Source organism: Bradyrhizobium sp. Pha-3, assembly GCF_042258325.1.
Taxonomy (GTDB): domain Bacteria; phylum Pseudomonadota; class Alphaproteobacteria; order Rhizobiales; family Xanthobacteraceae; genus Bradyrhizobium; species Bradyrhizobium elkanii.
Window position 1 is genome coordinate 7,296,219 of the sequence record NZ_CP170151.1, and the last position, 56,155, is coordinate 7,352,373.

General features: G+C 61.5%; 50 protein-coding genes, 2 tRNA genes and 4 pseudogenes (1 of these 56 running past the window's edge). 27 read left to right on the forward strand and 29 right to left on the reverse strand.

The genetic code is table 11. The annotated features are described in order from the left end of the window. Positions 1–480 precede the first annotated feature (480 nt). Positions 481–1,403 (reverse strand): annotated as a pseudogene (gene ligD / locus ACE10X_RS34815) (non-homologous end-joining DNA ligase). 120 nt (positions 1,404–1,523) lie between these two features. Between ligD and ACE10X_RS34820 the strand changes: the two are divergent. Then, positions 1,524–1,747: pseudogene (locus tag ACE10X_RS34820) on the forward strand (DUF3606 domain-containing protein). Positions 1,748–2,982: 1,235 nt separating this feature from the next. Here ACE10X_RS34820 and ACE10X_RS34825 read toward each other — a convergent pair. Both ACE10X_RS34825 and ACE10X_RS34830 read right to left on the reverse strand, forming a co-directional pair. After that, the gene (locus tag ACE10X_RS34825) at positions 2,983–3,171 is read right to left on the reverse strand and encodes a hypothetical protein (RefSeq protein WP_038388595.1); all 189 of its coding nucleotides are present in this window, start codon (positions 3,169–3,171) and stop codon (positions 2,983–2,985) included. 860 nt (positions 3,172–4,031) lie between these two features. Further along, positions 4,032–4,277 (reverse strand): hypothetical protein, encoded by a 246-nt coding sequence (locus tag ACE10X_RS34830; RefSeq protein WP_375763440.1) that lies wholly within the window; start codon positions 4,275–4,277, stop codon positions 4,032–4,034. 109 nt (positions 4,278–4,386) lie between these two features. Between ACE10X_RS34830 and ACE10X_RS34835 the strand changes: the two genes are divergently transcribed. The 4 genes from ACE10X_RS34835 (at position 4,387) to ACE10X_RS34850 (ending at position 9,060) form a co-directional block, all read left to right on the forward strand. Then, a complete protein-coding gene (locus ACE10X_RS34835) occupies positions 4,387–4,515 on the forward strand; it encodes a hypothetical protein (RefSeq protein ID WP_276325889.1) in 129 nt (42 codons plus the stop codon). Between the two features lie 197 nt (positions 4,516–4,712). Continuing rightward, the gene (locus ACE10X_RS34840; protein ID WP_051003366.1) at positions 4,713–4,952 is read left to right on the forward strand and encodes a hypothetical protein; all 240 of its coding nucleotides are present in this window, start codon (positions 4,713–4,715) and stop codon (positions 4,950–4,952) included. 390 nt (positions 4,953–5,342) lie between these two features. Then, complete coding sequence (locus ACE10X_RS34845) at positions 5,343–6,461, forward strand: hypothetical protein (RefSeq protein WP_038388596.1); 1,119 nt, start codon at positions 5,343–5,345, stop codon at positions 6,459–6,461. 289 nt (positions 6,462–6,750) lie between these two features. Further along, the gene (locus tag ACE10X_RS34850; protein WP_375763441.1) at positions 6,751–9,060 is read left to right on the forward strand and encodes a tetratricopeptide repeat protein; all 2,310 of its coding nucleotides are present in this window, start codon (positions 6,751–6,753) and stop codon (positions 9,058–9,060) included. A 72-nt stretch (positions 9,061–9,132) separates the two neighbouring features. Here the strand turns inward: ACE10X_RS34850 and ACE10X_RS34855 are convergent, their stop codons facing one another. Both ACE10X_RS34855 and ACE10X_RS34860 read right to left on the reverse strand, forming a co-directional pair. Beyond that, entirely contained in the window at positions 9,133–9,369 is a 237-nt protein-coding gene (locus tag ACE10X_RS34855) for a DUF6894 family protein (RefSeq protein WP_038388600.1), read from the reverse strand. A gap of 865 nt (positions 9,370–10,234) precedes the next feature. After that, positions 10,235–10,426 (reverse strand): hypothetical protein, encoded by a 192-nt coding sequence (locus tag ACE10X_RS34860; protein WP_051003368.1) that lies wholly within the window; start codon positions 10,424–10,426, stop codon positions 10,235–10,237. 728 nt (positions 10,427–11,154) lie between these two features. Here ACE10X_RS34860 and fabF point away from each other — a divergent pair. Beyond that, the gene (gene fabF, locus ACE10X_RS34865) at positions 11,155–12,417 is read left to right on the forward strand and encodes a beta-ketoacyl-ACP synthase II (RefSeq protein ID WP_304556823.1); all 1,263 of its coding nucleotides are present in this window, start codon (positions 11,155–11,157) and stop codon (positions 12,415–12,417) included. Positions 12,418–12,606: 189 nt separating this feature from the next. On the opposite strand, the gene ACE10X_RS34870 is transcribed toward fabF, so the two are convergent. The 3 genes from ACE10X_RS34870 to ACE10X_RS34880 all read right to left on the reverse strand — a co-directional run bounded on the left by ACE10X_RS34870 (position 12,607) and on the right by ACE10X_RS34880 (position 15,466). Next, positions 12,607–13,788 (reverse strand): radical SAM protein, encoded by a 1,182-nt coding sequence (locus tag ACE10X_RS34870; RefSeq protein WP_038388606.1) that lies wholly within the window; start codon positions 13,786–13,788, stop codon positions 12,607–12,609. 127 nt (positions 13,789–13,915) lie between these two features. Continuing rightward, the gene (locus ACE10X_RS34875; RefSeq protein WP_038388607.1) at positions 13,916–14,311 is read right to left on the reverse strand and encodes a hypothetical protein; all 396 of its coding nucleotides are present in this window, start codon (positions 14,309–14,311) and stop codon (positions 13,916–13,918) included. Positions 14,312–14,893: 582 nt separating this feature from the next. Next, positions 14,894–15,466 (reverse strand): hypothetical protein, encoded by a 573-nt coding sequence (locus ACE10X_RS34880; protein WP_038388608.1) that lies wholly within the window; start codon positions 15,464–15,466, stop codon positions 14,894–14,896. A 191-nt stretch (positions 15,467–15,657) separates the two neighbouring features. Between ACE10X_RS34880 and ACE10X_RS34885 the strand changes: the two genes are divergently transcribed. After that, entirely contained in the window at positions 15,658–18,522 is a 2,865-nt protein-coding gene (locus tag ACE10X_RS34885) for a penicillin-binding protein 1A (RefSeq protein ID WP_038388609.1), read from the forward strand. Next, on the forward strand, positions 18,519–19,541 hold the full coding sequence (locus ACE10X_RS34890) for a hypothetical protein (protein ID WP_304556826.1): 1,023 nt from the start codon (positions 18,519–18,521) through the stop codon (positions 19,539–19,541). The genes ACE10X_RS34885 and ACE10X_RS34890 overlap by 4 nt, the downstream gene beginning before the upstream one ends. 209 nt (positions 19,542–19,750) lie before the next feature. Here ACE10X_RS34890 and ACE10X_RS34895 read toward each other — a convergent pair. Next, positions 19,751–19,822, reverse strand: a tRNA-Glu gene (locus ACE10X_RS34895). A 118-nt stretch (positions 19,823–19,940) separates the two neighbouring features. Between ACE10X_RS34895 and ACE10X_RS34900 the strand changes: the two genes are divergently transcribed. Beyond that, positions 19,941–21,317 (forward strand): tyrosine-type recombinase/integrase, encoded by a 1,377-nt coding sequence (locus tag ACE10X_RS34900; protein WP_018273347.1) that lies wholly within the window; start codon positions 19,941–19,943, stop codon positions 21,315–21,317. Between the two features lie 274 nt (positions 21,318–21,591). Then, positions 21,592–22,938, forward strand: a complete 1,347-nt coding sequence (locus tag ACE10X_RS34905; protein WP_026191834.1) for an IS5 family transposase — start codon at positions 21,592–21,594, stop codon at positions 22,936–22,938. An 82-nt stretch (positions 22,939–23,020) separates the two neighbouring features. On the opposite strand, the gene ACE10X_RS34910 is transcribed toward ACE10X_RS34905, so the two are convergent. Both ACE10X_RS34910 and ACE10X_RS34915 read right to left on the reverse strand, forming a co-directional pair. Next, positions 23,021–23,260 (reverse strand): excisionase family DNA-binding protein, encoded by a 240-nt coding sequence (locus ACE10X_RS34910; RefSeq protein ID WP_035632478.1) that lies wholly within the window; start codon positions 23,258–23,260, stop codon positions 23,021–23,023. Between the two features lie 679 nt (positions 23,261–23,939). Then, positions 23,940–24,263 carry a hypothetical protein gene (locus tag ACE10X_RS34915; protein ID WP_375763442.1) on the reverse strand — a complete coding sequence of 108 codons (324 nt, stop codon included), beginning with the start codon at positions 24,261–24,263 and terminating at the stop codon, positions 23,940–23,942. Between the two features lie 120 nt (positions 24,264–24,383). Here ACE10X_RS34915 and istA point away from each other — a divergent pair, with 120 nt between their 5' ends. After that, positions 24,384–25,934, forward strand: a complete 1,551-nt coding sequence (gene istA / locus ACE10X_RS34920) for an IS21-like element ISBj11 family transposase (protein WP_080586188.1) — start codon at positions 24,384–24,386, stop codon at positions 25,932–25,934. Next, positions 25,931–26,740 (forward strand): IS21-like element ISBj11 family helper ATPase IstB, encoded by an 810-nt coding sequence (gene istB, locus ACE10X_RS34925; RefSeq protein WP_016842034.1) that lies wholly within the window; start codon positions 25,931–25,933, stop codon positions 26,738–26,740. Before istA ends, istB begins: the two co-directional genes overlap by 4 nt. Before the next feature lie 17 nt (positions 26,741–26,757). On the opposite strand, the gene ACE10X_RS34930 is transcribed toward istB, so the two are convergent. The 5 genes and pseudogenes from ACE10X_RS34930 to ACE10X_RS34950 all read right to left on the reverse strand — a co-directional run bounded on the left by ACE10X_RS34930 (position 26,758) and on the right by ACE10X_RS34950 (position 31,750). Then, positions 26,758–27,033, reverse strand: a complete 276-nt coding sequence (locus ACE10X_RS34930; RefSeq protein WP_375763443.1) for a hypothetical protein — start codon at positions 27,031–27,033, stop codon at positions 26,758–26,760. Between the two features lie 400 nt (positions 27,034–27,433). Further along, positions 27,434–28,113 (reverse strand): annotated as a pseudogene (locus ACE10X_RS34935) (response regulator transcription factor). Further along, the gene (locus ACE10X_RS34940) at positions 28,110–30,773 is read right to left on the reverse strand and encodes a PAS domain S-box protein (protein WP_018273349.1); all 2,664 of its coding nucleotides are present in this window, start codon (positions 30,771–30,773) and stop codon (positions 28,110–28,112) included. Before ACE10X_RS34940 ends, ACE10X_RS34935 begins: the two are co-directional and overlap by 4 nt. A gap of 119 nt (positions 30,774–30,892) precedes the next feature. Further along, complete coding sequence (locus tag ACE10X_RS34945; RefSeq protein ID WP_016848243.1) at positions 30,893–31,339, reverse strand: hypothetical protein; 447 nt, start codon at positions 31,337–31,339, stop codon at positions 30,893–30,895. A 30-nt stretch (positions 31,340–31,369) separates the two neighbouring features. Continuing rightward, positions 31,370–31,750, reverse strand: a complete 381-nt coding sequence (locus ACE10X_RS34950; RefSeq protein ID WP_016848244.1) for an antibiotic biosynthesis monooxygenase — start codon at positions 31,748–31,750, stop codon at positions 31,370–31,372. Between the two features lie 85 nt (positions 31,751–31,835). Between ACE10X_RS34950 and ACE10X_RS34955 the strand changes: the two genes are divergently transcribed. From ACE10X_RS34955 to ACE10X_RS34975, 5 genes and pseudogenes are all read left to right on the forward strand, one after another. Then, positions 31,836–32,309, forward strand: coding sequence for a MarR family winged helix-turn-helix transcriptional regulator (locus ACE10X_RS34955; RefSeq protein WP_016848245.1), 474 nt, complete (start codon positions 31,836–31,838; stop codon positions 32,307–32,309). 67 nt (positions 32,310–32,376) lie between these two features. Continuing rightward, positions 32,377–32,792, forward strand: a pseudogene (locus ACE10X_RS34960) (IS5 family transposase); the annotation flags it as partial. 703 nt (positions 32,793–33,495) lie between these two features. Further along, on the forward strand, positions 33,496–33,684 hold the full coding sequence (locus ACE10X_RS34965) for a hypothetical protein (protein WP_016848248.1): 189 nt from the start codon (positions 33,496–33,498) through the stop codon (positions 33,682–33,684). Positions 33,685–34,856: 1,172 nt separating this feature from the next. Beyond that, positions 34,857–35,144 carry a helix-turn-helix domain-containing protein gene (locus tag ACE10X_RS34970; protein ID WP_016848250.1) on the forward strand — a complete coding sequence of 96 codons (288 nt, stop codon included), beginning with the start codon at positions 34,857–34,859 and terminating at the stop codon, positions 35,142–35,144. Beyond that, entirely contained in the window at positions 35,141–36,424 is a 1,284-nt protein-coding gene (locus ACE10X_RS34975) for a type II toxin-antitoxin system HipA family toxin (RefSeq protein WP_016848251.1), read from the forward strand. The genes ACE10X_RS34970 and ACE10X_RS34975 overlap by 4 nt, the downstream gene beginning before the upstream one ends. A gap of 83 nt (positions 36,425–36,507) precedes the next feature. Here ACE10X_RS34975 and ACE10X_RS34980 read toward each other — a convergent pair whose 3' ends face one another. The 7 genes from ACE10X_RS34980 to sfnG all read right to left on the reverse strand — a co-directional run bounded on the left by ACE10X_RS34980 (position 36,508) and on the right by sfnG (position 43,912). Then, complete coding sequence (locus tag ACE10X_RS34980) at positions 36,508–37,704, reverse strand: acyl-CoA dehydrogenase family protein (protein ID WP_016848252.1); 1,197 nt, start codon at positions 37,702–37,704, stop codon at positions 36,508–36,510. A gap of 25 nt (positions 37,705–37,729) precedes the next feature. Beyond that, positions 37,730–38,515 (reverse strand): ABC transporter ATP-binding protein, encoded by a 786-nt coding sequence (locus ACE10X_RS34985; protein ID WP_016848253.1) that lies wholly within the window; start codon positions 38,513–38,515, stop codon positions 37,730–37,732. Between the two features lie 61 nt (positions 38,516–38,576). Further along, a complete protein-coding gene (locus tag ACE10X_RS34990; RefSeq protein WP_035632474.1) occupies positions 38,577–39,905 on the reverse strand; it encodes an ABC transporter substrate-binding protein in 1,329 nt (442 codons plus the stop codon). Positions 39,906–39,907: 2 nt separating this feature from the next. Beyond that, positions 39,908–40,978, reverse strand: coding sequence for a branched-chain amino acid ABC transporter permease (locus ACE10X_RS34995; protein WP_016848255.1), 1,071 nt, complete (start codon positions 40,976–40,978; stop codon positions 39,908–39,910). A 3-nt stretch (positions 40,979–40,981) separates the two neighbouring features. Then, the gene (locus tag ACE10X_RS35000; RefSeq protein WP_375763444.1) at positions 40,982–41,872 is read right to left on the reverse strand and encodes a branched-chain amino acid ABC transporter permease; all 891 of its coding nucleotides are present in this window, start codon (positions 41,870–41,872) and stop codon (positions 40,982–40,984) included. Beyond that, positions 41,872–42,789, reverse strand: a complete 918-nt coding sequence (locus tag ACE10X_RS35005) for an ABC transporter ATP-binding protein (RefSeq protein ID WP_018273352.1) — start codon at positions 42,787–42,789, stop codon at positions 41,872–41,874. Before ACE10X_RS35005 ends, ACE10X_RS35000 begins: the two co-directional genes overlap by 1 nt. Positions 42,790–42,811: 22 nt before the next feature. Further along, positions 42,812–43,912 (reverse strand): dimethylsulfone monooxygenase SfnG, encoded by a 1,101-nt coding sequence (sfnG, locus tag ACE10X_RS35010; protein WP_016840953.1) that lies wholly within the window; start codon positions 43,910–43,912, stop codon positions 42,812–42,814. Positions 43,913–44,028: 116 nt separating this feature from the next. Here sfnG and ACE10X_RS35015 point away from each other — a divergent pair, with 116 nt between their 5' ends. Together ACE10X_RS35015 and ACE10X_RS35020 are read left to right on the forward strand one after the other, a co-directional pair. Beyond that, a complete protein-coding gene (locus ACE10X_RS35015; protein ID WP_143279022.1) occupies positions 44,029–44,427 on the forward strand; it encodes a hypothetical protein in 399 nt (132 codons plus the stop codon). Positions 44,428–45,485: 1,058 nt separating this feature from the next. Next, on the forward strand, positions 45,486–46,742 hold the full coding sequence (locus ACE10X_RS35020) for a tyrosine-type recombinase/integrase (protein WP_018273353.1): 1,257 nt from the start codon (positions 45,486–45,488) through the stop codon (positions 46,740–46,742). Positions 46,743–47,040: 298 nt separating this feature from the next. On the opposite strand, the gene ACE10X_RS35025 is transcribed toward ACE10X_RS35020, so the two are convergent. After that, a tRNA-Pro gene (locus tag ACE10X_RS35025) sits at positions 47,041–47,117 on the reverse strand. A 78-nt stretch (positions 47,118–47,195) separates the two neighbouring features. On the opposite strand from ACE10X_RS35025, the gene ACE10X_RS35030 reads away from it, so the two are divergent. From ACE10X_RS35030 to ACE10X_RS35045, 4 genes are all read left to right on the forward strand, one after another. Then, positions 47,196–48,182, forward strand: a complete 987-nt coding sequence (locus tag ACE10X_RS35030) for an L-threonylcarbamoyladenylate synthase (RefSeq protein ID WP_375763445.1) — start codon at positions 47,196–47,198, stop codon at positions 48,180–48,182. A gap of 134 nt (positions 48,183–48,316) precedes the next feature. Beyond that, positions 48,317–49,744, forward strand: a complete 1,428-nt coding sequence (locus ACE10X_RS35035) for an FAD-binding oxidoreductase (RefSeq protein WP_375763446.1) — start codon at positions 48,317–48,319, stop codon at positions 49,742–49,744. Between the two features lie 14 nt (positions 49,745–49,758). Next, on the forward strand, positions 49,759–50,214 hold the full coding sequence (locus ACE10X_RS35040; protein WP_375763447.1) for a GNAT family acetyltransferase: 456 nt from the start codon (positions 49,759–49,761) through the stop codon (positions 50,212–50,214). Between the two features lie 19 nt (positions 50,215–50,233). Next, complete coding sequence (locus ACE10X_RS35045) at positions 50,234–50,815, forward strand: GDP-mannose pyrophosphatase (protein ID WP_375763448.1); 582 nt, start codon at positions 50,234–50,236, stop codon at positions 50,813–50,815. A gap of 276 nt (positions 50,816–51,091) precedes the next feature. Here the strand turns inward: ACE10X_RS35045 and ACE10X_RS35050 are convergent, their stop codons facing one another. After that, a complete protein-coding gene (locus ACE10X_RS35050) occupies positions 51,092–51,532 on the reverse strand; it encodes a hypothetical protein (RefSeq protein WP_028343003.1) in 441 nt (146 codons plus the stop codon). Positions 51,533–51,804: 272 nt separating this feature from the next. On the opposite strand from ACE10X_RS35050, the gene ACE10X_RS35055 reads away from it, so the two are divergent. Continuing rightward, on the forward strand, positions 51,805–52,050 hold the full coding sequence (locus ACE10X_RS35055; protein ID WP_375763449.1) for a hypothetical protein: 246 nt from the start codon (positions 51,805–51,807) through the stop codon (positions 52,048–52,050). Positions 52,051–52,139: 89 nt separating this feature from the next. Here the strand turns inward: ACE10X_RS35055 and ACE10X_RS35060 are convergent, their stop codons facing one another. Then, positions 52,140–52,613 carry a hypothetical protein gene (locus ACE10X_RS35060; protein WP_375763450.1) on the reverse strand — a complete coding sequence of 158 codons (474 nt, stop codon included), beginning with the start codon at positions 52,611–52,613 and terminating at the stop codon, positions 52,140–52,142. A gap of 127 nt (positions 52,614–52,740) precedes the next feature. Between ACE10X_RS35060 and ACE10X_RS35065 the strand changes: the two genes are divergently transcribed. Continuing rightward, positions 52,741–53,508, forward strand: a complete 768-nt coding sequence (locus tag ACE10X_RS35065) for an SDR family NAD(P)-dependent oxidoreductase (protein ID WP_375763451.1) — start codon at positions 52,741–52,743, stop codon at positions 53,506–53,508. Between the two features lie 169 nt (positions 53,509–53,677). Further along, entirely contained in the window at positions 53,678–53,938 is a 261-nt protein-coding gene (locus tag ACE10X_RS35070) for a helix-turn-helix domain-containing protein (protein ID WP_016840962.1), read from the forward strand. 339 nt (positions 53,939–54,277) lie between these two features. Here ACE10X_RS35070 and ACE10X_RS35075 read toward each other — a convergent pair whose 3' ends face one another. Then, positions 54,278–55,042, reverse strand: a complete 765-nt coding sequence (locus tag ACE10X_RS35075; RefSeq protein WP_375763452.1) for a GNAT family N-acetyltransferase — start codon at positions 55,040–55,042, stop codon at positions 54,278–54,280. A gap of 130 nt (positions 55,043–55,172) precedes the next feature. Between ACE10X_RS35075 and ACE10X_RS35080 the strand changes: the two genes are divergently transcribed. Continuing rightward, the gene (locus ACE10X_RS35080; protein ID WP_375763453.1) at positions 55,173–55,700 is read left to right on the forward strand and encodes a collagen-like protein; all 528 of its coding nucleotides are present in this window, start codon (positions 55,173–55,175) and stop codon (positions 55,698–55,700) included. Positions 55,701–55,754: 54 nt separating this feature from the next. Here ACE10X_RS35080 and ACE10X_RS35085 read toward each other — a convergent pair whose 3' ends face one another. Beyond that, positions 55,755–55,982: a hypothetical protein gene (locus tag ACE10X_RS35085; protein ID WP_375763454.1), complete on the reverse strand. Its 228-nt coding sequence runs from the start codon at positions 55,980–55,982 to the stop codon at positions 55,755–55,757. An 85-nt stretch (positions 55,983–56,067) separates the two neighbouring features. Then, on the reverse strand, positions 56,068–56,155 hold the 3' end of the coding sequence (locus ACE10X_RS35090; RefSeq protein ID WP_038386086.1) for a DUF2277 domain-containing protein. The gene runs 179 nt beyond the window's last position; 88 of the gene's 267 nt are visible here — the last part of the coding sequence; the start codon falls outside the window, past its right edge — the gene reads right to left on this strand; its stop codon occupies positions 56,068–56,070.

A 56,155-nucleotide genomic window follows, 5' to 3' on the forward strand; every position in this document is an offset into this window, starting at 1 on the left:
AGTACAGACGCTCCATTGCGGCCTCCTGACCTCAAGGCGCCGCCCCCCGCGCTATCAACTTAGCGCCCGCTCCGGCGCCGAGCAGTTGGAATTCCGGGTCATGGTAGATCTACGGGACCGTCCATGCGGGCTAGCCCCTGTAAGCTGCCGGCGCCGCCCCTGTGGGCTCCTTGCATCCGACTGAGGAAGTAACCCTCTCTTTCCAATTGCCGGCCTGTCGGGCTTATTACCGTGCAGAACGTGAAGGTGGCGGACGGCTGCAACGCCATCGTCGGCAACGTCACAGCCAAGCCTCGTTTATTCATCTGGTTGGAAGCCCTCGGGCATTCGAGGAGGACCGTCATCATTCGGCTGATTGCAGGCCGGACAGGGCGCGCACGGCGCCTCCCCAAGCGCAGGCGTCCGGACCGGTCCACGGCTGATCCTGATGGATCTCACACACCCATCTTGTGTCGTCGCAAAAAATGCAGCGTGGCGTCGTCATAGGTCTTCTCGCACGCCCCGAAAGAACGGGTGCCGCACCTTGCCCTCGGCGGATTTGGCGCGGTACTCGATCTCGGCCAGCACCTTCGGCTCAACCCAGATCGCCTTGTGCGCAATGCGCCTGGTGTAGGGCTGCGTCTTGCGGATCAGCGGCGTCAGGCGTTTGCGGAGGTCGGCGGCCGAGGCCCTGTCGAAGCCGTGGTCGACCTTGCCGGCATAGATCAGCTCGTCGCCCTTGCGTCGCCCGACATAGATGCCGTCCCATTCATTGCCGTCGAGCGCAAAGCCCGCGATGGTCAGTGTCTCGCGCTGGGCGCAGGTCTTCTTGACCCAGTCGCGGCTGCGGGCACCGGTCGGATACACGCTATTTGCCACCTTCGACACCACGCCCTCATAGCCGAGCTTGCAGGCATGGGTGAACATTTGGGGCCGTCGACCTCGAAGCTCTCGCTGAACTGGATGGCGGTGCCGGAGACGAGCTTTTTCAGCACAGCCTTGCGCTCGATCAGCGGCAGCTTCCGGAGATCACGGCCATTGAGGTACAACAGGTCGAAGGCCACCATCACGATCCTGGTCGACTTGCCCCGCAGCTCGTTCTGCAGCACGGAGAAGTCGGTCGTGCCATCTGCCAAGGGAACAACGATCTCGCCATCGATGATGGCTGATGATGCGGAAATGTGCCAGGCGTCGTCGGCAACCTTCTTGAACCGCTTGGTCCAGTCGTTGCCGCGCCGGGTGTAGATCTTCACCTCTTCATGGGCGATGTGAGCCTGAACCCGGTAGCCATCGAACTTGATCTCATGAATCCAGCGTGTGCCGCTCGGCACTTTGTCGATCGGCGATGCCAGGGCCGGCGCGATGAAGCTGGGAAAGAGCGCCTTGGTCCCGATCGCCTCGGGCTTCCTACGCTGAAACGCCACTCCGCGAACAACGAGCTGATTCAAATGGCCGCAATCGCAATCGTTCCGCGCGACAGGTCCGCAGATGGAACGGTCGATCATAGCCAGAGTTGGCTGGCCAACATCAACAGGGAGGCCGTAATGGCAAAGAAAGCGAAGAAGCAGACCGCGCGCGGTCGCAAGCAGGACCGGGCGCGCGTCGCCGGCGGGCAGGATTACGAGGTGAGCTACGAGTCGCGGAAAACCGGCAGGTCGGCCGCATCGGTGAAGAAGGCCGTCAAAAAGGTCGGCACCAGTCGGAAGCGGTCGAGCGTCGGCTCGGAGCAGCAATGAAGAAGTCGCTAGGAACCAAGCCCTCGCGGTGAACGTTGACCTGCGTCGCTCGCGGCAGAGCGGCATGGACGTGTGAGCGGTGCCCCGGCTCTTGCCCCCGAAGGTCCGGGGCACATTCACGATCAGCGCGCTCGGGGAATGACGCGAGATGACATTCGCTATTTGACCGGGTTCACGGCGTTGATCCCTGGCATGACCGCAGCTCTCGTTTGGGGCGCCGGCTATACTCACACTGGCCGAATCCTCTGTTTTAGCTTTCGATTGATGAGGATCTCGGCACGTCGTCTTGCCAGCTCAGGCAGCCTGGTTCGAACGGTGCCGCGTATTGTTTCTCTGTCCATCTCAATGGCGATTTCAAATTGATCATCGTATTGCCGTGTCACTTTGAACGTGACACCTCTGTGAACGAAAGTGCTTGGCATGGTTGCGATTTAGCAAGCTTTAATCCAGTGCCTGCACCGGGAAGCTACGGGAAATCGTCCCGCTGCAGGAATAGACCTATGCTAAATAAGCGGAAGTTTTTCCTGGCAGGATTCACACGGGTTATTTTCGGACCGACGCGTCGTTTGGGATGATCCGAACAACGGGCAGGTAATTTTCATTCCGTGTTTTTTCGGCCCTATTCCGACGATCGCTGCTACTCGGTGGACAGCGGTTCGGCGATCCAGCTTGGCCCCAGCATGATCCGGATGCTGGGGCCTTCTTTTGAACAGGAACGAAGCGCGTGCAGGAACATTGGTCGCCCTGTGCCGCACCGCTACCGGCACGAGACGCCTAGCTACACACTGGCCCCAGCTTCACCGCTGGGGCCGCCCCTTTCTTATTACGCGTTAGGAAACTTGCTGCGACAAACTAAGACACCCAATCGCATCGGGAAGGCGTAGCAATTTCTGACACTGGTGTTAGCTTTGGAAACTGCGGGTCACGCCCCGATTCATCATAGGGACAACTGGCCCCAGCGCCGGCCTCTAGGCCCCCAGAGGTGCTGGGGCGTTTTCTTTTGGGCTCCCGCGCGGAGGCGCGTTCGTGACCCCGGAATTTTACGGAATCCACGTCTGCGGCATTTGGCGCTAATTTTGTCTTTGCCGGGGCTAGATTTCATCCCGAAGCAATTTTCATTATCCGGTAAAGGGGCCGAGCGTTACGGCCCCTTTCTTAATTCGGCGGAGCGGGAAGCGGCCCCAGCATTGACCTCCAAGGGCGCTGGGGCCGTTTCTTTGGGGGCTTTTTAGAGGGCCGCCGGCACTCTACAGTCATTCATGTATTCTCAAGGGTCGGGATTGGTCGGCTGAAACGTCGCGATCTTGCGCGGGCCGTCCCATAGCTCCACAGCCTGTCCGATTGCGACCTTCCGCGCCTTGTGCTTCGCGGCCTCATCGTCGTCGCAGTCTGGCAGGTCCACGCGTGCAATGACGTGGCCATCGTCCCCAAGGATGTAGGCCTTGTAACTTCGCATTTTCCGCAGAGCGCTCCCGAACGCCCCGACATTGATTTGCGATGGGGAACTTAGGACGGCTCTAGGCGTCTGGTCTACGGAATTCGGAAGGCCAAATGCGCGGGGCCCAAGTTGCGCTTAACCCGAAATAAATAGGGCGCCGGCCATCAGTGCGATAGGGCAAAGCCCAAAAACGACCGCAAGGACCTTGTAGAGTAGGTCGTCCCTCATGACACAACCCTCGCGCGTGATGGAGGCAGCCTACGCCGTAGAACTTGCTGCGCCAGTGCAATTAGTGCCAAGCCGTAGAACTACGGTTGAGGCTGGTTATCAGGAACTCTGTTCATCCACGGAGAATTCCGGGACCTATGTTGCGAAGACGATAATCAGGATCAGCGCGATAAGCGCTATTGAGATGGGCATGGCCTAAAGTTAACGCACAACAACGCCGCCAAGCTTAAAATACTCGCTGGCTGCGTTGGTCTAGCCCCGGGAAGGATGTGCAAAATCCCGACAAGTGGGAGTCAGCACAAAGCGTGCCATGGTTCATACCCCAAACGGATTACTACCGCGGGGGTATGTTTGGGCGCCCTGTGCGACCCGCGGCTACCCGGCTAGAAACCTGGCTCCCGCCACTAGCAAAATTGCGCCGATCGCCATCAGAAGCATGCCCGGCCAGTTCGCGCCGACCCCAAGGAATCCCAAGCCGCGGTGTGACGGCTCGAGAGTATCACCAGCTGGCCGACTAAGGGATCCCCGCCAGATTGCGGCGTGCGCCATGTACAATACTCCACCGAGAACGAGCAGGGCGCCAAGTCCCAATAGGAACATTCTCCGCCTCCTCAATTCACAGCTAACGATTCAAGCGGCGGCAGTCTCGCTCAGATTTTCTGTGCAGCACCGGCGCGGTCAAATACTGGCGTTTTTTCGATATCGCTGGAGCCTCTTCCGGAAGGCCTATCTTCGGTGGCGTGCCGCAACGACTCAGTGGTGGAGTCCAGTCCGTCGACGGTTTCATTTGCCTGACTGCCGGAGTCGCGCGGGTGAGCAGCAACATGTCCGGCTCCGGAACCAGTAACGGCATCTATTGTGCTCAAACGACGTGTTGTCCGATTTTTTCGTGTCATAGGAACCTCCGTAACGAGTCAATTTTTTCGCTCGCTGCAGGTTCCGTCAGCAGTGGGAACGCCACCCAAATCTGTCCGTTGATAATTCGACTTGTTGGAGAACCCGTCCATGCAAGACGATTACGAGGTCTTTCGCGAACCGGAGCTTTGGTTAGCTGCTTTGGTCAGCTGCGGGCCAGCGCTGCTGATCGCCGCCATGATGATAGCATCGCTTATTCAGCCGCAGTTCCCGGGCTGACAAGCTATGAACCGATCCGCGAAGCCGGGCAGCGTGCTTAAGATGGTAGCTGGAGCAGCTGTTCTGCTGGCGCTATTGCTCATGGGTTTCGTTTTTAGCGCGATATAGCTAGACCGATGGACGGTGGATAGACCATAGCGGCCCCGCTAGGCTTCGTGGGATTGCCGCCGGCCCGCGAAGCGGCTGTAGTCGACGCCATGAACGACTACCCCACGAAGATCATGTTCGGCGAAATGCGCGAAACCGGGGCAACGCGCATTATCGTTTTCTGCAAAGACTATCAGTGCTCACACAATGTCCAGCTCGACGCAGCGAGGTGGCCAGACGAGATGCGTCTGTCCGATCTCGAGCCGCGGTTTACCTGCACGGTTTGCGGTGGGCGCGGCTCGATCATTCGATCTGTAGACGTGCCGCCAAGAATGGGTACCGGTGGCTAACAGGGATGACGGCGGCGCTGCGCAAGTTTGGCGGGAATAGCCGGCGGCGCGCTTTACCTTCGCCTCTGGAAGGCGATATGGTGGCGCGGAACCGGTCCTGAGTACCGAAATTAGGCCGGGCAGTTGTTGTATCTGATTGCAGTCCGCAGCAGCGAGTCGATCGTTGTGCAATACGATCCGATCTCCGCCGCTGACACGATTTCAAGACAGCTGCGGCACGCATCGACAGCGAGCATAGCCGGTAACTGAGTCCGCCGGCGTATCCTGCGCGCGTCTCAATCGAAGCCCGCGTCATTTTCAGAAACAAATTTCCGGCGGAAATGGCCGCCCGGGTATGCCATCACTGCAAAATTCATTGCTCGATAGACGGCACGACCCAGGATAAATTTCATGATTGTGCGGGGACTTCTTTTTGTCATCCTCGCCGTTTTCCCTGCAGGCGCAATTGCAAGAAGCTGGTTTCTCAATGGCCTCGGGAGCAGCGGTATTTATCACATCTGGGAGTTCGGCGACGATGGCCTGGTGTCGAGCCTGACGCCGGCACTGTCGCCGCCCGATGGCGTTCTTCACCTCGCATGGCCATCCGCGATCGCCCCGGATGCACATAGCCGGCGCCTTTACGCGTCAGCCTATACGACGGGCTGGTTTCAGGTGCGGCTCTGGACATCGACGAACGGCGGCGCCTGGATTCCGCACGGAATCGCCTTTCAGCCGGACGCGTCCGAGCCTGGCGGCATCGGCCCGGCGCAGGTGGTGTATGAGCCCGGCGTATCCGAGCCGTACATGATCTATTACCTCGACCGCGCGTCGAACCAGATCAAGCTTGCGACCAGCGTCGACGGCATGACGTTCACGCGCCATGGCGCCGTGATCACCCCCTCACTGCCGGAGGAGGCGTCCGGACTATCGATCAGCTATGCCTGCCGGCGCGCGAACGGTGAATATGTCATCTTCTATCACGGCTACTACAACAACATGCAGAATGCGGTCGCGCTGGTCGCCACGGCAGATAACCCGCACGGCCCGTTCACGAAAAAGACCATCATTGCGCGCCCCGATGGTTTCGCATCGACGCTTTCCGCCAACCGTCTCAATGCAACCGCGACGTCGGGCGTCGCGGTGCCGCTGGGGATTCCCCTGCTAGTTGGTGGCGGCACCGCAAGACAGGAGGCCAACGTGGCAATCAAACAGGATGAGACGACGATCTGGTTCGAACGGCCATTTGTGTTCGATCACGTTTCGGATCGCCTGGTTTCGGTCTCACGAAACAAGGTGGAGTTGTCCTACGCCCAGGAGCAACAGGACGGCAGTTGGCGCGGAGTCTTCTCGTTCTACAATCCAGACCCCGGGGTCGCTTCAGAATATACGACGGAGGGGAGCGCTCGATCCCTGACGGCGCCATGGTCGTATTCAAGAACGGGCTTTCGTTTCAAGCCATGGTACCGCGGCGGGGAAAATTCGACCGAGAACCCGACGCCGCTTCTCAGCAACGACGCGTGTTCGAGCTAGAGTGGCAGGCGCGTCGTGACGCGGCTTTAATGCTCCAGACGCCGCCCCCGCCTCCGTCGTGACCTCCAAGGTTCGGCTGCGGCTGACGAGGCAGCCGCTCGGCTGACCGAGGACCATCCGCTTCAGCCCGACTATTCGCGGAGCTGTTCCTTTAGGCCGTTGCGCAATCAAGGACGATCTGCCAGTTTTCAACCTTTAATAGACGGGCGATCCATATCGCGGGCACGGGATGCGACATGTCTGCCAGCGTGAGGCCAGGACCCGGACGCGGAGCGCGTGAAGACGTCTGATGCCCGAAACAGGTGAATTTCAAAAATCCAGTTCGACAGACTTGCAGCGTGCCTTCGCGCAGGCTGTCGCGCTGCATCAGCGGGGTCAGTTGGCGGCAGCAGAGAAGATCTATGAAGACATTCTCCGGCAGCAGCCAAACAACTTCGATGCGCTGCATCTGTTGGGCCTGATCTCCGCGCAGACCGGCCGTAGCGAGCGCGGCGTCGACCTGATCCGGCGGGCGATCAGGCTCAACGGCAACGTCGCGGACGCGCACAGCAACCTGGGCAATGCGCTGCGCGCGTTGCGTCGCTTCGACGAAGCGCTCGCGAGCTTCGACAGGGCGATCGCGCTCAGGCAAGACCTTGCGCCGGCGCTCTACAATCGGGGACTTACGCTCGCGGAGCTTGGGCGCCACCAGGAAGCGCTCGCAAGCTACGATCGCGTGATCGCGCTGGTGCCTGACCATGCAGATGCCCATCGAAACAGGGGCGCCGCGCTGAGAAAGCTGGAGCGGCCCGAGGCGGCCCTGGCGAGCCTGGACAGGGCGATTGCGCTCAAGCCCAACGATGCCGGTGCACACAACGATCGCGGCAACGTGCTCAACGACCTCAAAAGGTTCGATGATGCGCTCGCGAGCTACGACCGGGCGCCGGGAATCGCCGGCGCCTGCTACAACCGCGGCAACGTGCTGATCGAACTGGATCGTCTCGAAGAGGCAGTTGCGAGTTACGACAAGGCGATCGCGCTCCAGCCCGACTATGCCGAGGCCTACAACAACCGCGGCTCGGCGCTGTTCAGACTCAGGCATCACGACGCGGCGCTCGCCAGCATCGACAAGTCGATCCAGCACAAGGGCGACGATGCGGCTGCCCACGCCAACCGCGGCAAGGTTCTATCCATTCTGGCGCGCTACCCCGAAGCACTCGCTGCCTATGACAAGGCCGTCGCGCTCAAACCGGACCAGGCCGACATCGAAGGCTATCGTCTGCACGCCAAATCCCACATTTGCGACTGGGCCGGCTTTGACGCTGGGTGCGACCAACTTATCGAGTTGATCAGGACTCGGAACGCGACGACGCCGCCATTTCTGTTTTGTAGCGTTCCTTCATCGACCGCCGACCAACTGCTATGCGCCACGCGATGGACCGCGAAGAATCATCCGCCGTCCGCAAGCCAGCGCTGGCGAGGCGAGCGCTACGATCACGATCGAATTCGCATCGGCTATTTCTCGTCAGATTTTTGCAACCACGCGACATCGCTTCTGATGGCGGGGATGTTCGAGTGCCACGACCGGTCGAAATTCGAGACGGTGGCAATCTCATGGTCACCCAACGCCCCCTCGGAGATGCGTCGACGGCTGGAGGCGTCGTTCGATCGATTTGTCGAGGTCCGGGACATCAACGACGATGAGGTCGCCGACCTGATCAGACAATTGGAAATCGACATCCTGGTTGATTTGAAAGGCTTTACCGGGGGATCCCGCACCAGAGTCCTTGGCCGCCGGCCTGTCCCCATCCAGGTCAATTATCTGGGCTATCCGGGAACACTCGGTGCCCCGTTCATCGACTACATCATCGCCGATCGTACCGTGATCCCGGACCACCATCGCGAATTCTACAGCGAAAAGGTGGTCGCTCTGCCCAACAGCTATCAGGCCAACGACGACAAGCGCGTCATTGCCGATCGCGTGTTTACGCGCGGCGACGTCGGGCTGGCACCGACGGGCTTCGTGTTTTGCTGCTTCAACAACAACTACAAGATCACGCCTGACATGTTCGATCGGTGGATGAGGATTCTCGGCCGCGTCGACGGCAGCATGTTGTGGCTCCTCGAAGCCAACGCCGACTCTGCCGCAAATCTGCGAAACGAGGCGGTCGCGCGTGGCGTGGCTGCGGAGCGCCTTGTGTTCGCGCCGCGTATGTCGTTACCTGACCATCTCGCACGTCATCGCCTCGCCGGCCTGTTCCTCGACAGCACTCCCTACAACGCCCACACGACCGCCAGCGATGCGCTATGGGCCGGCCTGCCGGTGCTGACCATTCTCGGCGACACGTTTGCCAGTCGGGTCGCGGCGAGCTTGCTCCATGCGGTCGGCCTGCCCGAGCTTATTGCGGAATCGCCGGAGGCTTATGAGCGCATGGCGGTCGATCTGGCGACCCATCCCGAGAAGCTCGCGGCGCTCAGAACCAGGCTGGCGGCCAACCGGCTGACGGCACCGTTGTTCGATACCAAACGTTTCACCCGGCATATCGAGGCCGCCTATACCGCGATGTATGAGCGTCACCGGGCGGGCATTACGCCGGACCATATCGTCGTCCCGGCGTGATCGTTGCTGCCTATCTGCGGTCGCTCATCCGCGCAGTCGAGGTCGCAGACACCGCGATCCGACTCGCCGGCCTCACTGCCGGGGATGGTCGGTCTCAAAAATGAAGGCGGCCTTGAACACCAGGCCGCTTTCCGTCCTCACTTCAATTGCGACGTCCGGCCAGATGACTTGCGTCGTTAAGTCTCGTGCCAGTTCGCCCAAGGTGCGAGCTGCTTCTGCTTCCGCCGTTCGTAGGTCAGGAAAATCCAGGCCCTCTTCATCTTGGTAGAGACCCGTTCCGTCCCTAATGTCGAAAAAATAACGCGGCATCCATTGCCTCCACAATGCGTGGCGGTGATGGGCCAAAACAGAATTGAGGAGGAGTTCGTTCCTAGTCGGGCTGGCGGAGTTCCGGAGAGCTCAGCCGCTCGCTCATCTGCCGGCGTCGCCTCGTCTTGATAGATCATCGGACAGTTGAACTTCTCGATGTAGATCCTGCCGCGCCATGAGGAGGCGGCCACATCCTAGAACGCGATAAAGAAAAAACCCATAAGCAGCAGGGCGAGCAAAACAGACACCCCCGCTGCCATCTTTAGCGCCGCACTTGGCTCCGATGATTGGTTCATGTTGGGGGCTGTAACCCGGGAGATCGAAGCCACTCGCTCATGTGGGCGCCAGTCTCGGCTTGGCGGGCTCGCTTTAGCAGCGCTTCCTTTTCGACACCTGGCGGCATCGTCCTGGCCCGCTCGCGCATCTCTTCTGCTCGGTCGGCGAGCCGTTGTTCTAGCGTCTCAATCTGCTTGATCCGGCGTCTGATGGCTCCCATGTGTTTCCCTCGTCAGACCCCTGCCCGGAACGGGGATTCTAATATTTAGGTCAGTGTAAAGTTCCTAATTGCGCCGCCGTCGACCACAGCTGGCGACGAGCGCTACAAATGACGCCGCCGCAGCGGAGACGAAGGCAATCTCAACGCCGTCGAGGTGGTGGTGGTTCGCCTGCATGGTGCCCCTCCAGCGCGCGTCCTATTTTGCAGCAGCGAGTGCTCAATGAAAACGGCCCCAGCGCGTGGATCTACACTGGGGCCGTTCTTCATTTCGGGAACGTGGCAATTCTCAGCGTTGCGACTCGGTCGCGTTGAGGAGTGGGACGACCATTGGCCTCAGTGCTCTCCCCGGACACCGGGCCATCCCTTTGGTCAGAGACCGGATTTGCGAGTTGCCAGCCGCTCCGCTAAAATCTCAGCCTGTTCTTTTGTGAGCTTCTCGGCGAACGCGCCGTCCTTTTCTATCTGGGCTGGTCCTTTGAGTTCGCTGTCGTAGACCATCCAGCCTTTGCCACCTTGCCGAACGAGGAACCGGCCTCGCATCGGGCGTCCAATAAATTCCATTGCTACCACCACCTGTGAAATACAAGTTGCAGGCACTTTCCCGTCGAATTGAAAGCGGCCCCAACCTGAGGGCCGCCAACCCGAGCAATGCGGGTTTTCCTCCGGCAGTCGGGGGGCATGTGGCTGACCGGAAGCGTCAGTTAGACGTCCTGTCCTCTCGATGGTTCCTAGCCTGCCGCGCATATTCAGGAAAAAAGAGCAGTTGCACAGGAGCGCGCCAACAATAGCTCCGTCGGGTCGCGCCCGACATTATCGGACCACTCGCCTCAGCCGCTCGCGATATTCGAACAAGACCGCCTTATTCTTCTCGCTCTGCATTGCGTCTCGGCGGCGCGTAATTCCAACGCTCGCATTCATTTCCGGAAGGACAGTGGCAACGTTGCCACCTCGCGCTGTTCCGTCCGGATTCACATGCGTTATTGTTTGTCGAAACTCGAAATAGGAGTTTCCCCCATTCACGGGAGTATGCCGATGGATGGGCGTACATCTGCTCGAAGAGAGCTGTATTTCTGGATTTCGATGCTGCTCGGACTTAGTCCGATTTGGATAGTCGCGGGGGTTATCGTCTTCTTTAGATGGTGATGCCGGATTTGTTCGTCCGCAACGACACTTGACGTCCGGCCAGTCGAGACAATAGATGACAAGCATCATATAAAAGCGAACCCGACGCCCGGGCGGTTTCGAATCCGGGCCATGACGGTTCGCACCAAGGGCGCGACAGGAAAGCCATGCGTCGAATTGTTGTGACGGGCCTCGGGACAGTGTCCCCGCTGGGCTGTGGTAGCGAACTGGTGTGGTCGAGGCTGCTTGCGGGGCATTCCGGGCTCACAGCATTGCCGGAGTGGGCGGCCGCGCTGCCCGCGCACGTCGCAGGACAGGTCCCTGACAAGGCCGGCGATGCCGAGGGCGGCTTCGATCCCGATTCCGCAGCCCCGCGCAAGGACCAGAAGAAGATGGACCGCTTCATCCTGTTCGCGCTGCTGGCAGCAGCCGAGGCCGTGGCGCAGGCCGGCTGGATGCCGACCGAGGCACTCGCGCAGGAGCGCACCGCGACCGTGATCGCGTCCGGGATCGGCGGGTTTCCCGCGATCGCGGACGCCGTGCGCACGGCGGAGAAGAGCGGCCTGCGCCGGCTGTCGCCGTTCACCATTCCATCGTTCCTGGCAAATCTCGCCGCCGGGCACATCACGATTCGATACGGCTACAAGGGTCCGATCGGCGCGCCGGTGACCGCTTGCGCGGCGAGCGTGCAGGCGATCGGCGACGGGGCGCGCCTGATCAGGTCCGGCGAAGCCGACATTGCGGTCTGCGGCGGCGCGGAGGCCTGCATCGATCCTGTGAGCCTTGGCGGCTTTGCGGCGGCGCGCGCGCTTTCGACGTCGTTCAACGACACGCCGGCGCGCGCGTCGCGGCCGTTCGACCGCGACCGGGACGGCTTCGTCATGGGCGAAGGCGCGGGCGTCCTCGTCATCGAGGAGCTCGAACACGCGCTTCGGCGCGGCGCGAAGCCGATCGCCGAGCTCATCGGCTACGGCACGACGGCGGACGCCTATCACATCACCGCAGGCCCGGAGGATGGCGACGGCGCCCGGCGCGCGATGGAGGCGGCGCTCCGGCAGGCCGGCTTGCAGCCCGACGAAGTCCAGCATCTCAACGCGCATTCGACATCGACACCGGTCGGTGATCTCTCCGAGCTCGAGGCCGTCAAGCGCGTGTTCGGACGCGAGAAAGGAATTGCCGTCAGCGCGACCAAGTCGGCGACAGGACATCTGCTCGGCGCCGCCGGCGGCATTGAAGCGATCTTCACCATCCTGGCGCTGCGCGATCAGGTCGCGCCGCCCACGCTCAATCTGGAGAACGCCGATTCCGCAGCACAGGGCATCGACCTGGTCGCGAACGTCGCGCGGCCGATGACCATCGAACACGCGATCTCGAACGGCTTCGGATTTGGCGGCGTTAATGCCAGCCTGGTGTTTCGACGATGGTCTTGAGCCGGTCGGGCCTTGCTCGCAATGGAAAGACGCCGCGCGTGTCGCGTTATCGACGGATGAAAAGCGGAGCTACCGATTGACCAGAGCGGTTTTCGAGCGAAGTGGATACCGGTTCGCGTGAAGAAAACGCGTCAAAACAAGAATCCAGACCCCCGTTCCGATTCCATCGGAACGGGGTTCTAGAATTGCCTAATCGCCCGCCGCCGCGCTGCGCACGCCAATCCGTTCCCCGTCCTGCTTGCGGACGTAGAGATGACGTTCCAGCACGGATTGCATGTTCTCGAACATCGAATAGAGATCGTCGCAATAGACCGACGGATTGTCGAAACCGTTCTTCCTGGAGAAGCGGTGCGGAAGATAGCCTCCGCCGCAGGCGTTCATGAACTTGCACTGCCGACATTTCTCGCAAAGATTGACTGACGCATCGCGTGCGGCTTTCCAGCGCGGCTCGCTCCTGACGTCGTCGATCGCGTGATCGAAGATGTTGAACCTCGTGTTGGTGAAACCGTCACCCGCAATCCGCAGCACGTCGTGGGCCTCCACCGTGCCGTCGGTCATGACCGTGCAAAGCTCGACCGGCTTGTGGCCCACGCCTTCAGTCGGCGCGTTGTTGCCGATCAGGGCAGCGACCATGTCGGAAATGATACGAACATTCGATGTCGGCGTCGTGCGATTGGCCTCCAGCCACAAGTCGAAAAGACCGTTGTAGAACGGGGCAATGGACGACGGCTTCTCGTCCGCCGTCGCGTCAGGAATCATGATGTCGTAGTTGGCGATGCCGCACGCCGCGAAAAAATCCGCATACTCCTGCGGCGCGTGAGCCGGGTTGCAAACCGCGAGGGCGATCACGCCGATGTCGCGCGAGACCAGCATGCGGGCGGCACGTTCCACAGCGGCATGGGTGCCGGTACCTTGAAACGTCTTGCGGTGAGCGTCGTGAATATGTGCCGGCCCATCGATACTGATCGCCACCGAAATATTGCGGGCCTCGAAACAGTCGAGCCATTCATCGTCAACCAGGACGCCATTGGTGGTCACCGCAATGGGGATCTCACAGCCGGTCCTAGATGAAACGCCCTCGCAGGCCTCCGCAAAACGGTGAAAATTATCGACGCCCCAAAGCAGCGGCTCACCGCCGTGCAGGATCACGGGAAAGTCGACGAGGGAGTATCTGGCGACGTGCTGCTCGAGGCGCAGCAACAGCTGCTGCAGCACCTCCGCACTCATCAGCTTGGGCTTGTCATAGACGGCCGCATCGCGAAACCAGTAGCAGTAGGAGCAATCGATGTTGCACCTCGCCGCTACCTTGACCAGCAACTGCGTAATCGGCTGCTCCTGGAACGCGACGGAATTTGAAGCGTCAACCGACATGCGGATACCAGCGAGCTGCGATCGGGCTAGATCATGATGCGTTTCCACGGAAACGCATCATGATCTCATCTGTTTGTTTGAGCATGATCTTTTCGGAAAACCGGTTTCCACTTTTCCGGATCATGCTCTAGTAGCCCCTGACGAAGCCACCTCGTCGGAACGCGCCTGCTCCGGGATAATATCCGCCGGCCCTGCGAAATGCGCCGGCGCCCGGATAGTATCCGCCGCCTCTGCGGAAGCCGCCCGCATAGGGTCCCCTGGCAAAGGCCCCGCGCCTGAAATAGACCTGAGTTGCCTGGGGCTGGTCGGAAATCACCCCCAGCTGGAAGCTCTGTACGTCTTGAGGGCTCTGTTCTTGAAAGCTCTGTTCTTGAGGGCTCTGTTCCTGAGCGCTCAGTTCCTGAAGGCCCTGCTCGCGCACACCACTCAGCAATGCGTCGATACCCTGATGATCGCTTTCGATTGTCGCACCCGGCCCGTGCAGTTGCAGCAGGCTCGCCAAGACCGTCAGCGTAATCGCCATCGTTGAGCTCCTTTTCGCGATATCACAATCGAACGAAATGTCGGCGCGTGCCTTACGCCGGTCGAGCAACTGAAAGTATAGCAGCGGATTTGCAGCGGAGTCTAGGTATCGCGTCTGATGCTGCGCCGCTCAGTTCGCGAGGGGCGAACGACCAGGGCACGCTCTCGCGCGCGCCGGGTTTCGCGCATCGGGCTCGATCCGGATCGACCCGGCGGTCCTCGCGCGATCCCGTTCCGAAAGACCTGCTTCCGAAAGATCTGCGCAATCGCTCATGCGTTTGATCGCGGCCAACGGCGCCGCAATCTGAAGCGGGAGCCGTAGACATGCGCTCGCAATGGCCGCTTTTGCAGGCCGAAGCGGGTCAGTCCGGGTTTGCGGATGAGGGCTCAAATGGCGCTCCCTAGGGATGGGGCAGAAGTGAGTGATTTCAGTGGGTTAAAGAAAAGTTTGGACAGCAACTGCCTTATTGCTTTTCAAAGCGCTTCAGAACGGCTGCCCAAACGTACCCCAGGCGATGAAAGCCGCACCTCATGGCGTCCAAGTGCCGTCGCTACGACTGCAAATCACTTCAAGCGGAAAACTTCACTCATCCAATTTCTTGCTCAGTTCAGCATCGAGCTTGTTCCGGTCGACAGACTGATAGAACGTGATGGGTCTGCATTTTCCTTCGAAATCCGCGAGGACGACGGCTGTCCACGGACTCGTGGTCTCGCCCGAACCGTCGCGGGTGTCCGGCATGACCTTGCGAGCAGCGATCACATACCAAGCGCGACCACCCGTTGCCGCCTTCGCAGCCGCAGCGAACTCGTCCAATATTCCGCGCAGATTTTTGCGCATTTCTTCTTCAGTGTCACCGCGGAGGTATTTTCGAGCCGACTTTCCCGCCTCCCCGTACTCATGATGAATGTTCAACTGCAGTCGGGCATCGTCCACTTCGATCTTGGTCACCCGTGCCACCGCTCCGCCTTCACGAAGATAGTCTCGCACCCGAACGTCGCAGGCAAAAAATCTGTCCGTGGGAGCGGCGCTGGCTGCAGGGGAGACCGCGGCAAGAGCCCGGGTGTTCCTTTTTCTAGAAGCAGCATCCGCAGGCATCGCGGCGATGGCGGCGCTGATGAGCGCCACGGCAAGCACGACTGGACGAGGGGCATTCATGGGTGCGCTGCCAATACGGACTTTTTAAAACGCGCTGGCCGCAGCGTTGGTTCCGCGGCGCGGCCAGTCGGAGCGGTGCTGAGGGCCCGGAGAAGCGGGCGGCGGCGCCTCGGGAACTTTTTCCTCAATACAGGCTTACTCAATATTGTTCGGGACCTTACGGGGGCGGGCTTTTCGACCGTCGGCAGGTCATGGACTCGATTCTCATCAAGATCTTCGCCACGGCGCTTGCCTTCAGCCAGGTCACCACCCGGCCGGATGGTGTCAAGACGGAGTTCGATGCGGTGCGCGACCGCGTCGAGGTGGCGCAGCTCTTGAGTGCCGGCTGCGCCCACATGCGCAAGGCTTTCGACATCGAGGACATCAACCTGGACGATCTGATTGCCACTGCCATGGATGACAAGGAGGCGTTGAGCAGCGAGATCAGGGCACTCAAAGGACTGAATCTGGCCGACCTCCACGTGGCCTACAGGCAGTTCTGCAAGGTCGAAAAAGTTGAAGGCTCTCCGGTCGATCTCGGTCAGGTCATCGCTTTCTACAACAGCGCGGTCAAGGATCTGCCCGACGCCGTGCAGCTTAAGCACCTCAGGCTTCCTGTCACCAGCGTCATCCTCGACAACAAGAGCCAGCGCCTTGCCGAGATTTACGTGCCGAACAATCGCCGAATCTGGGTCAAGCTTGCGGATATCCCAGAAGCGGTGCGCAACGCTTTCATCGCCGCCGAGGACAAGCGCTTCTTCCAACACACCGGCATTGACGAGCGCGGACTGGTCCGCGCCTTCATCGGCAACTTCACGCAGCCGGGCCGGCCGCAGGGCGGCTCGACCATTACGCAGCAGGTCGCCAAGAACCTGCTGGTGGGCAACGACATCACCTACGAAAGAAAATTGCGCGAAATGATCGTTGCCTCGCGGATCGAGCGCGCCCTGACCAAGGCGGAGATCCTCGAGCTCTATCTCAACTCGATTTATCTCGGTCGCGGAGCCTGGGGCATCGAGATGGCGGCGCGCAGCTATTTCGGCAAACCAGCCACGGCGCTCTCCGCAGTCGAGGGCGCCCTGCTCGCCGGGCTCGCCAAGGGACCGAATTACTTCAATCCCGACCACCACCCTGAGCGCGCGCGCGAGCGCCTTGCCTATGTGCTGGGCCGCATGCAGGACGACGCCATGATCGACGCCGCCGCGGCGCAAGTAGTATTGCCGCAGCTCGTGGAGTACCGGCCGACGCGACGGGACTTCGGCTTTCACTTCGTCGATCACATCGGCCGCGAGGCAAAGATGGTCGCGGGCCTCGATACTCTCACCAATTCCTCCTACACGGTGCGCTCGACCGTCAACTCGGCCTTGCAGCGCGTAGTCGAAGCGACATTGCAGGAGGGCCTCGCGCGGTACGAGCTGAACACCGGTCGTTACAAATTTGAGGGACCCGAGGCGAATATTTCCGATGCTGTCCGTCTGATTGCGCCAGACCCGAGGGCCGCCGAACCGGCTTGGCGCGTGGCGTTGAAGACGACGCGGCTACCTCTCTATGACGTTCACTGGGAAGCGGCGGTCATCCTGGAGAATACGCGTGGCAAGCGCGGCCATGCGATCAACGTCGGTCTGACCGACGGAAGCATCCTGCCGCTGAACACCTGGAGCGACGCGATCCGGCGCGGTCTCAAGCCGTACGACGTGGTCTACGTACAGGTGCGCGAAGCCAAGGGTAAGCAAGCGGCGCTTGCCGATCTGCGCATTCGACCGACCGTGCAGGGAGCGGCGCTCGTACTCGGGAACGAAAGCGGCCGCATTCTCGCGATGGCGGGCGGCTTTTCGTATCCGGCAAGCCAGCTCAATCGCGTCGTCCAGAGCCTGCGGCAGCCCGGCTCCACCTTGAAGCCGCTGACCTACCTCGCTGCCCTTCGCAAGGGATTGCAGCCCAACACGCTGGTGATGGACGAACCCATTACGCTGGCGCCGATCGGGGCGACGGTTCACGCGCGCCAGCGCGATTTCTGGTCGCCGAAGAACTACGACGGCGGCGCTATGGGCCCCATTACACTGCGGCATGCGCTGGAAAACTCCCGGAATCTTGCCACCGTGCAACTGCTCGCGACCGGTCTCGACGACAGCGCCGAGCGAGGCCTCGACCGGGTCTGTGATGTCGCGATGGAAGCGCAACTCTACAAAGAATGCACGCGCCACTATCCGTTCGTGCTCGGTGCCCAAGCAGTGCGGCTCATCGACCTTGCGGCGTTCTATGCAGCGATCGCCAACGAAGGCGCACGACCCCAGCCCCATGCGATCGAAACGATCGAACAGGACGGTCGCCCAGTCTACCAGCACGATCCGCATGCGGTCTCCTGGATCGGCCCCGCCGACCGCGCATCGTTTTACCAGCTGAAGTCAATGCTGCAGGGCGTGCTCGCGCGCGGAACCGCGCGCGTGGTAAAGCATCTCTCGCCCTATGTCGGCGGCAAGACTGGTACCACTGATAATTCGGCAGATGCCTGGTTCGTCGGTTTCACAAATGACGTCACCATCGCCATCTGGGTCGGCTACGACAACGGCGACGGCGGGCGCCGCACGCTTGGGCCCGGCCAGACCGGAGCGAAAGCAGCGCTGCCGATGTTCGAGCCGATCGTGCAGGCAGCCTGGGAGCTGCACGCTCCCAGGACGGTGTTGAACGGCCCTTCGCGCGAAGCCATGCATCAGCTCGTTGCTCTGTCGATCGATCCTTATACGGGCGATCCGGCATCGGCCGGCTCCGGGCGCGCTTTCACCGAGTACTTGAAGAGGGATCCATCGGGCAGAATCAATGATTCGCAATTTCGGATTGTCTCGCGTGCCGAACGCTACGCCTATCGTGGCGGTCAGGACGAAAACGACGGGCCATTCCAGCAGTGGTCCCACGATAACCGCCTTTACGGCGATAACGGGCCGCCATTTCCATTCCCGACCTGGCGTCTTGGTCCGCGCGAATATCCCTCCTCGCGCGGATATCCCGATGACGAGGACCGCCTCCCGCGACCGCCGCTTCGAGTCGATCCCGATTATTTCTGGCGGCGGCTGAATTGAGCGTTCACGCCATGAGACTCTACCGTGCCGCTGCCCTCATCGCCGCCTGCGTGGCCGCTTGCACGGGCGCGGAAGCGCAGGAATTCCAGCTGGAGGACATGCCCGGAGCCGCCAGCGTTCCGATCGCGCAGATCAAACCGCTCACAATCATCTTCGCCGACCAACGCAACGACAAGCTCGCCGATTCCTCGACCGGGCTCATTCCTTTCGACGATTGGGCCCGCTCACGTCCGGTTCAGCGGCGCTTCCTCTCGCTCTTCCCGAGCTTCGTTGAGCCCACGCTCAACCAACAAGCGAAGCTAAAGCTCTCGGTCTACCAGGCGGAGGCGCGGTTTCGACTTCCAAGATCGGCAGCGGCAATGGATCTGTCGCGGTATGCGAATGTCGCGTTCCTCGAGCAGATCGATCCGGCAGTCAAGCACCGGCCGATCACGGCGGGCGATGCTGTTCCCAACAAGGACGCGGGCGCCGCGCACAACCGTCCGCCGAATCGCCGCTGGTGCGAGGACGCGAAGGCGATCTGCGTGCAGTCCCGCTACATGTTCGAAGGGAAAATTCCGTCGGGCATTCAGCTTGCCAACAAGCTGCGCGAGGAGAGCAAAAAGCCCATTCCGGATTTCATCGAGTTCCAGAGTGAGATCATGTTGGTCACGCAGCCGCTCCTTGCCGAGTTGCCGAGCCTGACAGGGCTCGATTCCACAGTCACCAGCGGGCTCGAGCAGAACATCTTTTGGGTCAACCAGGTCATCCAGTTCGGCAAGCTGCTTGCGGTTCTGCAACAGCATCCGACCGAGCGGGAAGCCACCATCGCAACGGTCTATATCCTGATTGCGGTCAGGAACGACGTGCTGAACAAGCAAAGGGAATACAGCAATACACCCATTCTGCGGAACCTCGTGCCCGCGCAACTGCTGATGGGCAAGAGCTCCTTCAACAGCGGCGATTCGCTGAGCGCCGGCCTGCCGAAATACGCCAGAAGCCGCATCAAGGCGATCGCCGACATGATGGAGCGGGAATGAGCAGATCGTGTGTGGCGACGAATGGACGCCGGTAGATGGACAAATCGCGTTGCGGGCGAGAGGCGTCTAAGAAACCCCGAAGAACTGGCAAACAGTCACCGAGCCGGGGTAAGACTCCTGCCCACCACCGCTTGCAAGATCAGTCGATCGACGGGTTGACGCTCCCGATCGGGACGCACATCGTAAAATGTCGTGGAATATCGCGTACTTGGCGCTCCCTAGGGGAATCGAACCCCTGTTTCAGCCTTGAGAGGGCTGGAAACAGTTTCCGCCGGAGTTCGCAGTCGTTCGTCATAATATAGCCTTTTCAATAGTTTAGATAGACATCGTTCTTCGTTGTTCGGCTTTGTACGCCGATGCTTATTCGACGGATATTCGACGACTCCGGGTTCGTATGCCATGACAAAGACGCTCACTGAGGCTCAGATCACGACTGCCAAGGCGCGCTCGAAACTGGAACTTGGCGTACATTGGCGCCGCCTCGATGCCGGGGCGCATCTTGGCTATCGCAAGGGCAAGCGGAGCGGCGTTTGGTTCGTGCGCTGGCGCAATCACCATGAAGGAGCCAACTACAAGCAGGCGCCGGTCGGCATCGCCAACGACGTCAACGACAAACTTGCCGAAGGCACGCTGACTTTCGAGCAGGCGGTGACACAAGCGCGGGAACACGTCACCCGGTCCAGAACAGAAGCGGCGGCCCAAGCCGCCGGACCGGCACCCACCGTGCGGACGGCTGTAGAGACATACATCAGGGAACGTAATGCCCGTGATAGCCGACGGGCCGGTCGCGAGGTTCGATCCGATGCTGGTCACCGCTTACGGCGTTACGTTCTTGGTCAAGAGCAGCGTGGTAGCCAGGAAGCCGTTGAGGCCGCCTCTCTCGCCGCAGTCCATCTACACGCGCTACAGGAAGATGATCTTTTGACGTGGCGCGAGGGCCTTCCTGTAGAATTAAAGGCGACGACAAAACAGCGGCTCATAAACGACCTGAAGGCCGGGCTGAATGCAGCATGGCCTCGCCTGTCGGCGGAACAAAAGAAGCTGAACCCGACATTCCCTTCGATTGTGAAAGACGGGTTTAAAGCTGAGCGCATCGATGATGATGATGAGGCATCAGTCGCCCGAGATAACCAGGTCCTTACGGATGCGCAAATCGGCACCCTACTTCGAGCCGCGCGCGAGATCGACGATGAGCAGGGATTTGAAGGCGACCTACATCGCATTGTCGTGTGCCTTGCAGCCACGGGTGCGCGATTTGCGCAGGCGAGGCGGATGCGCGTCAGTGATGCACAACGGGAAGAGCAGCGCTTGATGGTACCAGGTTCCTACAAGGGACGTGGTGGCAACGGTGGCTCCGTTCCAGTTCCGGTGGGCGAAGATGTCATCGAACTCCTGTCGCCAGTCATTTTAGATCGCCCAAAAGAGGCGCCGTTGTTCGAGCGATGGAGCTACGAGCAGGAGGCCGGCAGCATCGTTTGGAGAAAGTCAGAACGCGGTCCTTGGAAGACGGCAGAACTTACTCGTCCGTGGCACGCCATCCGCGATCGCGCAGCGCTACCAGGGGCCATTCCCTATGCGTTGCGACATTCCAGCATCGTTCGCGGCTTACGAAACCGGCTCCCTATTCAACACGTTGCTAAGCTGCACAACACTTCCGTGAAAATGATCGAGCGACATTACGCGAAATATATCTCAACGGCGTTGGAAGATCTCGCGCGGGCGGCAGTTGTCCCCCTAGTACCGCGGCACGCCGAAAATTCGGTTGGGCGTGGATGATCAATGAGACGCGCTCGCCGGCGAACGCTCACTCTTAGTGGCTTCCACCACACGCCTGATAGTATCAGGCTTCAAGACTCGCGGCTTTTCGGACTGAGCCAGTGTAGTCGTCCGTGAAGATCGGCTAAGCGATTGAGGCAGAATCGCATTTGCTGGTGTGGACTGTTTTTGGATTGCAAGGTTTTGATGTTTCGAGCCTCGGAACCTTGCAATTTCATTTTCAGGATTCAGTCGAATCGCCAGTCATGATTCCGTGGTCGCGTCGGAGGTGACGATGCGACCGAAGAAGCAAAGGACGACGGGATCTGGCGATCTGTTCCGGGCCAGGCTGGACCAGATCATCAACATGAAGCACGAGCTGGTTCAGCTCGCCGGCAAGGTCGATTGGGACTGGATCGACGGCGAGATCGCGCCGCTCTACAGCGAGAACGGTCGGCCGGGGATCGCGACCCGCTTCGTGATCGGGCTGCTGCTGCTCAAGCAGATTTACGGCCTGTCCGATGAGGGGGTGTGCGAGCGCTGGGTCCACGACCCGTATTTCCAGTACTTCACCGGCGAAGAGTTCTTTCAGCACGCGTTTCCGCACGAGCGCTCGGACCTGAGCCACTGGCGCAAGCGGCTCGGCGACAAGCTGGAGCTGTTGCTGGCCGAGAGCCTGCGGGTGGCGCACGAGGCCGGCGCGTTACGCAGCCAGGACCTCAAGCGGGTCACGGTCGATACCACCGTGCAGCCGAAGGCCATCGCCTTCCCGACCGATGCCAAGCTGCTGCACGCGGCGATCAGGGGGCTCAACCGCCTGGCGAGGAAGCACGGGGTCAGGCTGCGGCAGTCCTATCTTCGCATTGCCAAGACCGCGGCCATGATGGCGGGACGCTACGCCCATGCCAAGCAATTCAAGCGGCATCAGCGGCAGTTGCGTATCCTGCGCAGCCGGCTGGGCCGGATCATCCGCGATATCCGCCGCAAGATCGAAGGTCAGGCCGTGCTCGAGAACGCGTTCGCCCTCCCGCTCGGCCGGGCCTCGCAGATCCGCTCGCAGCAGCAGCGCCAGCGCGGCTGGAAGCTCTATTCCTTCCACGCCCCGGAGGTGGAGTGCATCGGCAAGGGCAAAGCAGCCGCGCCTTACGAGTTCGGTGTCAAAGCCTCCATCGTCACCAACAACCGCCGTGCTCCCGGTGGCCTGTTCGTGCTGCACGCCAGGGCGCTGCCCGATAACCCCTACGACGGTCATACCTTGCGCGACGTCATCGACCGCACCGAGACACTCACCGGCTGCGCGATCGAGCGGGCCTATGCCGACAAGGGATATCGCGGCCACGACGCACAGAACCCGCGCCGTGTCTTCATCTCCGGCCAGAAGCGCGGGGTCTTCGGTATCATCAGGCGCGAGCTGCGCCGCCGCTCCGCCATCGAACCCATCATCGGACACCTGAAGACCGATGGTCACCTCGGCCGCTGCTACCTCAAAGGCCGCGCCGGAGACGCCGCCAACGTCATCCTCTCAGCCGTCGGCCACAACTTCCGCCGCATCCTCGCCTGGCTGAGGGGTCTTTGGCGCCTCTTCCTGGCCACCCTCATCGCAGCCATCAGCGACCGTTCACCGCTGCAATCGGCTTCTTAACGGACGACAGTGTAGGAGCCAATTCGCGATCGATACGGTAGCCGTGCCATAGTATCAGCTTCCGCACCTGCTCGCGTGGCCGTCATGAGGAGCTGCGAACCTGTCCAGTGTCGGCTGGTATCGTATCGACACCCACCAGAGCCAACAGAGATTGCACAATGACCAGACGACGGCGACCGACCGTCGTCGTGGTAACTCGACCATCCCCGATTAGTTCATAGATCTTGGTCCGCCCAAGACCTGTCGCTTCACAGGCCTCCGCGACGGTGCAGGTCAACCGCTGCGCAAACGGGAGGCGACGCAGATGGCTAGGCGCCGGCATATCTGCGACCGCACTACGTTCAACTTGGACACTGCTTTCGAAGTCCTGACCACGCCGTATCAAGATTACGTCTCCTCCATAATAGAACGAGCTAACCTGAGGCGCGCCGCATTCCACGTCAACGGAAGCAAAGGAGCAGAAGGGAGGGCATTAGCGAACGTCAGGAAGTGTCAGAAAAGACTCGGCTACGAAAGGCAACGTAGACTTTTTTCGTAACTAACATTGCAGGAATCAGTGGCGGCGACGGGTCGCATCGCCCAGTTCTTGCTTGCTCGACACGGCGTCCTTTTGCGCGACGGCGCGCAGGTGAGCGCGGGCAAAGGTACCATCGTCACTCCGCGGCTTGCGTAGGGCCGCATCGGCGAACGTGCGCAGACTTTTTGGCGTGATCGCGGGGCCGATACGCTCGATATGCGCGAGAGCGCGACCGGCGTCGCCGCTCGCCCTATCCCGTACCGCCTTTAGCTCGGCGATTCAATCCTTGAGCGACAGATCACTCACGCCATTCTCGATCCCGTCATAGAGGCGCTTCAACTTCGCTTCGGCCTCGGTCGCCCGCCGCTCCATTTCAGCGACGTGCTGACGGAGCCGCTCAAACCTACTTTCCCGATAGCTGGCGGCCCCTAGGCCTCGTCTCGGTGAACGTGTCCGACCGCCGATATCGGATCGGCGGTCGATTTCAGGAGCGAGGAATCAACGCCGAGGGCGCGAAGTGCTCGCGCGGCCACGCCATGCGACATTCCAGCGACGATTCCGGCGACATGAGCACCAGCAACGGACCATGGTTTTTCCGGATTGCGGCCAGCTCTTGCATGATCTCCCGACCAGAGGGGGCGGCATCATAGATACCGGGACTTGCCGGCATCGGCATATCGCGCGGGGCATCCGCTTTCAGACCGATTGAACGAAGGGCTTCGCCGTACTGCCGTTCGATCGCGCCCTTCAGGGCATCGGGCTCCCCCCTGCCGCGCGGCGAACAGGATGGAAGTGGAGCGTCGACCATGATGAGAGGGCTACGCCGGGCTCGTGACGCAGGGAGGGCGTAGCCCGACCGGAGTTACGAGCCCGGCGTCGGCGCGATCCACAGCGGACCGCGCCGACTGGTGATCGCGGCCGGCTGGTTATGCAAGTGGTTCTTCCGCCAAGAGGAATCACTCGCGTGCCAGGCCGACACATTACCGATCACCAAATGAGGCTCTACATGAAGTACCGTCAGACCGATAGCCCGCCCGTGGCCGCCGCCAAGGCGTCGTTCAGCACCTCGACCGCTTACCGGATCGAGCAGGATCGACGCCTTCCGTCGCAGAAGAAGGCTCCTCGCGGCCGTCGCCGGCCAGATCCCTTGGCCCGCGTATTTGAGACAGAGATCGTGCCGATGCTGAAGGCCGCCCCCGGTGTGCGGCCGGTCACGATCTTCGAGGAGTTGCTCCGACGCCATCCTGAGCTCGGCGCCGGCATCCGTCGCACGCTGGAGCGCCGGATCCGGGCCTGGCGGGCGATCCACGGCGAGGAGCAGGAGGTCATCTTCCGGCAGACCCACGAACCCGGTCAGCGCGGCCTGTCCGACTTCACCGACATGGGCGAATTGGGTGTCACGATCGCGGGCGTGCCGCTCGACCATCGTCTCTATCACTTCCGGCTGGCCTATTCCGGGTTTGAGCACGCCCATGTCGTGCTCGGCGGTGAGAGCTTCATCGCTCTGGCCGAAGGCCTGCAGAATGCCTTGTGGTCACTCGGTGGAGCGCCACGGGAGCATCGCACCGACAGCCTGTCGGCCGCCTTTTGCAATCTCGACCGCGACGCCAAAGACGATCTGACGCGGCGATACGAAGACCTCTGTGCCCATTACGGCATGCGCCCCTCCCGCAACAATCGTGGCATCGCCCACGAGAACGGGGCGATCGAGAGTTCGCATGGCCATCTCAAGCGGGCGGTCGGCGACGCGCTGTTGCTGCGTGGCACCGCCGACTTCGACGATCTCGCTGCCTATCGTGGCTTCATCGATGAGATCGTCAGCCGCCGCAATGCCCGCAACGCCAAGCGGATCGACAGCGAACGTACCGCACTTCAGGATCTGCCGGACCGCCGCACGTCGGACTATGAAGAGGTGATCGTCCACGTGACATCGTCCGGCGGCTTCACCTTGCGCAAGGTGTTCTACACGGTGCCGTCGCGCTTGATCGGCCATCGGCTGCGGGTGCGCCTGTATGACGATCACCTCGACGTGTTTGTCGGCGGCACGCATCTCCTCACCTTGCCGCGCGGGCGGCCGCATCCCAATGGCAAGCACGATCAGGTCGTCGATTATCGGCACGTGATCCATTCCTTGCGGCGCAAGCCGATGGCGCTCCTCAACCTGGTCTACCGCGACCAGCTGTTCCCCCGGGAAGCTTACCGCCGAGCCTTCGACGTCTTGCGCAAACGCTTACCGGACAAGAAGGCCTGCCGGATCATGGTCGATCTCCTCGCACTCGCCCATGAGCGCGGTTGCGAGGCCGAACTCGCCGATCAGCTCACGGCCGACCTGAACGACGGCCGGCTGCCCGACCTCAACCGGCTACGTACTCACTTCGCCCCGGATCCCGCCCAGATGCCGAACGTCGTGGTGCGCCTCGCACCGCTCGCCACCTATGAATGCCTCATCGGTACTGCCGAGATCGGAGGTGCCGCATGAGCACAACCAACGTAGTCGACACCGCGCGCCTCAATCTGTTGCTCAACGAGCTGCGGCTGCCCGCCATCAAGGTGCTGTGGCCGCAATTTGCCGAGCAGTCCGATAAGGAAGGCTGGCCGGCGGCGCGCTTCCTCGCCACCATTGCAGAGCACGAGATCGCTGAACGCAGCCGTCGCCGCATCGAGCGCCATCTCGTCGAGGCGCGGCTGCCCACCGGAAAGACCTTTGACAGCTTCGACTTCGAAGCCGTACCGATGATCTCCAAGGCGCAAATGACCGCGCTCGCCGCCGGCGACGGCTGGTTGAACAAGGGCGCCAATCTGCTGCTGTTTGGTCCGCCCGGTGGCGGCAAGAGTCACTTGGCAGCAGCAATCGGCTTGGCTCTCATCGAGAACGGATGGCGCGTCCTCTTCACCCGCACCACCGATCTCGTGCAGAAGCTCCAGGTGGCGCGCCGCGAACTCAACCTCGAGGGTGCCATCAACCGCCTCGATCGCTTCGATCTCGTTATCCTTGACGATCTTGCCTATGTCACCAAGGACCAGGCCGAGACCAGTGTGCTGTTCGAGCTCATCAGCGCACGCTACGAGCGACGCTCTTTGCTGATCACCGCCAATCAGCCCTTTGGAGAATGGAACAAGGTCTTTCCGGACCCAGCTATGACCCTCGCGGCGATCGATCGCCTTGTTCACCACGCCACCATCGTCGAGATGAACGTCGAGAGCTATCGCAGGCGGACTGCCCTCGAGCGAAAGCGTGGTCCAGGGCGGCCACCGGAGCACGCGACACAAAAAACGCTCGCTTGATTGACGCTCCGCGACAATCAAAGCAAACAAAACTCTTGCGCGCGACAATCATCGCGGCGATCATCATCGCGCCGCGACACTGACTCGCCATCCTGATCGCCGCGCTCTTCCGACCCAGATCGTCGCGCTATACCCCCCGCCCAGGTGCCGTCCGGAAGATCGAGTGAGGCCAGCAAGAAGTGTTCGGCCCCAGGCTCCCGCTGCTGATCCTGCAAGGCGTAAGTTTCCGCCCTCTCGCAAAGAAACTTAATGGTGCCCATGTCGTTGAGCTTCGATCCGATGCCTTTGAACATGACAATCCTCTTACATAGAGCTGTTGCGTGTCGCCACGTCTGAAAGTCGTTTGTCGGCGGCCTGTTTGGTGATCCCTAAAGCTTGGGCGATCGTCGACCACGACAAACCTTGGCGTAGGGCCGAGCGGACGGCTTGGCGTTCGATCCTGTCCGCCAGTCGGCGCAAAGCTACGACACCGGCGAGCGCTTCCTCAGGGTCGGTCGGGAGAGAGGGAGGGAGATGTCGCGGCGATGTAGCCACGCGATTTCAAAAGATTCTCTGCCGCCGCACGGACTGGGGCGTGGTTGTCAACAACGGAAATCACAGGCATGGGTAAGACGAGCCTCCTGAAGGAGGAATAGCGGCTGCAAGCATTAGCCGCCTTCGGCGAAAATGGGCTCGACTGATGAAATTGTAAAATCATACTTCGGTTTGTTCAGGACGATTGGCGCGAATTCCCAACGTCCCAGTCATTCTGATCAAGTCGGCCAGCGACCGTGCACGCATCTTCCTCATTACGTGTCCCCGGTAGATCTTGACCGTAATCTCGGCGAGCCCAAGCTCGGCGGCTGCCTTGTTCATCATGCCGGTAGCGACCAGTTTCATCACCCCCTGCTCGCGCGGGGCTTGAGCTCTCAAATCGAGACTGGAGGTTCGCGACGATCTGCTGAGCCTCTCGTCTTTTGCGATCGCGTTCGGTCGCTGCAACCACGGCATCAAGCAGTTCCTGATCGCGAAACGGTTTGCTGAGAAAATCGACCGCTCCTTCCTTCATGGCCCTGACGGTCATGGGAATGTCGCCATGGCCGGTAATGAAATGATCGTAATATGTATGTTCAACCTCGCTAGCTCGGTCTGGTAGTCAAGGCCGCTCAAGCTCGGAAGCCGGACATCGAGAACTAGACAGCTAATAACGTCCGGAATTGTGCTCTGCAGCATTTCGCGCACCGATCCGAATGCAAGACGCCTAACCCTACCGATTGAAAAAGGTTCGTAAGCGAGCGACGCATGGAGATGTCATCCTCGATGATGAAGACAACCGCCTTTGTCGAGGACTCGGCATTGCTGACTTCACCCGGCGAGTCAAATCGTCCTGTCACGAGACGGCCTCCTTATGCAGCGGTAGGGCAAACTGGAAGGTCGCGCCCGGTCCATTTTTGTGGACCATTGACAGCCGTCCGCCATGAGCTTCCACGATCGACCGGCAGATCGAAAGACCCATTCCAAGGCCACTCGATTTAGTGGTGAAGAAAGGATCCAAGACGCGGTCCGCGTCGATCTCGGCGATGCCGACGCCGCAATCGGTCACTGCAAGCTGGATGTGCCCCAGATCGTCCTTTGATGATTGAATCAGCAGTTCGCGCGTCCGGTCGGTAACTGCGTCCATGGCTTCGATTCCGTTCATCACTAGGTTGATGATCACCTGTTGTAGCTGAATCCGGTCGCCGAGGATCGTAGGCAACCCTGCCGTCAACTCGGTGCGTAACGTCACTCGGTGGCTCACCAGCTCTCGTGTTACCAGCGCAATGACCTCCTTAACGAGCTCATTGATGTTGAGCGGCACCATCTCAATGTCGCCTTTCTTCGCGAGCGCGCGAATACGACGGATCACCTCGCTTGCCCGGATTGCGTCTTCGATGATCCATTCCACCGAAGAGCGCGCAGCGGAAAGATTAGGAGCTTCCCGCCCCATCCAACCGAGGCACGCATCGGCGTTGCTGATAATAGCGGCGAGTGGCTGGTTTACTTCATGGGCGATGGAAGTTGTTAGCTCTCCTAAGGTCGTTACACGCGTTACATGCGCAAGCTCCGCTTGTGCCTTTCGTAGTTCTTGTTCGGCTTGATCGGCGCGAATGGTCGCGGTGATGTCAGTGCTGACGCCCCGATAGCCGAGAAAGTTCCCCTTTCCATCGAAAAAAGGCTTGCCACTCGTGCGGACGTAGATCGGAGAACCTGTCCGATTCACGGTGCGGTAGACGAGATCCCGAAACGGAAGATGGGCCTCCAATGTCGCCCGATGCTGCCGCCGCTTCTCGGGCTCCTCTTCGACGTCGCACGCAAGGTCACAGCGAAGCAGGCCGATCAATCCTGTCGCCAAAAGTCCCGCAGCGCTGGTGTGCTCGGATAAGCGAGTGACCTGAAGATCCGGCCCAGTTTCCCAGAGCCAATCGGAAGCTGTTTCGGCGTAGTCGCGAAAGCGCTGTTCGCTTTCGCGCAGCGCGGCAAGTGTGTTTTCCAGGCGTTCCCTAGCTGCGTGTTGCCCGGTGACATCCATATGTGTTCCGATCAGCTCGCTGACTTTACCATCGCTGCCGACCACCACGTGCGCAACGGAGTGTATGCGTCGTATCCCGCCATCTGGTAGAAGGATACGAAAATCATATTCGAACCGCCCCTCCTTGTGCTCAATCGCCTGGCGCTGCACCTCCTCCAGCCGTGGCAAGTCGTCCGGATGGATGCGCGATCGGATGGTCTCGATCGATACCGGCTCTTGTGGGCGAAAGCCAAACAGACGATCGACCTCGGCGGAGCGATACACGAAATCTAGACCGTAGACGTCCCAGGACCAGCTGCCCGTGTGACTGAGATGCTGAGCTTCGGCTAGATAAGCCTCGTTGCGGCGCAGCTGTTGTTCTGCTCGCCTAGCCGCCGTAATATCCGTAGCTGCCCCAACAAACTCGATCTCACCAGAGGCTGTTCTCGTCGCTCGCGCCTGCGCATGGATGTGCTTTACCGAGCCGTCCGGTAGCAGAAGCCGGTATTCGTGCTCGAAATCGCTCGGGTCTCGCATCGCGCGATCAATAATTTCTTGAACCGAAGCCCTATCATCTGGATGAGTGCGCTCAACGACGAGCTGCGGCCCCAGCGGCACTGTCTGGCGATCTAATTGGAAAATCCGAAATGTCTCCTGTGACCAGAAGGCTTCGCCCGTAGTGGGGTTCCAGCTGAAGCTGCCTGTGTGACTCAACTCCTGCGCCTGGGCCAAATGTGCTTCGCTCCGCTGCAGGGCAAGTTCGGTCCGCCTTCGCTCCGTGATATCTTCGCAGGCGATAAGGACAATGGGCTGCTTATCCGCCCAGAGCATAGCTTTGGCGCTTTCACGTACCCACAAGACCGAGCCGTCCTTCCTGACCTTCTGGACGTCCCAAGTGCGCGTTTGTCCGACGTCCTTCAGGCACGTCCGAACGCACGCGCGATCCTCCTCGAGAAATACCTCCAGCACGGACTGACCGATCAGTTCAGCACGAGCATAGCCGAGTTGTGTCGCGCCGAATGTATTGACGTCGAGGACAGTGCCGGCTTCATCGACCATGAAGTACATGGCTGGATTGTGCTCGAAGATGGCGCGCCACCGCTTTTCGCGATCCTCCAAATCGGCCGCACTCCGCTGAAGCTTGGCCGCAATCACACGCGCAGCCTCTCTTTCCTGACGGAGCGTACCGATCAAGTGCGCTCCCACAATCGAGGCAATAAAGAATGCAACAACCACGGGCAGATCTCGGGGGGCATCGATTCGCAGGCTGAACGCCGGCGGCGCAAAGTAATAAGCGAGAGCAGCAATGGCTACGATGCAAAGCGCGGACGACGCGACGAAGCTGCCCATCAGCGAAAACAGCAAGACCACTAACAAATAGGCGAACGCCGTCGCGGCGAAATGCGCCTGAAGGTACAAGCAGGCTAGTGTTACCACGGCGAGCGTTATGCTGCCGGAGGTAAACTGAAGGGCTGAACGTTCTAAACTGCTGATTTGGCTACGCATTGTGATACGTCCGGCCTATTCTCCGGCGGGAGAGCTATAAGATTTTAGGGCGCGTACTCATAAAGCCGGGACAATACCGGGCGTCAGGTCGGTTGTCCGCGCAGTTCCGGTTCAGGTGATTAAGCGGGTTTGCGGCGCAACCATCCCTTCATTTTGAGACCGTCCCGCCCGTTGAGAGCAAGAAGTGTAATGTTTGTTGCGCCCGCGATGAGCTCGATCGCCTGCACAGCATAGAACATGGCATCGAATTCTGCCGCCTGAGCCTTCGACGCAAGGAAGAGCGCAGACGGAATAAGAATCAGGATGCCGTTTCCTGCAATGAATGGCATGCGCTTGAATTTGGCCCCGATCGGTCCGGCCCGGCGCCCCATTGCCAAGATGACACCTGTACCGCCGGTGGCAGCGAGCGCCGGAATCAGCAACAAGAAGCCCCACGGTATGGTGCTCTTAACCGCGGCAACTGTGGCATGGGACGCGAACAGCTCGCTGAGTACCGTCGATAGCCAAAATGTGCCGATCGTTGCGATAGCCAAGGCACCAGCGATAGGATGGATCAACTTGATCATGAGTATCTTCCCTTCCTAAAAACAGCAGGGCTAGGCAACGCAGATGCCGCGCACGGCAACTTTCTGGAACAGATGAGGGGAAGCTATCGCGGAGGCCGGATAGCTGGCTATTTTTGCTAGAAAGTCAGGATGGGTGAAGGCCGCGCGGAAGTGTGCGGTGGATTCCCAGACGGCGTAGTTCAGATAGGTCGAGCTGTCGCCGAGAGCTCTGTGCAGCTGAGTGGAAATGAAGCCCGGCTGTCGCTTCATGAACGCTGCGTCGTCCTGCCAGGTTTTGAGAAAAGCCGCCTCATCGGCTTTGTCGAGAGTGAATGGGTTCACCAGGACGACCGAATTTGCCTCAATAGCGATCTGGCGGTCGATCGGGAAGGAAGGGTCGAGTGCGCGTAGCAGCGACATGAGTGGCTCCATTGCTATTTAGCATGCGATACCTAATTGGTATTATGCCTACATGACAGATTGACATTATAATGTCAATATAAAACAATGGTGACAAATGAAAAGAGCCAAGCGAACCCCCGAGGGTGACGCCCTGACCGACCTTGTTCTCGATCTCTTCAGGCTCGACAGCCTACTTCTGACGGCCGGCGACCGTCTGGTCGCGCCGCTTGGCCTAACAAGCGCACGCTGGCAGGTGCTTGGCGCCATTGTGTCCGCCGAACGTCCCCAACCGGTCGCTTGGCTCGCACGCGACCTCGGCGGCAATCGTCAAAACGTGCAGCGGATTATCAATGATCTACACAGGGAGGGCCTCGTATCTTTTGAGGTCAACCCGCATCACCGACGGGCGCAGCTCGTCGTGCTCACTGCGAATGGACAGCGCGCCTTCGAAGCCGCAATGGAATTGCAGGCTCCCTGGATCAACGATCTTTCAGAAGGGCTGTCGGTCAAGGATATAAGGATTGTCCATCGCGTGATCACGGCCTTGCGAGATAAGCTTGAGGGCGGCCGTGAGGACAAGTTGGCCTGACATGGCAAAAGCATTGTGCTCGGCCCGGCGCCCGTGATTCAACTTCCCAAACTGGGGCTTCGAATCATTGCGCCATGACCTAAGGGACTACGAATGGGCACTTATCAAGTCTATGCTACCAAACAAGACGCGTGGAGTTCCTCGGGTAAACGACTGACGCGTCCTCATCTTCTGCGTCGTGCGATCTGGGGCACCTTGGCGCGATTTGCCGGATCATTTTGGTCCTTACACTACCTGCTATAACCGCTTTGTTCGCTGGCGTGGGCCGGTCTCTGGAGCCGAATCATAGATACACTCGCCGCTGCTCACGATGCGGCGGTCCAGATGATCGACACTTCTATTGTCCCCGTTCATCAGCACGGAGCGTGCATCGCCAAGAACCAGAGGCAATCGATAGGACGGTTACGGCAGACCAGCAAGATTCGTGCGCTTGTAGATGGCAATGGCCTCCCCGTACGGCTGCCACTGACGCCTGCCGTCGTATTCGGTGGCCGGCATGACGCCGTATCCGCCCCTGCCGGTGCGGAAGATAACGACGCAGACCATGAGGGTGGGCGAGGTTCTATGCATTGGCGAAGGCAAGGCTTTGAGACATCTATCCGGCTCCTGTTCTTAGGCGGGGACCATCCCCGCCCGACAGGCACCAGTCGCGTGGTTGTCAGGGCTGCATGGCTCTCGGCTGGAACGTCGTTGCCGTCACAGTGCGGTGGCTGATCGGCTAGAATGGATTGTAAGTCGATGTGCGGTTGGGAGGTCGACACGGCGGAGTTCAAAGGGCCGCCGACCGTTCACCGATCGCACCACCATGCTGGACATTGGCCTGTAGGAGCGGTGGATAGGAAGTTACTGCAAAATCTATTTCGATCGGACCGAGGTCTATGGCGCAAAGTCCGTCGTTCCCGATCATTTCTGCGCTCTTCTAGGAAAGCGACCGAGCCATCAGGCCGTCGGTCGATGAAGAGGCGGAAAGTTCCAACGTCGTCTACAAGGCGCCCAGAGCGGTCTTGTCGCGTTTGGATCTCTTGGGCTGCCACGGCCAGTACGGCGCGTGAACGGCTGGAGGCTTAGCTCGCAGCGACGCGCGAGACTGGGACGAATACTGCGCCGATGGCGATTGGGCAGAGGAGACGGCCGCGGCACTGCGCTCATTCTTTGTCGAGGATTGGTATCGGCGCGGGCACCCGAAGTGCTGGCGACCCTCTACACGCGCGAGGAGGCGACGGACGAGATCGATCGCCGGATGCGTGATCGCGACGGCGAAGGCCGGCTTTGGTTCGACGGCTATGGATCCTTGATGAGCCTTCGGGCTTTGTTGGATGCCTGCGCTGACGTGCGGCACGTCATCACGGCGCTGATCGGCGGCGGTTGGATCTAGTCGGGCGCCAGCATTTGCGCTGACAAGAGAGCTTCCGCTCCCCTTGATCCCCGTCGGCTGGCAACAACGGTCATTCTTGCCGAGGGCAGCACGGACATTCGGATATTACAACGCTCGCTCACGGCGCTATTTCCAAGCGAAAAGATTACTTCTCGTTCTTTATCCATGCCAAACTGAGCGTGGATGGCGGCGCTGCCTATCTTGTGAAATTCCTAAAGGCATTTGCGGCAGCGCGGGCACCGTTGGCCTCGTAGCCGTATTCGAGAACGACACCACTGCACGTTAGACGTATCGGCAGGCCACCGCCTTGGGACTGCCAGACAACATGATCGTGGTGCTCCCGGACACGGAGCGGAAGAGATACGCTCTTCCTGCACGAGGCCTTCGCCTAGAGAATCGCCCCAATGCCGATTTTTTAAGATCACGTCGCGCGCCTTCTATTGCGCGGCGCATACTCAATTGGCAGCTTGGGCCAATGGCGATTTCCTGGTAGCAGCAGAATTCGTCGGCTCTGGTCTCGACAGCCTTTAGTCGGGAGTCTTTCAATCACTCGGGATCGATCCCGACCACAGCGGCTGCTGACGTTGGTTCTGTAGGAGACGCTGCGGCGATCGAGCACGTTGCTGTAGTCGGAGTAGGCGCGCGCCAATGAGCGAACGGAATGTCGCCGTCTGATCGTCCGGTGCGCTTTGGAGGACGGCGTAGAGCTCCTACGAGGCTTTGATTACATACCGATGTACTTGCGGTGCATCTTTGTCGTGCCCCACCAAATATGGATATCTGGCATCTTCGACGAGGTCGGAACGGTTTAACTTGCCTGCTTTGGCGTGAGACTTTTTCGTAGCCATCGGCTGCGCCCTCGGGACCTCTAACCTTCGGCCGAAAATCCTTTCGGACCCAGATCTTTCATATATGGCGACAGGCATCGCTATCTCCTCGACAGGCCAATTCTCGCTCGTCCCAGGCTATCAAGGAGCCGTTAAAAAGATTTTTCCGGAGCTCGATTCATAAGGATAATTAATTGATCTGATTATATTTTTCTAGTCTAGGCACAAACCTGCGCGTGTTACCGAACGATGACATTTTCAAAAGTCGACGTTCGCTGACATTTTCAGTTGTCGCCGAACGGTGACATATGGTAATGTAAGCGAACGTCAACATTCTGAATTGCCATGCTCATACGCACGTCGGCCGATCTCGGGGCCATCATTCGAGGCACACGCAAACGCCTCAAGCTCGACCAGTCGAGCCTCGCCAAGCGCATTGGCGTCAGCCGTCAGTGGGTTATTGAGGTTGAGCGCGGCCACGCGCGCGCTGAACTCGGCCTAGTGCTCCGCGCTCTTGACGCACTCGGCATCCGTCTAGACGCAGGCAGCGAACAACCCCATGGCCGCGGTTTAGAAAAGCCAGTCGTTGATATCAACGCAATCGTGTCAAAAGCCAAAAAGAGCAGGCCATGACCAACGAACTCATCGCGCTTCTGGACGGCAGGGAAGTCGGCCGCGTGCACAACGACGCTCGTGGCCGTCTCACCTTTGTCTATGACAGCGATTGGCGGCAAACGAGGGACGCATACCCCATTTCGCTCTCCATGCCACTCGCGGCCGAGGAACACGGCCCCGCCGCTGTTCAGGCCTTTCTATGGGGACTGCTCCCGGACAATGAGCGCGTTCTCGATCGTTGGGCGAAGAAGTTTCAGGTCTCGGCCCGCAATGTGTTTGCCCTGATTTCTCATGTCGGCGAAGACTGCGCCGGCGCCATTCAATTCGTCACGCCCGATCGTTTGGAGAAATTGCAAAGCGGTACGGACGACAAGGTTGAGTGGCTTGACGAAGCAGCCGTCGCAAAACGTCTGCAAGCATTGAGAGAAGATCATGCCGCGTGGCGGCTGCCGCGTGATACGGGGCAATTCAGCCTCGCCGGTGCACAGCCGAAAACCGCACTGCTTCTGCAAAGAGGACAATGGGGTATACCGTCCGGACGCATTCCGACAACGCATATCCTGAAGCCGCCGACCGGCTATTTCGACGGCCATGCCGAGAACGAACATATCTGCCTCAATCTCGCGCGTAATCTCGGCTTGCCTGTCGCCGAAACAAAGGTCATGCGGTTTGAGAATGAGGTCGCCATTGTCGTCGAACGCTACGATCGGCAGTTCAGTGGCAATCACGTCATTCGCGTCCATCAAGAGGACGTGTGCCAGGCACGCGGCATCATGCCAACCAGGAAATATCAAAGCGAAGGCGGCCCGTCCGCCACGGATATTATCGAACTCTTACGTACCCATTCCACCGAGAGCGTTGATGATATCGATACGTTCATCGATGCTCTCGGCTTCAATTGGCTCATCGGGGGGACCGATGCGCACGCCAAGAACTACTCATTACTGCTAGCCAACGGCCCAACGGTGCGGCTTGCGCCACTCTACGATATCGCCAGCATCCTTCCCTACGACGATGTTGATCTGCAAAAGATGAAGCTCGCGATGAAGATTGGTGGGGAATACAAGCTTGGTCAAATAGGTGCGCGTGAATGGCGGAAATTCGCCCGCGAAATCCGTTTCGATGCGGAAAAAGTCATTGCGGGACTGAACTCCTTGGCCGATCTGCTTCCGGACAGCGTAAGCGGCGTGTGCGCTACCGCGCAAGCGGAAGGGCTAGATAACGCCGTTATCCAGCGCCTTGCCGCAAAGCTGATCGAGCGAACCAAAGACTGCCAACGCCTTCTGAAAGGCCTCTAAGCTTGCACAACTCACGGTTCGCGGTCGACTAGCGACGGTAGGGAACGGTATTTCCGAGCCTGTGGAGTGCAGGCCGCGAGGCTTTACTCTCCGCCCTCGTAGAACAGTTCCAACGGCAAGCCGACCAGCGCCTTGCCGATCCAGTCGCGTGCGATCACATTGGATGGGCCCATCGCGATCGCGGCGCGCGCGTCTCGATAGGAGCGCTCGATCGGACCGCGATGGTAGCCATAGCCCCCGGTCACGGTCAGCGCGGTGGCCGCGACCTTGTTGGCGACCTCGGCGGCGTGCACCTTGAATTCGGTCAGCGGAATCAGGATCTCGCTCTGCGGCCTGCCGGCGCGCCACAGCACGTCGAGTCGCGCTGCGAGCTCGTTGCGCCACGGCCGCAAGGTCTCGACCAGCACCTTGGCGGCGCCGAGCTCCTGCCGGATCGCCTGGTAATCCGATAGGCTCTTATTCCGATCCTTGTGCACGAAGCTCGTGGTGTGCGCCACCGCCGCGTTCAGCGCTCCGCGCGCCACGCCTTCCCAGACCGCGCCGAGCCCGATCAGATAAACCGGCGACACGCCGTCATAGATGATCTCCTTGCCCTGCCCCTCGGTGCCGAGCCGGTCGCGCTGTGGCACCCGCACATTGCTGTAGCGGATCGGACCTGAATGATTGGCCCGCACGCCGAGCGCATCCCAAGGCCGTGATTCGATCCCTTGGGCCTTGCCGTCGACGATGAAGAACACGATATCGGCCTGGTCCTTTGCGCCGGGCGTGCGCGTCTGTACCACATAGTAGTCGGCCTGACCCGAGCTGGTCGTGAACGACTTCTCGGCATTGACGAGATAATCCTCGCCGTCGCGCGAGGCTTCCGAGAGATTGTACCACCAGTGCCCGCCGGTGGCGCGCTCGCTGGTCGAATAGGTGCCGAGCAGACCACCATTGTTGGATTTGAGCCAGCGCTCCTTCTGGTCGGCGCTGCCGAACAGATTGATAGTTTGGGCCGCGCCGACATGCATCACATAGACGAGGCCGGTCGAGGCATCGGCTTGCCCGATGCGATACGCGGCTTCGGCGAAGTCGACGTGAGCGAGACCGAGCCCGCCATGCTGCACCTCGTTCAGCACGCCGGTCCATCCGGCCTCCGACAGCGCGCGCAGATTCTCGCGCGGAAACCGGCTCTCCTTGTCGTTGCGATCGGCGTTCACCTTCACGGTGGCGTCGATCGCGGCGTCGAGTCTTGCATAGACGTCGTCGTCGATCTTTCGGGCGAGATTTTCTTGGGCCATGGTCGTTCTCCTGTCCGGGTTGATGTCAAGCGACAGCCTGGGTCGGCTGCCGGCTCGGATCGACTTGTGACGATCCGCCGAGATAGAGCGTCTTGATGTCGCCGCGCCGCCGCAGCTCGGCGGCGGCACCCGCGAGCACGCTGCGGCCGTTCTCGAGCACGACAGCGTGGTCGGCGAAGCGTAGCGCCACCGTCGAGTTCTGCTCCGCGACCAGGATCGACAGACCCTGCTCGGCATTGAGCTGTTTGAGCGCGCGAAGAATCCCCTCCACGACGAGCGGCGCCAGCCCCATCGACGGCTCATCGAGCACCAGCAGCCGCGGCCGCGACATCAGGGCGCGGCCGATCGCTGTCATCTGCTGCTCGCCGCCGGAGGTCAGCCCGGCCAGCGAACGGCGCCGCTCCTTCAGCCGCGGAAACAGCGTGTAGACGCGGTCGAGATCATCTGCGGTCTCGGCGCGGGTCGCATCGCGCCCGATCGCGCCGGTGAAGAGGTTCTCCTCGACCGTCAGCGACGCAAAACAGTGCCGCCCTTCGAGCACCGGCACGATGCCGGCCCGCACTAGCGCGGCGGCCGATATGCCGGCAAGATCGTGGCCCTCGAACAGGATGCAGCCCGCAGTGATCTGGCCGCGACGGGCGGGCAGCAGCGCCGACACTGCCTGCAAGGTGGTCGATTTGCCGGCGCCGTTGGCGCCGAGCACGGCGACAATTTCGCCCGGCCGCACCACGAGCGACACGTCGCTGACGGCGCCGATGGCGTGATTGTAGGTCGCGGCCAGGCCGTCGACTGAGAGCAGGACTTCACTCATGGTTCGATCCGTCGAGTTACCGGCTGCGGGAGGCACAAGGCTCCCGCAGCGGCGCGATCGATTACTGGCTGACCGGATCGTCGCCGGAGGTGCGGGGCGTGATGCCATGCTCCTGGGCATAGGCGGCCGCGGACTTCTCGATGATCGGCCGCAGGGACGCCCAGTCCGGCGCGATCCAGTCCGACACCACCTTCCACTTCGCGCCATCCCACTGCTGGAAGGTGACGCGGCCGTCGCCCTCGTGATTGTCCCAAGTGACGTTGATCGAATGGAACAGCCCCTTGGCGCCGAGCGCCTCGACCCGCGCCGGATTCAGTTGCAGATGCTCAAAGCCCCAGCGCACCTCGTCGCCGGTCAGCGTGCGCTCGCCGAACTTGGCCTGCGCGATCCTGATCGCCTCGACGTTGAGGATGCCGTTCACGATGCCGAGGTTGTGGTAGACGCTGCCGATCCGCTTCTTGTCGTCGAGATTGCCCTTCCCTGCGCCATAGACGGTCTTGATCACCTCTTGCAGCACCGGATATTCGGCACCGGAGGCTTGCGTGGTGATCGCGATATAGCCTTTGGCTGCGTCGCCCGCTGGGATCACGTCTTCCTCGGAATTGGACCAGACATTACCGATGATGTGGTCGGCCGGGAAGCCGACCTTCTGCGCGGTCTTCAGCGCCACCGGATTCATCACGCCCCAGCCGCGCAGCACCACATAGTCGGGCTTGGCGCGCCGGATCGAGAGCCACTGCGACTGCTGCTCGTTGCCGGGATGCGGCACCTCGATCTGCTCGACGCTGAAATGATACTTGTCCGCGAGGAGCTTGTAGATCGGGATCGTCTCCTTGCCGTAGGGCGAGCCGTGATAGAGCACGACGATTTTCTTGTCCTTGAGCCTGTCGACGCCGCCTTCGCGGCTCGCGATGTAGTTCACGATACCCGAGGTCTCGCTGTAAGGATTGAGCAGCAGCGGGAAGACGTAGGGAAAGACGCGACCGTCGGTCGAATCGGTCCGGCCATGGTTGACGGTGATCAGCGGCACCTTGTCCTTGGTGATGCGGTCGATCATGGCGTAGGCGATGCCGACCGACAGCGGATTCCAGGCAGCGACGCCGAGCCGGTTCTTCAACCGCTCATAGACTTCGACGCCGCGCTCGACCTCGTACTGGGTCTCGCCCTCGTCCCAGGTCAGTTTTACGCCGTTGACGCCGCCGTCGCGGATATTGATTAGGTTCAGATAGTCGATGAAGCCGCCGAAGAAGCCGGTGCCGCCGGCGGCATAGGGGCCAACCCGATAGCTTTGCAGCGGAAAGAACTGCTCGTCGGCGTGGACCGCCGGTGCTCCAGCAAATGCAAGGACGCCCACTACCCCCAGCGCGAATTTCAAGTGTCGAAACCTCATCGTCAGCTCCTTGATGTGTCAGTTGCAGGAAACGTCTTGCGGAGGCCGGTCCACGCGGCCGACGCCGCGCGAAACCGGTCCCACAGCGCGATCAATCCGCGCGGCTCCGCGATCAAAAAGGCGATGATCAGCGCACCGATCACGATGCGCTGGCTCATCTCCAGCACGCCGGAGTCGAACACGCCACCGAGCAGAGCCGCGCCGAGCCGCGACAGGATCAGCGGAAACACCACGATGAAGGCCGCGCCGAGGAACGCGCCGCGCAGCGATGCCAATCCACCGATGATGATGATGAAGAGGATCTGGAACGAGCGATCGAGATTGAAGCCGGCCGGCTCGACTGTGCGCAGGTAGGCAAAGGCCCACAGCACCCCAGCGACCCCGATCAGGAACGAGGATACGCCGAACGCCAGCAGCTTGGTCCGTAGCAGCGGCACACCGATCACCTTTGCCGCGATCTCGTGATCGCGGACCGCGATGAAGTTGCGGCCGGTCTGCGATTGCAGCAGCAGCAAGGTCAGGATCGTCGCCACCGTCACGACGGCCAGCGAGAACAGGTAGCGGCCCGCCGCGCTGGTGAAGGAATAGCCGGCGATGGTCAGCGCTGGCGCATCGATCACGCCGGACGGATTGTCGTTGGAGAACCAGCCGAACTTGGTCAGCGCCCATTGTACGAAGAACTGCGCCGCGAGCGTCGAGACCGCGAGATAGAACCCGCGCAGCCGCAGGCTCGGCAGCCCGAACACGATGCCGATCGCGGCCGCGACGAGGCCGGCCAGCACCAGGTCGAGCAGCAGCGGCAACTCGGGCAAACGGAGATGCAGATTGTAGGCGGCATAGGCGCCGACCGCGAGGAACGCGGCCGAGCCGAGCGACACCTGCCCGGCATAGCCGGTGAGGACGTTGAGCCCGACCGCGGCGAGCGCCAGCGCGAGGAACGGCGTCAGAACCGCGTCCATCAAATAATCCGAACCGGCGAGCGGGATCACGCCGAACGTAATCACTGCGCCGATGCCGATCAGGATGCGGTCGATGACGGGGAGGGTCTGGCGCGGGTTCGAGGTTGCGTCCATGTGCTAGACCCTCTCGACCAGCTTCTGCCCGAACAGTCCCGAGGGCCGCACCAATAGGAATACCAGCGCGACGACATAGCCCGCCCAAGCCTCGATGCCGCCGCCGACCAACGGGCCGACATAGACCTCGGCGAGCTTCTCGATCGCGCCGATTAGGAGGCCCCCGACGATGGCGCCGGCGATCGAATCGAAGCCGCCGAGCACGAGCACCGGCAGCGCCTTGAGCACCACCAGCGACAGCGAGAACTGCACGCCGAGCCGCGCGCCCCACAGCAATCCGGCGACCAGCGCAACGATGCCGGCGACCGTCCGCACGATGGCCCACACCCGCGGCAGGCGAAGGCCGACCGCAAGTGCTGCAAACGGATCGTCGGCGACGGCGCGGAACGACAGCCCTGTCCGCGTGGTGCGGAAGAACAGCGCGAACAGCGCAACCAGGCTGCCCGCCACCGCCGCCGCGAACAGATCGAACCGGCTGATGAAGACGCCGACGATATCGAGCGGCACGTCGCTGATGCCGATGTCGAGGCCGTGGACTTGGGTGCCCCACAACAGCTGCGCCGCGCCTTCGATCACATAGGACAGCCCCAGCGTCGCCATGAACAAGGTGATCGGCGGCTGGTTGACCAGCGGCCGCAACACCGTGCGCTCGACCGCGACACCGAGCGCGACCATGATCGCGAGTGTCGCCAGCAGCGCAAGCGGAAGCGCGACGCCGCGCTCGACCAGACTGACGAAGGTCAGCGCCGCGAACAGCAGCATCGCGCCCTGCGCGAAGTTGAGCACCCCCGAAGTCTTGTAAATCACCACGAAGCCGATCGCGACCAGCGAATACATCACGCCCGACAGCAGGCCGCCCACCAGCACTTCGATGAGGAATTGATAGTCAAACATCAAAGTGCGAGCTCCGTTTCGTCCGCATGCGCGACGCCGAGATAGGCATCGACCACCGCCTGGTCGGACCGCACCTGGTCCGGCGTGCCGTCGGCGATTTTGCGGCCATAGTCGAGCACCGCGACGCGATCGGACAGCCCCATCACCACACCGATGTCATGCTCGATTAGGACGATGGTGGCGCCATAGCTGTCGCGGGCGTTGCGGACATGCGCGGCCAATTCGTGCTTCTCGCCGAGCGTGACGCCCGCAAAGGGCTCGTCGAGCAGCAAAAGCGACGGCCGCGCCACCGGCGCACGCGCCAACTCGACGCACTTCTGCAAACCATAGGGCAAGGTTCCGGCGGCGCGGTCGCACACCTCGCGAAGGTGCAGGAAGCCGATGACGTCTTCTGCGGCGGCGCGGTTCTCCGCTTCGATCCGCCGTGCCAGAGGCGAGCCGGCGATCTGGCGCAGAAAGCCGGCGCGGACCCGGTGCGCCACTCCCATCAGGACGTTGTCGCGCACCGAGAGGCCCTTGAACACAGCGAGATTCTGGAACGTCCGCGCCACACCATGCTGCGCCAGCCGCGCCGTAGGTACATGGCCGAAGGAATGCTCGCCGAGCCAGACCCGGCCCCGGTCCGGCCGGTAGAGCCCGCTGATGACATTGAGCAGCGAGCTCTTGCCGGCACCGTTGGGGCCGATCACCGCGCGGATCTCGCCTTGTGCGACCTCGAGATCGATGTCGCGCAGTGCGGCGACGCCGCCGAACGAGAGCGAGATGTCAGCAAGCGCGAGCACCGGCTGGATCTCGCCACTGCCTCGTTTCACGAGCGCACGGTCCGCGACGTCCGCGCGCGCGGACAAGGGCGCAGAGAGAGCCGGCTCGACAAGGGCGCCATCCAATGGAAGCACACCCGCGCTTGCTGCGATCATGGTCACGCCAATGTTTCCCGAATCACTCGGCGGCCTGGACGTGCCGCGCCGCGTCCGCTTCCAGTGCACGCACCAGCGGAATGACGCGGCGGCCGAAATACTCGACCTCTTCCTGGAAATGGAGGAAGCCGAGCAGCACCAGGTCGACCCCGATCTTCTTGAGCGCGATGATGCGCTCGGCGATCTGCTCGGGCGTGCCTATCAGGTTGGTCTTGAAGCCGTCATTATACTGGACGAGATCCTCGAAGCTCGATTTGGCCCAATTGCCCTGACCTTCCGGTGAGGCTTTGCCGGCGTTCTTAACCTCGTGACCGAAGGCGTTGACGGCCTCCGGATCGGCCTTGGCGATGATCTCGTTGAGGACGCTGCGCGCCTCAACCTCGCTGTCGCGCGCGATCGCGAACGCATTGACGCCGATCCTGACCGAATGGTTGTTGGCCCTTGCCTTGGCCCTGATGTCATCGACCTGCTTCTTGATCTCATCGACCGAATTGCCGTTAGTGAAGTACCAGTCCGACACCCGCGCGGCCATGTCGCGCGCCGCGCGTGAGCTGCCGCCCTGGAAGATCTCGGGCAGCGGCTGGGCCGGCTTCGGCTTCAGCGTGTAGTCGCTGAAGCGATAGAAATCGCCGCGGAAGGTGAAGCTGTCCTGGGTCCAGATCCCGCGCAGCGACCGGATGAACTCTTCCGAGCGCCGGTAGCGTTCGTCGTGATCGAGCCAAGGTTCGCCGATCGCGGTGAACTCGCCACGGAACCATCCAGAGACGATATTAACCGCAACGCGGCCCTCGGTGAGCTGGCTGATGGTGGCAATCTGCTTGGCGGCAACCGCCGGATTCCAAGGCCCGGGCAGCAGCGCCGCGATCACCTTCAGCTTCGTGGTCGCCGCGAGCAGCGCGTGGCTGAAGGCGACCGGCTCGTGCTGGAACTCGGCGCCATAGCCGGCCGTGAAGCGGATCTGGCTCAGGGCATAGTCGAACCCCGCCTGTTCCGCGATCTGCGCCAGTCGGCGATTGTAATCGATATCCCAGCCGGTTCGCTGCTCGAGCTTGCTGATCACGAGGCCGCCGGAAACGTTCGGCACCCAATAGGCGAATTTGATCTGATCATGGTTCGCGGTCATAGGAATGTCCTTCTGAAGTTTGGATTTGCAGTGTGACGCAAGCAGCACGATGCATTCACGCTGCGGCTGGTCAGCGGGTTACGACACAGCTCGTTCAAGCCGTCACTGAGATCGGGATGATGGGAAACTTTGCGCGATCAGCCCTGATCCGCGCCGGCGCGCAATCGGTGCGTCAACAACACGGTGCGCGATACGACATCAGCTGCGCAACGCAGGTTCGAGATCGGTCAAAGAGGCCCCTGAAAGTCATCCGCGTTCCCCTCGCAAGCATCATCGGCGAGCAACCAATACTGTCAGAGAAAGTTGGGACCAGCGAGTCCAAGCCAAACTCTTTTTCAGCGCGTCCGGGAAAGCGGTATTCTTTTGTTGACGCGAAACGCGACGATTGTTGCCATGCGGGCGAAAACTCGGCTGCGAATACTCACCTGCTGAAGTTAATGGCAAGCGGTTTTGATAGCAAAATCGAGAGCCGTCCAACAAGTGTATCGCTGGACCTCCATTGCATCAGCAGTTGAATTTCCTGCCGTCGGAATAACACAAGCGCGAAGACTGTGGTTATCCATTTGCCAAATCCAAGCAGTTCCTTGCGATGCGGTGTCGCTGGCATAGTTTATCCAATAGGAGGTTGCGGCCGCCGTCGATCGATAGGTTGGATTGGACAGATTACGTTGCCCCCCTCTATTCAGAAACGAAATGATCGGCGCCGTCGGGCAGCGAGGGTCTACTTCGCCGCTGAGTCTCCCTCATAAAGCGAGGCACGTTTGTTTTTCATTTGGTATGCTATCTCGCGGTGAGATCCTTCTCCGTCGAGGCTGGTTCGAAGAACGCCTTTGCCTTTAGATGATTTCGCAGAGCGACTGGCCTGTACGGGCCAAAGCTCGTAAAGTTGCGGACCGAGCTCATCGCAAGCCTTTGATAGGCCGTCTCGTGAAGTAGCGCGTTTTCTAGCACGTCGCGGATCACTTTCGACCAACGGAATGCGGTTCGGTGTTGAATTCCACCATCCAGTCGAGTGTGATGTCAGACAGCCGAGAGGAAAGCTTCGGCTGTCACAGGTTGTTGAGATTGCAGAACCTGCGATAAGGCGGCGCCACCTCAAGCTCGAATAAGATCCTCCCGCCTATTGAGCTGCTCCCCACTGTCCCCGGAGCAAAGGGCCGCCGCCACTCCACTGCGCTTCAGGGCTGCAAGCAAAATTGTCCGATTCGCAGTCGTAAGCCGCCGATTACCCCATCCACGCGCCGGTAGGACTGCTCGACGAGTGGTTTTCGTCTACACTTAGGACCTAACGCTCTGATCCAAAGGCAGCGCCCCCCCACGAGCAACGCGTTCAAGGAATGCCGAAGCGCAAGATCGACAAGCTCGCTCGCGCAAAAGCGCGGCCCGATCCTGCCCAATGGGGTGAGGATGAAGTAATGACCCTTGTCGAGGCCGCGGCAGTGTTCTTCCCACTCGGTCCGTTGACAATATCATCGTTGCGCAGAGCCGCGGCCACCGGGACTCTTGAAATCGCCAAAGTTGCGGGCAAGGATCTGACAACCCCTCGAGCGATCTGCAAATTGGTCAAGCCGTCATGCCGGGCCGCAGAGCCAAGCCGCCACGACTCTGGTTTAGAGAGGACGATGAAACCTGGATCATCCTCGATCGTGGCCGGCAAATCCGCACAGGCTGCAGCCGCGACGACATTGACGGAGCTGCGAAGGCGCTCGAGACCTATATCGGCGAGCGACATACCAGCACCATCGGGGCAACTGACCCGAACGTCCTCGCGATAGCCGACGTCCTCACAGCCTACGAAATTTCAAAGCGGCCCAAGGACACGAGCGATGAACGCGCGTGGGCACAACATGACCTGCTGCTCATTCGCTTGCTCGATCTTAACAACTTTTTTGGCGATAAAACCGTCAGTCAGCTCAAAGCTCAGCTTTGTCGCGACTTTGTCGATTGGTCCACCGGTACTGCGAACGACAATCATAGGAAAGCCGGCATCAAGCCACGCAACGGGACAGTCTCTGATCAAACCGCACGACGCCGACTCGAAGATCTACGCGCTGCCGTGAACGCCTACCACGCCGAGCATACGCTCACCGTCGTTCCAAAGGTCACTCTTCCTCCTAAAGCCGAAGGACGACACCGATGGCTAACGCGCAACGAGGCAGCGCGCCTACTCGGAGCAACAATCGGCTACGTGTGGGACACGGAGCAGGAAACGTGGAAGCGCAGCGAGGATGGCGAGCTCGCGCGCCGGGAGCGGTGGATCATTCGTCGTCGCTATCCCGCGGCGCGCTTCTGCCTGATCGGTATCTACAGTGCTCGTCGCGAAGAGACCATCCGGCGCACCCAGTGGCTGCCAACAACGACCCATCCATGGATGAACCTTGACGCGATGGTCTACCAGGGCAAAGGGACGCTGGAGCAGTCGACCAAGAAACGGCGGCCGCCGGCAAAGATCGCTAGCCGCCTGCGTCCGCATCTGATTCGATGGCGCAGGATCGACCAAGCTCGATCTGCAGAACTCCGCGCCTCAGGGGTTATGAGAGACGGTGAACAAATCCGGTTCGTCGTGAACCGCCTGCACGACGGCCAGCCGCTTGCCGGCAAGATCAGGTCAGCCTGGAATGGTATTCTGGAGGACGCCGGGCTGGGCGACGACGTCGTCCGGCATTCACTGCGCCATACAGCGGCGACATGGTTGATGCAGGCGGGCGTCGACATGTGGGAAGCCGCTGGCTGGCTCGGCATGACCGTTGAGCAATTAGAGGCCAACTATGGCCATCACCACCCGGACTTTCAGGAAGAGGCGGCGGAAGCTTTTGGGGCAAGGCGCTGAGCTGACCACTACTCTGCGCGAGCTATTCGTGCTTTGATATCCGCCAAATCAGCTCGTAGGTCCGAAGGGAGGACTTGTGGTGCTCGATGGTGTTCGATGTAACATCCCGACAGGGGCTAGTTCCCTCGCACTTCCCGATCGTCTTTTTTCCGATTTAGAACAGTACAAGCCCGCCGCGGACCGCTGTTCGACGTCCTTGACGGGTGCTTCGAGGGCGACAGACATGGCTGCCGAGCTTCAAATCGTTGCGCATTTCGTTGCGCACAAAAAACACAGAACCTATAAGTGCTTGAAAGAATGGTCGGAGTGGCAGGATTCGAACCTGCGACCCCTGCGTCCCGAACGCAGTGCTCTACCGGGCTGAGCCACACTCCGACTGAGGGCCGGCTTATAGCGTCGGGTTTCGGGGACCGCAAGGGATCACAAGGCACCCAATTGAGGAATCTAGTCACAGTGGATACAGGCCTGAAAACGCACGTTTTGTCCGCCGGCGCCGCCGCCACGGCAACCGCCGCCGGGGTCCTGGCCGAGGGCGGCCTGGTGGCGTTTCCGACCGAGACGGTTTATGGCCTCGGCGCCGATGCCGGCAACGCCGCCGCGATCGCTCGGCTTTACGAGGCCAAGGGCCGGCCGGCCTTCAATCCCCTGATTGCCCATGTCGCTGATCTTGGCGCCGCCCGCCGGATTGCCCTGTTCGACGGGCAGGCCCTGCGATTGGCGGACGCGTTCTGGCCCGGTCCCCTGACCCTGGTGCTACCGAAGGCGCTCTCCTGCCCGGTTGCGGAACTCGCGACCGCCGGGCTCGATACAGTCGCCATCCGCATCCCGGCCCACAAAGTGGCGCGCGACATCATCAAGGCTTTCGGCGGTGCCGTGGTAGCGCCGTCGGCCAATATCTCCGGCCATGTCTCGCCGACCACCGCCGAGCATGTGTACGGCGATCTCGCCGGTCGCATCGACCTGATCGTCGACGGCGGGCCGGTCGAGGTCGGCGTCGAATCTACCATCGTCGGCTGCTTCTCCGATCCGGTGCTGCTGCGGCCGGGCGGACTGACGCGCGCCGAGATCGAGCGCGTGCTCGGCCACCCCTTGCAGTCGCCGCCGCAAGACGCGGAAAGCGACGTCCAGCCGGTTGCCCCCGGCATGCTCGCCTCGCATTACGCGCCGCGGACACCGGTCCGGCTCAATGCCAGCGACGTCCATGTCGGCGAAGCCTTGCTGTCGTTCGGGCCAGCCAAGGTCGCGCGGCGCGAATGCGCCTCGGTGGAGATGAACCTGTCCGAGCGCGGCGATCTTGCCGAGGCCGCCGCCAATCTGTTCGGGTACCTTCGCACCCTCGACAAGAGAAACGCGGATGCGATCGCGGTGACGCCCATTCCCGAGGACGGATTGGGCGAAGCCATCAATGACCGGCTGCGCCGCGCAGCCGTTGGGCGGTAACAAGCATGACCCGGACCGGAACGGCCGCGATAGCGCCAAGCGGGAACCGGTTTTCCCTTGCGACAAACGCGAAGCGTTTGCGCGAAGGGCATGCTTAGGCAAAGATCCCCGACTGAGTGAAAGACCAAGAAAAAATGAATATCGTCCAATCAGCGGTGCCGCCGCTTCCGCCCGAATTGCTTGAAAAATTCCGCGCCATCGTCGGCGCGAAATATGCAGTGACCGACGCCGCCGACATCGAGCCTTACGTCACCGAGGAGCGCGACCTGTTCCACGGCCGCTCGCCGCTGGTGCTGCGCCCCGGTTCGACCGCCGAGGTCGCTGCGATCTGCAAGCTTGCGACCGAGCACAGGATCACGTTGGTGCCGCAGGGCGGCAATACCGGCCTGGTCGGCGGCCAGACGCCGCACAATGGCGAGGTCGTGGTCTCGCTCCGGCGTCTCGACAAGATTCGCGACATCGACGTCGAATCCAACACCATGACCTGCGAGGCCGGCGTGGTGCTGCAGATCGCGCAGCAGAAGGCAGCCGACGTCGACCGGCTGTTTCCGCTCTCGCTCGGCGCCGAGGGCAGCTGCACCATCGGCGGCAACCTCTCGACCAATGCCGGCGGCACCGGAGCGCTCGCCTACGGCGTGGCGCGCGAAATGGCACTCGGGCTCGAGGTCGTGCTGGCTGACGGCCGCGTGCTGAACGCGCTGTCGAAGCTGAAAAAGGACAACACCGGCTACGATTTGCGCAACCTTTTCATCGGCGCAGAAGGCACGCTCGGCATCATCACCGCGGCAACGCTAAAGCTGTTTCCGCGGCCGCGCGCGGTCGAGACCGCCTATGTCGGTCTGAAGTCGCCCGCGGCTGCACTCAAGCTGCTGTCGATCTCGCGCGATCAAGCGGCCGGTGCGTTGACGAGCTTCGAGTTGCTCGCCGACGTCGCAGTCGATTTCTCGATCCGCCACGGCATCGATATCCGCGATCCCCTGACCAGCAAGCATCGCTGGTACGTGCTGATGGAATTGTCGTCGTCGCGCGACGATGCACGCGACACGCTCGAGGCGATCCTGGCCCAGGGCATGGAGGACGGCATCGTCGACGACGCCGTGATCGCCGCCAATCTGAGCCAGCGCCAGGCGTTCTGGAAGCTGCGCGACGAGATGTCGGCGGCGCAGAAGCCGGAAGGCGGCTCGATCAAGCACGACATCTCGGTGCCGGTCGCCGCCGTGCCCGCCTTCATCGAGGAAGCCAATGCTGCCGTGGTGAAGCTGATCCCGGGTTCGCGGCCGGTGCCGTTCGGCCATCTCGGCGACGGCAACATCCACTACAATGTCAGCCAGCCGGTCGGCGCCAATGCGGCCGACTTCCTCGCGCGCTGGCACGACGTGAACGCCGTCGTGTTCGAGATCGTGCTGCGGATGGGCGGCTCGATTTCTGCCGAGCACGGCATCGGCGTGCTCAAGCGCGACGAACTGCCCGACGTCAAGGACAAGGTCGCGATCGAGCTGATGCGGCAGGTCAAGGCGATGCTCGATCCGCTCGGCATCATGAACCCGGGCAAGGTGCTGTGACCGCGCAGGCGACGATGCCCTCCCCCTCCCCCTCTGCCTCCCTCGCCATTGCACCGATCACCGATAACGACATCGCCGATGTCGTCGCGCTGTGGCAGGCCTGCGGCCTGACGCGGCCGTGGAACGATCCCGCTGCCGACATCGCGCTGGCGCGGCGCGGACCGAACTCGGCCGTGCTGGTCGGCCGCGACGCCAATGCGATTGTCGCGACCGCGATGGTCGGCCACGACGGTCATCGCGGCTGGGTCTATTACGTCGCGGTCGATCCCAACCGCCAGGGCAAGGGACTTGGCCGCACGATCATGGCGGCGGCCGAGGACTGGCTGCGCGCCGCCGGCGTGCCGAAGCTGCAACTGCTGGTGCGGCGGGAGAACGCCAAGGCCGGCGCGTTCTACCAATCGCTCGGCTATGACGAATCGACTTCGGTGATGCTGGCCAAATGGCTCGACGGGCGCGAAGCGACGCCGTGAGAGGGTTGAGGATCAACGCATGAGCATCGCCGACCGCGTCCGCGTCAAGGACGTCGAGCTGCTCTCGAAGCGCCGCTACGAGCTGAAGAGCGCGACGTTCGATTACCGGCGCGCCAACGGCGAATGGCAGACCCAGGTGCGCGAGGTCTACGACCGCGGCAACGGCGCGGCGCTGTTGCCCTACAATCTGACGACCCGCAGCGTCGTGCTGGTGCGCCAGTTCCGCTACCCCGCTTTCGCCAACGGCTATGACGATCTCCCGATCGAGGCTGCCGCCGGCATGCTCGACGATGCCGAGCCGGAAGCACGCATTCGCGCCGAAGCGGAGGAAGAGATCGGCTACCGGCTCGTGCATGTGCGCAAGGTGTTCGAGGCTTTCACGTCGCCGGGCGCGGTGACCGAGAAGCTGCATTGCTTCGTCGCCGAATACGACGCCGCGATGCGCATCGGTGACGGCGGCGGGCTCGCCGACGAGGGCGAGGACATCGAGGTGCTCGAGCTCTCAATCGACGACGCGCTCGCCATGATCAGCGACGGGCGCATCGTCGACGCCAAGACCATCATGCTGCTGCAATACGCCGCGCTGCATCTGTTCAGGTGAACGCGGCTTTGTCCCGGAGCTTGCCGGGACGGCCTCGTGTAGGCCTGTGTCGAGCTAGCAAGCTAGAGCGCGATGATTTTTGATTGAAGCAATCTAGCCGCACGCTCGGCTCGCCTCTCCCGCTTGCGGGGGAGGCCGACGCGCGTAGCGCGGCGGGTGGGGGCTCTCTCCATGATGGGATTTGCGGTGACACCCCCACCCCAGCCCTCCCCCGCAAGCGGGAGAGGGAGTGCAGGCGTCTTCGCCTCGCCAGTTCAAACCTGACTTCACCGTGCGCTACCGCATCGTAATCGCAAGGCCGCTCAGATCGGCGTTGGCCATCAGACCGACCTGGTGTCCGGTCAATTCCAACACCGCGCCCTTCTGATTGGTCAGCACGATCGCGCGCGCGCCGCGTCCGACGGCAAGCCCCGCGCCGGCCGCACCGTAGACGCCGGCCACGTCGGACGGACGGTTGATGTTGCTGACGCGGCCGCGCAGCACGGTCTTGGAGCCGCCGAACACCAGGCCGTAGTCGAGGCCGCCGGTGGAGAGCCGGTAGGAGCGGCCGCGGAAGGTCAAGACACCGCTGCCGCCGGAGCCGCCGATGATCCATCCGGCCTTGTAGATCGTGAGCGTCACGAAGCCGCTGTCGGCACGGGCGGCGGAAGAGAACGCAAGGCCGGTGAACGCCAGCAGTGCCACCAGCGCGGCGCGAAGGGTGGATGAAAATTTCATGTGCGGTCTCCCCAGGATCTGCTCTCGTCGATTTGCTTGCGTCGATTTGCGCGCGTCGCGACACGGCTGCGAATCGCGATGCTCCGACTGTAACAAGCGCGTAAACAAGCGCAATTTGGCACAGCGATGGCCGATTTGCTGACGGGCGCTTTCGCACGACCGGTGTTGAACCTGTTCCCGGGGTTGCAACACTCACTGCATGTCCGGGGCGGTCGGCCCCTGAGCTCCAGGATTGCCCCGTGGAGCATTCATTTTAAAACCGGAGATTTCCCATGCGTCGTCTTGCGATTGCCATTGCCGCCACCGTGTCCGTGCTTGCCGCGGCAAGCCCGGCCAGCGCCACGCCCTATCATCTGATCCGCTGGCAGGACACCGGCTTCTGCCAGATCTGGGACCAGAGCATCCCGACCACGCCGTGGCCGGCGAACTTCTCCATCGTCAGCGAGGAGCTGCAGACCTTCGACGCCGCGTTCAGCTACAAGACCGGCCTCCTGAACAACGGCACCTGCTCGTTCTGAGCGAACGCCATTCGATCACGCACAGGGCGGACACGCGGCAACAGCGCGGCGTCCGCCCTTGTGCTGTCAGGTAGTGACGCGATCCAGCGTCAGTGATGCTTGATCAGGGCGTCGCGCGCGGCGGCGAGTTCGAGGAACGCCGCGCCGTTGCCGCCACCGTCGGGATGCACCGTCTTGGCGGCGCGCTTGAAAGCCTGCTGGACTTCGGTCGCTGCGAGCCGGCGGCCGAGCGGCAGGCCGAGCAATTGCCGGTACTGCTCCTCCTGCGTCAGCGCCTTCGGCGCCAGGCCGCGCCGGCCGAACCGCGGCGCCGACAGCATGTGCAGTGCGTCGCCGATGATGCCGAGACGGCGCAGCGCCATCGCTTTGGTGCGGCGGTCGGCCGATTTCAGCGCCGCCTGGCGCAGGATCGGCAGCACCTGTGCGGCCGCATGCCGCAGTGTCTCGTCGATCTCGGTCGTGGCGATCTCGGCGACCATCTTGGCCATCTCGCGATAGTCAGGGTCCGGCGCCGCGCAAAAGCGCTCGATCGCAACTTTCCAGTGTCTGATATTCGGGTCCATGTCCGCGGTCCGTAACTGTCATCCGAATCCGGATAACAGCAACGCGCAAACGCGGCTTGGCGTTTCGGTTGGCGCAGTTTTGAATAGTGTTGTCGACAACGCTCACAAATCAGAACGAGGAAACACCATGGCCCTTCTCGACAATCACATCGCCGTCATCACCGGTGCGGGCTCGGGCATCGGGCGTGCCATCGCACTGGGCTACGGCCGCGAGGGCGCGCGCGTGGTGCTGCTCGACATGAACGGCGATGCGGCGGCGGAAGCGGCCAGGGAGATCCGCAATGCCGGCGGCAAGGCGGAGAGCTTTGCGCTCGACGTGACCGATCGCGACGCCTGCGTCGCGATGGCAAAGCAAGTGGCCGACAAGGTCGGGCCGGTCTCGATCCTGGTCAACAATGCCGGCATCGCGCGCCGCAACGGCATGCTCGGCACCGACGAGGCCGTGATCAAGGATTGGGAAGACATCATCTCGATCAATCTCACCGGCGTTTTCAACGTGACGCATTCGTTCCTCGCGCCCCTGCGCAAGAACAAGGGGCGCATCGTCAACATCGGCTCGATCCAGTCCTTCGTGCATCTGCGCACGCCGAGTTCGCCGGCCTATACCGCCTCCAAGCACGGCGTGCTCGGCTTCACCAAGGCGTTGGCCGCCGAGCTCGGCAAGGATGGTGTGCGCGTCAATGCGATCGGGCCGGGCTTCATCGAGACGCCGTTGAACGAGAAGGTGCGCGCCACCAATCCCGACCTCGTCAAGGTCTTCATGGACCACACCCCGCTCGGCCGCGCCGGCAAGCCGGAGGACATCGTCGGCCCCGCCATCTTCCTCGCCTCGGACCTGTCGGCCTATGTCTCGGGATCGATCGTGATGGTCGACGGCGGGTACCGCACATTGTGACGGATGGAACCGCAATCGTGGCGATTTCTGGGTATTTTGCTTACAGAGCAGGGAGTTAGGGCCACGTTAAGGACTTGTTAACCAAACCGGCACACCGTGGATCTACGGGGTAGTTGGTTCTCGATGTCTTCGCTTCACCGACGAAGCGGGCGTTGATCGGGAGGAGTTCATGTCTTACGCGTCCACCGTACCGTCGCCGGAAGCGCTGCTGCCGTCGCTGGCTCCAAATGAAATCGTCCCACTGCTGATCGGCGCGACCGTCGATGAAGTCGAGCGCGAGCTCGTGCTGCAAACGCTTGCGCGCTGCGACGGCAATCGCACCCGCGCCGCGCGCGTGCTCGGGCTGTCGGTCCGGACATTGCGGAACAAGATCCGCGAATATTCGGCCGACGGCATCGACGTGCCGCTGAGCGAGCACGCCGCAGCCTAGAGCAAGATCCGGAAACGTGCGAAGCGGCTTTCCGGGAAGATGCTTGGACAACGAGCTAAGCGTGATGACGATTCAACCCGATCGCATCACGCGTTAGCGGCACGTCGACGCTAGATCGGCAGGTCGATCGCAAGCCGCCGCCAGCGCGACAATAGCTCGGTGCCGCCGGCATCGAGGCAGCGAGCGAGACGCACCTCGGTCGTCGCGGCCCGTTGCAGCGTCTGCGCGACCAGCGCCGTCGCATAGTCCCAATAGTCGCGCCGCCCCTTCGGATCGTCGTCGACCAGGGATTTTGCGAGGATCTCGACATAGATCGCAGCGACGGCCCTTTGCCAGAGCTCACCCGCGCGCGCCCTCCGCCGAGGGCGCGCCGGTTCGCGACTGCCAGGCCAACCAATAATTTTCCTCCGCGCCGCCCCAAGCGGATGGCAATAGCGATGGGTCGAGGCATGGCGAACGACACTCAAGCGGCTGCATCCCGCGCGCGTCGCAGAAGAAGCTATAGCCGAGCTTGTCGTACCAGCTGACGCGCAGCAATCTGCGAATCTCGGTCTGTTGATCCGCCGCGAGCTGCCTCACGCCCGTTCGTTCGAGATCACCGATGATCGCCTCCAGGCGATCGCGATCATACGGCTCGACCTCGAGCACCGCGCCGATATTGCGTGGAAACAGCGCGTCGAGCATCTCGATCATCTCACGATAGAACCGGCGCGCCAGGCCGCCGCCGCGGCACGCCTTCGCGACGCCGACATAGTTGCAGTAGATCAGCTCGCTTGCGTGATCATAGGTGAAGAAGCCGAGGCCGATCGCGCGCCCCTCCGCGCGCAGAATGAAGCAGCGCGAGTCGAGACAATATGACAGCTTCCGACCGCCGACGCTGAACTCTCGTCGCTCGCCGACATCGTCTGACAGCACCCAGCGCACTATGTCGTCGGGGGCGTCGCGCTCGTTCGGAGGAAACAGCCCGGCATACAGATCGAGGACGCCGGTGTTGCGAAACGCCGCTTCATCGCGCAGATCGTGCCGCGTCACCACGATGTCGAACGTCAGCGCCCCTGTTGCGTCGCCTGCAACTGCCCCGCGCGTGTCGTTCAGAATCCGCAACGCGTCCTCCCGTCACGATCTTCGCATCGAATTATGACTGTTGATCGCTTGCATCAGCGGCGCCGCGCAGAATTGAAGCCGTCATCCAACCTCTGTTACAAGCGGCTTGAAATCGCGACGGAGCATATCAGTGGCTGACGAGACAATCTCCCGCCAGGGGTCACGAGGGGCGCAGGGGCCGCAGGGCCGTCAGGGCGAGCCGGGTCGGCCCGGTCCGCAAGGACATCCGGGGCGGCCGGGGCCGGAAGGTGCGCGCGGCAAGCCAGGTCCGCAGGGCAAGCCCGGGCTGGCTGGAAAGGCGGGGCCCCAGGGCAAGCCGGGCGCGCAAGGCAAGGCCGGCGTGCAGGGTCCGCGCGGCGAAGCTGGTCCACAGGGACCGCAGGGACCGGCCGGCCCGCGCGGTGAAGCCGGCCCGCCCGGACAATTGCCGGCGATCGAGCAGGTGATGCCGTGGCTGCACATGATCTTCGACGCCTGGGAAGACTACAAGCGCACCAAGGAGCGTGAAGCCGCCGAGCTCGCCGAGCGCGATGCCGCCGAGCGCGCGGCAGCGGAAGCGATCGCGCTTGACGTCGACGCCATCGACTTCGCTGAAGATGACGACGAGGACGGCGATCACAAGAAAAAGAAGAAGCACCGCAAGAAGGACAAGAAGTAACCCCTCTTGTCCTCGCGGCGACACGACCAGCTCTGTCCGTGTCACACCCGATGCCTACCGCTCGGCGCCCGGATTGGCCGGAGGATCGGAGGGCCGAGCGAGGTGCATGAGCTGGAAGACCCAGCGCATGGCGTAGTACCAGGCAACGCCCGCAAACGCCCCGCAGGCCGACAGGACGATGACATTGGCAAGGTCGATCGTCCCGCTCGACCACAGCATGCCGCAGGTCCAGAGCACGGCGAACGCGATCGAACAGAACGTGAGCAGGGCGGCAGGCTTCATGGCGTTGCTCCGGAATCGGGTGAACGGCAACGATGCCCGGACGCGAGACACCGTACCGTGATCTGCATCACGGTACGCCCCGTCCTCAGCCAAACCGCAGGCGCGAACGCTCCCTCGCCTTCTCCGCCTCCACCTCGCGATCGCGCGTCGGTGCCGTGGTCTGCAACGAGATC

What these genes read in the sequence shown, in the direction of transcription:
- ACE10X_RS34825 (WP_038388595.1), bottom strand. Translation starts at nt 3,171, where the DNA reads ATGCGAAGTTACAAGGCCTACATCCTTGGGGACGATGGCCACGTCATT.
- ACE10X_RS34830 (WP_375763440.1), bottom strand. Translation starts at nt 4,277, where the DNA reads ATGACACGAAAAAATCGGACAACACGTCGTTTGAGCACAATAGATGCC.
- ACE10X_RS34835 (WP_276325889.1), top strand. Translation starts at nt 4,387, where the DNA reads ATGCAAGACGATTACGAGGTCTTTCGCGAACCGGAGCTTTGGTTAGCT.
- ACE10X_RS34840 (WP_051003366.1), top strand. Translation starts at nt 4,713, where the DNA reads ATGAACGACTACCCCACGAAGATCATGTTCGGCGAAATGCGCGAAACC.
- ACE10X_RS34845 (WP_038388596.1), top strand. Translation starts at nt 5,343, where the DNA reads ATGATTGTGCGGGGACTTCTTTTTGTCATCCTCGCCGTTTTCCCTGCA.
- ACE10X_RS34850 (WP_375763441.1), top strand. Translation starts at nt 6,751, where the DNA reads ATGCCCGAAACAGGTGAATTTCAAAAATCCAGTTCGACAGACTTGCAG.
- ACE10X_RS34855 (WP_038388600.1), bottom strand. Translation starts at nt 9,369, where the DNA reads ATGCCGCGTTATTTTTTCGACATTAGGGACGGAACGGGTCTCTACCAA.
- ACE10X_RS34860 (WP_051003368.1), bottom strand. Translation starts at nt 10,426, where the DNA reads ATGGAATTTATTGGACGCCCGATGCGAGGCCGGTTCCTCGTTCGGCAA.
- fabF (WP_304556823.1), top strand. Translation starts at nt 11,155, where the DNA reads ATGCGTCGAATTGTTGTGACGGGCCTCGGGACAGTGTCCCCGCTGGGC.
- ACE10X_RS34870 (WP_038388606.1), bottom strand. Translation starts at nt 13,788, where the DNA reads ATGTCGGTTGACGCTTCAAATTCCGTCGCGTTCCAGGAGCAGCCGATT.
- ACE10X_RS34875 (WP_038388607.1), bottom strand. Translation starts at nt 14,311, where the DNA reads ATGGCGATTACGCTGACGGTCTTGGCGAGCCTGCTGCAACTGCACGGG.
- ACE10X_RS34880 (WP_038388608.1), bottom strand. Translation starts at nt 15,466, where the DNA reads ATGAATGCCCCTCGTCCAGTCGTGCTTGCCGTGGCGCTCATCAGCGCC.
- ACE10X_RS34885 (WP_038388609.1), top strand. Translation starts at nt 15,658, where the DNA reads ATGGACTCGATTCTCATCAAGATCTTCGCCACGGCGCTTGCCTTCAGC.
- ACE10X_RS34900 (WP_018273347.1), top strand. Translation starts at nt 19,941, where the DNA reads ATGACAAAGACGCTCACTGAGGCTCAGATCACGACTGCCAAGGCGCGC.
- ACE10X_RS34905 (WP_026191834.1), top strand. Translation starts at nt 21,592, where the DNA reads ATGCGACCGAAGAAGCAAAGGACGACGGGATCTGGCGATCTGTTCCGG.
- ACE10X_RS34910 (WP_035632478.1), bottom strand. Translation starts at nt 23,260, where the DNA reads ATGCCGGCGCCTAGCCATCTGCGTCGCCTCCCGTTTGCGCAGCGGTTG.
- ACE10X_RS34915 (WP_375763442.1), bottom strand. Translation starts at nt 24,263, where the DNA reads ATGGTCGACGCTCCACTTCCATCCTGTTCGCCGCGCGGCAGGGGGGAG.
- istA (WP_080586188.1), top strand. Translation starts at nt 24,384, where the DNA reads ATGCAAGTGGTTCTTCCGCCAAGAGGAATCACTCGCGTGCCAGGCCGA.
- istB (WP_016842034.1), top strand. Translation starts at nt 25,931, where the DNA reads ATGAGCACAACCAACGTAGTCGACACCGCGCGCCTCAATCTGTTGCTC.
- ACE10X_RS34930 (WP_375763443.1), bottom strand. Translation starts at nt 27,033, where the DNA reads ATGTTCAAAGGCATCGGATCGAAGCTCAACGACATGGGCACCATTAAG.
- ACE10X_RS34940 (WP_018273349.1), bottom strand. Translation starts at nt 30,773, where the DNA reads ATGCGTAGCCAAATCAGCAGTTTAGAACGTTCAGCCCTTCAGTTTACC.
- ACE10X_RS34945 (WP_016848243.1), bottom strand. Translation starts at nt 31,339, where the DNA reads ATGATCAAGTTGATCCATCCTATCGCTGGTGCCTTGGCTATCGCAACG.
- ACE10X_RS34950 (WP_016848244.1), bottom strand. Translation starts at nt 31,750, where the DNA reads ATGGAGCCACTCATGTCGCTGCTACGCGCACTCGACCCTTCCTTCCCG.
- ACE10X_RS34955 (WP_016848245.1), top strand. Translation starts at nt 31,836, where the DNA reads ATGAAAAGAGCCAAGCGAACCCCCGAGGGTGACGCCCTGACCGACCTT.
- ACE10X_RS34970 (WP_016848250.1), top strand. Translation starts at nt 34,857, where the DNA reads ATGCTCATACGCACGTCGGCCGATCTCGGGGCCATCATTCGAGGCACA.
- ACE10X_RS34975 (WP_016848251.1), top strand. Translation starts at nt 35,141, where the DNA reads ATGACCAACGAACTCATCGCGCTTCTGGACGGCAGGGAAGTCGGCCGC.
- ACE10X_RS34980 (WP_016848252.1), bottom strand. Translation starts at nt 37,704, where the DNA reads ATGGCCCAAGAAAATCTCGCCCGAAAGATCGACGACGACGTCTATGCA.
- ACE10X_RS34985 (WP_016848253.1), bottom strand. Translation starts at nt 38,515, where the DNA reads ATGAGTGAAGTCCTGCTCTCAGTCGACGGCCTGGCCGCGACCTACAAT.
- ACE10X_RS34990 (WP_035632474.1), bottom strand. Translation starts at nt 39,905, where the DNA reads ATGAGGTTTCGACACTTGAAATTCGCGCTGGGGGTAGTGGGCGTCCTT.
- ACE10X_RS34995 (WP_016848255.1), bottom strand. Translation starts at nt 40,978, where the DNA reads ATGGACGCAACCTCGAACCCGCGCCAGACCCTCCCCGTCATCGACCGC.
- ACE10X_RS35000 (WP_375763444.1), bottom strand. Translation starts at nt 41,872, where the DNA reads ATGTTTGACTATCAATTCCTCATCGAAGTGCTGGTGGGCGGCCTGCTG.
- ACE10X_RS35005 (WP_018273352.1), bottom strand. Translation starts at nt 42,789, where the DNA reads ATGATCGCAGCAAGCGCGGGTGTGCTTCCATTGGATGGCGCCCTTGTC.
- sfnG (WP_016840953.1), bottom strand. Translation starts at nt 43,912, where the DNA reads ATGACCGCGAACCATGATCAGATCAAATTCGCCTATTGGGTGCCGAAC.
- ACE10X_RS35015 (WP_143279022.1), top strand. Translation starts at nt 44,029, where the DNA reads ATGATGGGAAACTTTGCGCGATCAGCCCTGATCCGCGCCGGCGCGCAA.
- ACE10X_RS35020 (WP_018273353.1), top strand. Translation starts at nt 45,486, where the DNA reads ATGCCGGGCCGCAGAGCCAAGCCGCCACGACTCTGGTTTAGAGAGGAC.
- ACE10X_RS35035 (WP_375763446.1), top strand. Translation starts at nt 48,317, where the DNA reads ATGAATATCGTCCAATCAGCGGTGCCGCCGCTTCCGCCCGAATTGCTT.
- ACE10X_RS35040 (WP_375763447.1), top strand. Translation starts at nt 49,759, where the DNA reads ATGCCCTCCCCCTCCCCCTCTGCCTCCCTCGCCATTGCACCGATCACC.
- ACE10X_RS35045 (WP_375763448.1), top strand. Translation starts at nt 50,234, where the DNA reads ATGAGCATCGCCGACCGCGTCCGCGTCAAGGACGTCGAGCTGCTCTCG.
- ACE10X_RS35050 (WP_028343003.1), bottom strand. Translation starts at nt 51,532, where the DNA reads ATGAAATTTTCATCCACCCTTCGCGCCGCGCTGGTGGCACTGCTGGCG.
- ACE10X_RS35055 (WP_375763449.1), top strand. Translation starts at nt 51,805, where the DNA reads ATGCGTCGTCTTGCGATTGCCATTGCCGCCACCGTGTCCGTGCTTGCC.
- ACE10X_RS35060 (WP_375763450.1), bottom strand. Translation starts at nt 52,613, where the DNA reads ATGGACCCGAATATCAGACACTGGAAAGTTGCGATCGAGCGCTTTTGC.
- ACE10X_RS35065 (WP_375763451.1), top strand. Translation starts at nt 52,741, where the DNA reads ATGGCCCTTCTCGACAATCACATCGCCGTCATCACCGGTGCGGGCTCG.
- ACE10X_RS35070 (WP_016840962.1), top strand. Translation starts at nt 53,678, where the DNA reads ATGTCTTACGCGTCCACCGTACCGTCGCCGGAAGCGCTGCTGCCGTCG.
- ACE10X_RS35085 (WP_375763454.1), bottom strand. Translation starts at nt 55,982, where the DNA reads ATGAAGCCTGCCGCCCTGCTCACGTTCTGTTCGATCGCGTTCGCCGTG.